Origin of the sequence: Arthrobacter sp. 2MCAF14, from assembly GCF_052115645.1 — a bacterium.
Taxonomy (GTDB): Bacteria; Actinomycetota; Actinomycetes; order Actinomycetales; family Micrococcaceae; genus Arthrobacter.
The window spans coordinates 1-57,671 of sequence record NZ_JBFRHB010000028.1 but is presented as its reverse complement, the minus strand read 5'-3'; the positions used below and the strand labels follow the sequence as shown (position 1 = coordinate 57,671).

Annotated in this window: 50 protein-coding genes, 1 tRNA gene and 1 riboswitch (1 of these 52 running past the window's edge); of the genes, 42 read left to right on the top strand and 9 right to left on the bottom strand. The window is 64.7% G+C overall.

Annotation, left to right across the window (positions count from 1 at the left end):
* A protein-coding gene (locus tag AB4074_RS17815; protein WP_078105825.1) for a RidA family protein crosses the window boundary here: on the top strand, nt 1-251 show its 3' portion. Its footprint begins 130 nt before the window's first position; the window shows 251 of its 381 coding nt (coding positions 131-381); its start codon lies off the left edge, out of view; the stop codon is at nt 249-251.
* A 58-nt stretch (nt 252-309) separates the two neighbouring features.
* On the opposite strand, the gene AB4074_RS17810 is transcribed toward AB4074_RS17815, so the two are convergent.
* Entirely contained in the window at nt 310-984 is a 675-nt protein-coding gene (locus AB4074_RS17810; RefSeq protein ID WP_284751375.1) for a response regulator, read from the bottom strand.
* Nucleotides 981-2,783, bottom strand: a complete 1,803-nt coding sequence (locus AB4074_RS17805) for an ATP-binding protein (RefSeq protein ID WP_441414589.1) — start codon at nt 2,781-2,783, stop codon at nt 981-983. The genes AB4074_RS17810 and AB4074_RS17805 overlap by 4 nt, the downstream gene beginning before the upstream one ends.
* Nucleotides 2,784-3,009: 226 nt before the next feature.
* Between AB4074_RS17805 and AB4074_RS17800 the strand changes: the two genes are divergently transcribed.
* The 11 genes from AB4074_RS17800 (at nt 3,010) to AB4074_RS17750 (ending at nt 16,377) form a co-directional block, all read left to right on the top strand.
* A complete protein-coding gene (locus tag AB4074_RS17800; protein WP_441414588.1) occupies nt 3,010-4,428 on the top strand; it encodes a CitMHS family transporter in 1,419 nt (472 codons plus the stop codon).
* Between the two features lie 137 nt (nt 4,429-4,565).
* Nucleotides 4,566-4,862, top strand: a complete 297-nt coding sequence (gene gatC, locus AB4074_RS17795; protein ID WP_078105822.1) for an Asp-tRNA(Asn)/Glu-tRNA(Gln) amidotransferase subunit GatC — start codon at nt 4,566-4,568, stop codon at nt 4,860-4,862.
* A 4-nt stretch (nt 4,863-4,866) separates the two neighbouring features.
* The gene (gatA, locus tag AB4074_RS17790) at nt 4,867-6,477 is read left to right on the top strand and encodes an Asp-tRNA(Asn)/Glu-tRNA(Gln) amidotransferase subunit GatA (protein ID WP_441414587.1); all 1,611 of its coding nucleotides are present in this window, start codon (nt 4,867-4,869) and stop codon (nt 6,475-6,477) included.
* Nucleotides 6,477-7,985: an Asp-tRNA(Asn)/Glu-tRNA(Gln) amidotransferase subunit GatB gene (gatB, locus tag AB4074_RS17785; protein ID WP_234750787.1), complete on the top strand. Its 1,509-nt coding sequence runs from the start codon at nt 6,477-6,479 to the stop codon at nt 7,983-7,985. The genes gatA and gatB overlap by 1 nt, the downstream gene beginning before the upstream one ends.
* A 198-nt stretch (nt 7,986-8,183) precedes the next feature.
* Complete coding sequence (locus AB4074_RS17780) at nt 8,184-8,801, top strand: DUF5666 domain-containing protein (RefSeq protein ID WP_441414586.1); 618 nt, start codon at nt 8,184-8,186, stop codon at nt 8,799-8,801.
* 82 nt (nt 8,802-8,883) lie between these two features.
* Entirely contained in the window at nt 8,884-9,888 is a 1,005-nt protein-coding gene (locus AB4074_RS17775; RefSeq protein WP_441414585.1) for a LacI family DNA-binding transcriptional regulator, read from the top strand.
* 281 nt (nt 9,889-10,169) lie between these two features.
* On the top strand, nt 10,170-11,492 hold the full coding sequence (locus AB4074_RS17770) for an extracellular solute-binding protein (protein ID WP_441414584.1): 1,323 nt from the start codon (nt 10,170-10,172) through the stop codon (nt 11,490-11,492).
* Nucleotides 11,489-12,439: a carbohydrate ABC transporter permease gene (locus AB4074_RS17765; protein ID WP_441414583.1), complete on the top strand. Its 951-nt coding sequence runs from the start codon at nt 11,489-11,491 to the stop codon at nt 12,437-12,439. The genes AB4074_RS17770 and AB4074_RS17765 overlap by 4 nt, the downstream gene beginning before the upstream one ends.
* Entirely contained in the window at nt 12,432-13,409 is a 978-nt protein-coding gene (locus AB4074_RS17760) for a carbohydrate ABC transporter permease (RefSeq protein WP_441414582.1), read from the top strand. The genes AB4074_RS17765 and AB4074_RS17760 overlap by 8 nt, the downstream gene beginning before the upstream one ends.
* A gap of 51 nt (nt 13,410-13,460) precedes the next feature.
* Nucleotides 13,461-15,182, top strand: a complete 1,722-nt coding sequence (locus tag AB4074_RS17755) for a glycoside hydrolase domain-containing protein (RefSeq protein ID WP_441414581.1) — start codon at nt 13,461-13,463, stop codon at nt 15,180-15,182.
* 10 nt (nt 15,183-15,192) lie between these two features.
* Nucleotides 15,193-16,377 carry a Gfo/Idh/MocA family protein gene (locus tag AB4074_RS17750; RefSeq protein ID WP_441414580.1) on the top strand — a complete coding sequence of 395 codons (1,185 nt, stop codon included), beginning with the start codon at nt 15,193-15,195 and terminating at the stop codon, nt 16,375-16,377.
* 68 nt (nt 16,378-16,445) lie between these two features.
* Here the strand turns inward: AB4074_RS17750 and AB4074_RS17745 are convergent, their stop codons facing one another.
* Nucleotides 16,446-17,402 carry a LysR family transcriptional regulator gene (locus tag AB4074_RS17745; RefSeq protein WP_441414579.1) on the bottom strand — a complete coding sequence of 319 codons (957 nt, stop codon included), beginning with the start codon at nt 17,400-17,402 and terminating at the stop codon, nt 16,446-16,448.
* 115 nt (nt 17,403-17,517) lie between these two features.
* On the opposite strand from AB4074_RS17745, the gene tdh reads away from it, so the two are divergent.
* The 11 genes from tdh to AB4074_RS17690 all read left to right on the top strand — a co-directional run bounded on the left by tdh (nt 17,518) and on the right by AB4074_RS17690 (nt 28,918).
* Nucleotides 17,518-18,564, top strand: a complete 1,047-nt coding sequence (tdh, locus tag AB4074_RS17740; protein WP_441414578.1) for an L-threonine 3-dehydrogenase — start codon at nt 17,518-17,520, stop codon at nt 18,562-18,564.
* A 44-nt stretch (nt 18,565-18,608) separates the two neighbouring features.
* A complete protein-coding gene (locus tag AB4074_RS17735; protein ID WP_441414577.1) occupies nt 18,609-19,817 on the top strand; it encodes a glycine C-acetyltransferase in 1,209 nt (402 codons plus the stop codon).
* Nucleotides 19,818-19,823: 6 nt separating this feature from the next.
* On the top strand, nt 19,824-21,224 hold the full coding sequence (locus tag AB4074_RS17730) for a 6-phospho-beta-glucosidase (RefSeq protein ID WP_441414576.1): 1,401 nt from the start codon (nt 19,824-19,826) through the stop codon (nt 21,222-21,224).
* A gap of 54 nt (nt 21,225-21,278) precedes the next feature.
* Nucleotides 21,279-21,749, top strand: a complete 471-nt coding sequence (locus AB4074_RS17725; protein ID WP_437773009.1) for a pyridoxamine 5'-phosphate oxidase family protein — start codon at nt 21,279-21,281, stop codon at nt 21,747-21,749.
* 74 nt (nt 21,750-21,823) lie between these two features.
* Nucleotides 21,824-22,936 carry an NAD(P)/FAD-dependent oxidoreductase gene (locus AB4074_RS17720; protein WP_441414575.1) on the top strand — a complete coding sequence of 371 codons (1,113 nt, stop codon included), beginning with the start codon at nt 21,824-21,826 and terminating at the stop codon, nt 22,934-22,936.
* An 11-nt stretch (nt 22,937-22,947) separates the two neighbouring features.
* Nucleotides 22,948-24,171, top strand: a complete 1,224-nt coding sequence (gene hutI, locus AB4074_RS17715; RefSeq protein ID WP_441414574.1) for an imidazolonepropionase — start codon at nt 22,948-22,950, stop codon at nt 24,169-24,171.
* 251 nt (nt 24,172-24,422) lie between these two features.
* Nucleotides 24,423-25,355, top strand: coding sequence for an SIS domain-containing protein (locus tag AB4074_RS17710; RefSeq protein ID WP_441414573.1), 933 nt, complete (start codon nt 24,423-24,425; stop codon nt 25,353-25,355).
* An 8-nt stretch (nt 25,356-25,363) separates the two neighbouring features.
* On the top strand, nt 25,364-26,314 hold the full coding sequence (locus tag AB4074_RS17705) for an ROK family protein (RefSeq protein ID WP_441414572.1): 951 nt from the start codon (nt 25,364-25,366) through the stop codon (nt 26,312-26,314).
* An 8-nt stretch (nt 26,315-26,322) separates the two neighbouring features.
* Nucleotides 26,323-27,267, top strand: coding sequence for a 1-phosphofructokinase family hexose kinase (locus tag AB4074_RS17700; RefSeq protein WP_441414571.1), 945 nt, complete (start codon nt 26,323-26,325; stop codon nt 27,265-27,267).
* Complete coding sequence (locus AB4074_RS17695) at nt 27,264-28,103, top strand: class II fructose-bisphosphate aldolase (RefSeq protein WP_441414570.1); 840 nt, start codon at nt 27,264-27,266, stop codon at nt 28,101-28,103. The genes AB4074_RS17700 and AB4074_RS17695 overlap by 4 nt, the downstream gene beginning before the upstream one ends.
* 23 nt (nt 28,104-28,126) lie before the next feature.
* Nucleotides 28,127-28,918 carry a DeoR/GlpR family DNA-binding transcription regulator gene (locus tag AB4074_RS17690; RefSeq protein ID WP_345449690.1) on the top strand — a complete coding sequence of 264 codons (792 nt, stop codon included), beginning with the start codon at nt 28,127-28,129 and terminating at the stop codon, nt 28,916-28,918.
* Nucleotides 28,919-28,932: 14 nt separating this feature from the next.
* On the opposite strand, the gene AB4074_RS17685 is transcribed toward AB4074_RS17690, so the two are convergent.
* Entirely contained in the window at nt 28,933-29,613 is a 681-nt protein-coding gene (locus AB4074_RS17685) for a histidine phosphatase family protein (RefSeq protein WP_441414569.1), read from the bottom strand.
* A gap of 101 nt (nt 29,614-29,714) precedes the next feature.
* Here AB4074_RS17685 and AB4074_RS17680 point away from each other — a divergent pair, with 101 nt between their 5' ends.
* Complete coding sequence (locus AB4074_RS17680) at nt 29,715-30,479, top strand: CPBP family intramembrane glutamic endopeptidase (RefSeq protein WP_441414568.1); 765 nt, start codon at nt 29,715-29,717, stop codon at nt 30,477-30,479.
* Nucleotides 30,480-30,735: 256 nt separating this feature from the next.
* Here AB4074_RS17680 and AB4074_RS17675 read toward each other — a convergent pair whose 3' ends face one another.
* Complete coding sequence (locus AB4074_RS17675) at nt 30,736-31,374, bottom strand: VOC family protein (RefSeq protein WP_028266517.1); 639 nt, start codon at nt 31,372-31,374, stop codon at nt 30,736-30,738.
* Between the two features lie 246 nt (nt 31,375-31,620).
* On the opposite strand from AB4074_RS17675, the gene AB4074_RS17670 reads away from it, so the two are divergent.
* Both AB4074_RS17670 and metX read left to right on the top strand, forming a co-directional pair.
* Nucleotides 31,621-32,937: a bifunctional o-acetylhomoserine/o-acetylserine sulfhydrylase gene (locus AB4074_RS17670; RefSeq protein ID WP_441414567.1), complete on the top strand. Its 1,317-nt coding sequence runs from the start codon at nt 31,621-31,623 to the stop codon at nt 32,935-32,937.
* A 160-nt stretch (nt 32,938-33,097) separates the two neighbouring features.
* Nucleotides 33,098-33,213: riboswitch (SAM riboswitch) on the top strand.
* A gap of 13 nt (nt 33,214-33,226) precedes the next feature.
* Nucleotides 33,227-34,348 carry a homoserine O-acetyltransferase MetX gene (gene metX / locus AB4074_RS17665; protein ID WP_441414566.1) on the top strand — a complete coding sequence of 374 codons (1,122 nt, stop codon included), beginning with the start codon at nt 33,227-33,229 and terminating at the stop codon, nt 34,346-34,348.
* 1 nt (nt 34,349) lies between these two features.
* Here metX and AB4074_RS17660 read toward each other — a convergent pair whose 3' ends face one another.
* Both AB4074_RS17660 and AB4074_RS17655 read right to left on the bottom strand, forming a co-directional pair.
* A complete protein-coding gene (locus tag AB4074_RS17660) occupies nt 34,350-34,793 on the bottom strand; it encodes a hypothetical protein (protein ID WP_441414565.1) in 444 nt (147 codons plus the stop codon).
* A 67-nt stretch (nt 34,794-34,860) separates the two neighbouring features.
* Nucleotides 34,861-35,703, bottom strand: a complete 843-nt coding sequence (locus AB4074_RS17655) for an SGNH/GDSL hydrolase family protein (RefSeq protein WP_441414564.1) — start codon at nt 35,701-35,703, stop codon at nt 34,861-34,863.
* A gap of 69 nt (nt 35,704-35,772) precedes the next feature.
* On the opposite strand from AB4074_RS17655, the gene AB4074_RS17650 reads away from it, so the two are divergent.
* Nucleotides 35,773-36,426, top strand: coding sequence for an alpha/beta hydrolase (locus AB4074_RS17650; RefSeq protein ID WP_441414563.1), 654 nt, complete (start codon nt 35,773-35,775; stop codon nt 36,424-36,426).
* Nucleotides 36,427-36,497: 71 nt separating this feature from the next.
* Here the strand turns inward: AB4074_RS17650 and AB4074_RS17645 are convergent, their stop codons facing one another.
* Nucleotides 36,498-36,728 (bottom strand): RNA-binding S4 domain-containing protein, encoded by a 231-nt coding sequence (locus AB4074_RS17645; RefSeq protein WP_345449698.1) that lies wholly within the window; start codon nt 36,726-36,728, stop codon nt 36,498-36,500.
* 33 nt (nt 36,729-36,761) lie between these two features.
* Here AB4074_RS17645 and AB4074_RS17640 point away from each other — a divergent pair, with 33 nt between their 5' ends.
* The 15 genes from AB4074_RS17640 (at nt 36,762) to AB4074_RS17570 (ending at nt 55,987) form a co-directional block, all read left to right on the top strand.
* Nucleotides 36,762-37,814: a DMT family transporter gene (locus AB4074_RS17640; protein ID WP_441414562.1), complete on the top strand. Its 1,053-nt coding sequence runs from the start codon at nt 36,762-36,764 to the stop codon at nt 37,812-37,814.
* Nucleotides 37,815-37,897: 83 nt separating this feature from the next.
* A complete protein-coding gene (locus AB4074_RS17635) occupies nt 37,898-39,283 on the top strand; it encodes a glycine--tRNA ligase (protein WP_441414561.1) in 1,386 nt (461 codons plus the stop codon).
* A gap of 2 nt (nt 39,284-39,285) precedes the next feature.
* Nucleotides 39,286-40,260 carry a GNAT family N-acetyltransferase gene (locus AB4074_RS17630; protein ID WP_441414560.1) on the top strand — a complete coding sequence of 325 codons (975 nt, stop codon included), beginning with the start codon at nt 39,286-39,288 and terminating at the stop codon, nt 40,258-40,260.
* Nucleotides 40,261-40,464: 204 nt separating this feature from the next.
* Entirely contained in the window at nt 40,465-41,856 is a 1,392-nt protein-coding gene (locus AB4074_RS17625; protein WP_441414559.1) for an FAD-binding oxidoreductase, read from the top strand.
* Nucleotides 41,856-43,286, top strand: a complete 1,431-nt coding sequence (locus tag AB4074_RS17620) for a YibE/F family protein (protein ID WP_441414558.1) — start codon at nt 41,856-41,858, stop codon at nt 43,284-43,286. The genes AB4074_RS17625 and AB4074_RS17620 overlap by 1 nt, the downstream gene beginning before the upstream one ends.
* Before the next feature lie 104 nt (nt 43,287-43,390).
* Nucleotides 43,391-44,329 (top strand): ABC transporter ATP-binding protein, encoded by a 939-nt coding sequence (locus tag AB4074_RS17615; RefSeq protein WP_441414557.1) that lies wholly within the window; start codon nt 43,391-43,393, stop codon nt 44,327-44,329.
* On the top strand, nt 44,326-45,102 hold the full coding sequence (locus AB4074_RS17610; RefSeq protein WP_441414556.1) for an ABC transporter permease: 777 nt from the start codon (nt 44,326-44,328) through the stop codon (nt 45,100-45,102). Before AB4074_RS17615 ends, AB4074_RS17610 begins: the two co-directional genes overlap by 4 nt.
* 22 nt (nt 45,103-45,124) lie before the next feature.
* Nucleotides 45,125-46,297 (top strand): sensor histidine kinase, encoded by a 1,173-nt coding sequence (locus AB4074_RS17605; RefSeq protein ID WP_441414555.1) that lies wholly within the window; start codon nt 45,125-45,127, stop codon nt 46,295-46,297.
* On the top strand, nt 46,294-46,905 hold the full coding sequence (locus AB4074_RS17600) for a response regulator transcription factor (RefSeq protein WP_441414554.1): 612 nt from the start codon (nt 46,294-46,296) through the stop codon (nt 46,903-46,905). Before AB4074_RS17605 ends, AB4074_RS17600 begins: the two co-directional genes overlap by 4 nt.
* 58 nt (nt 46,906-46,963) lie before the next feature.
* Nucleotides 46,964-48,145: a tRNA dihydrouridine synthase DusB gene (gene dusB, locus AB4074_RS17595; protein ID WP_234750747.1), complete on the top strand. Its 1,182-nt coding sequence runs from the start codon at nt 46,964-46,966 to the stop codon at nt 48,143-48,145.
* 113 nt (nt 48,146-48,258) lie between these two features.
* The gene (locus tag AB4074_RS17590; RefSeq protein ID WP_441414553.1) at nt 48,259-49,569 is read left to right on the top strand and encodes a deoxyguanosinetriphosphate triphosphohydrolase; all 1,311 of its coding nucleotides are present in this window, start codon (nt 48,259-48,261) and stop codon (nt 49,567-49,569) included.
* Nucleotides 49,570-49,628: 59 nt separating this feature from the next.
* A complete protein-coding gene (gene dnaG / locus AB4074_RS17585; protein ID WP_441414552.1) occupies nt 49,629-51,593 on the top strand; it encodes a DNA primase in 1,965 nt (654 codons plus the stop codon).
* 61 nt (nt 51,594-51,654) lie between these two features.
* Nucleotides 51,655-51,727, top strand: a tRNA-Asn gene (locus AB4074_RS17580).
* Between the two features lie 693 nt (nt 51,728-52,420).
* Complete coding sequence (locus AB4074_RS17575; RefSeq protein WP_441414551.1) at nt 52,421-53,530, top strand: glycosyltransferase; 1,110 nt, start codon at nt 52,421-52,423, stop codon at nt 53,528-53,530.
* 381 nt (nt 53,531-53,911) lie between these two features.
* Nucleotides 53,912-55,987, top strand: a complete 2,076-nt coding sequence (locus tag AB4074_RS17570; RefSeq protein WP_441414550.1) for a sensor domain-containing protein — start codon at nt 53,912-53,914, stop codon at nt 55,985-55,987.
* A gap of 131 nt (nt 55,988-56,118) precedes the next feature.
* Here AB4074_RS17570 and AB4074_RS17565 read toward each other — a convergent pair.
* The coding region (locus tag AB4074_RS17565) for a fibronectin type III domain-containing protein (protein ID WP_441414549.1) at nt 56,119-57,671 on the bottom strand (1,553 nt) is incomplete at its 5' end.

The window sequence follows — 57,671 nt, the reverse complement described above, 5'->3', positions numbered from 1 at the left end:
ACTTCTACTCGCAGACCAAATACATCCTCGAAAAGCTGGGTGCCGTCCTGGCCGACGCCGGGTTCGACTACGAGGACGTCGTGCAGTCCAAGCTCTACCTGACCGACATCAGCAAGTGGGAAGACGCCGGCCGCGCGCACGGCGAAGTCTTCGGCGAGATCCGTCCCACCCTTTCCCTGGTCCACGTCCTGCCGTTCCTCGACCCGGAAATGCTGGTCGAAATCGAACTGGTAGCCCAGAAGAGCGCCTAAGAACGATCAAGGGTTGGCGCGAGCTGGCAGTAGATGCCCTCAAAAACGGCGGGAAGGGTCATTTGCTGCCAGTTCGCGCGGGGACACCATAGCGGTGTTCGGGGCGGCCGGTGCTGCCGTAACGCAGCTGGATCTCGACGGCGCCATCATCTGCCAGCGAGGACAGGTACCGTTGCGCCGTGGCGCGCGAGACGCCCACCCGTTCGGCCACTTCCGTGGCCGAGTATTGTTCTCCCGGTGCCAAGGATTCCAGCACGGACGCTTCGGTCGCCGAACGAGGCTTTCCCGACGGCGCCACGTCACCGGCCACGAGCGCCCGCTTGGCCCGTTCGATCGTGTCCTGGTCCACGGCATGTTGGCGGCCGAGGATCCGCCGGTATCTGGCATAGGAGCGCAGTTGCTGCGACAGCGATTCAGCGGTGAACGGTTTCAGGAGATACGCCAAGGCCCCGCGGCGCAGGGCGGTCCTGATGGACACGGCGTCGGAAGCTGCCGTCAGCATCATGGCATCCACATCGAGTTGCCCCAGCAGATCCAGGCCCGAACCGTCCGGCAGATAAACGTCCAGCAACACAAGGTCCGGCCGAAGGCTATGCACGGACTGCAGCGCCTGCGCCGTGGATCCCACTGGCGCCAGGGCCAGGAAACCGGCCACGGAGTCCACGTAGGCGGCATGGAGCTTGGCGACGTGGAAATCGTCATCCACGATCAACACCCTGAAGTCTTCGCTCACTGGTGTCCTTCGTTGCGGTCAGCTGCGGGTGGTTCGGCTTGTGAGAAGGGTTCTGCCAGTGCGGCATCGTCCGGCGTACCCGTCACGCCCGGCATCGTGGCCATAAAGACGGCGCCAGGGCCACCTGTCGAACCCGGGTCCAGGACGCGCACATCGCCACCGCGACGGCGGGCGAGTTGCCGGACCAGCGCGAGGCCGAGTCCCTGCCCGCCGGCCCTGTCGATACCGCCCTCGGCGGGCTCCGCCGTCGTGAACCCTTCCACGAAAACCCTTTCGGGCTCGACACCGCCGAGGCCGTCGCCGGAGTCCGCGGCGACGATGTGCAGCGTGCCGCCGTCGGGCCCTGCTTCGTCGAGCAGCTCAAGCTCCACCCAGCGTTGGGTCGAAGAGCCGGCGACGGCGGCGTTGACGGCATTGTCGATAAGGTTGCCGAGCACCGTGGTGACGTCCTGCGGCTCGGTGACGTGCTCCCGCACCAAGGTCTCGGGGCCGATCCGCAACGCCACCCCTCGCTCGTGCGCTTCCACGCTCTTCGCGCCGACGAACGCCTGCAAATACGGATCCTGGAGGAGCTCCGCTTGCTGGACAGGAAACTTCAGGGGGCCTGTGGCGGAGATCCTGGCGAGGTAGTCCTTGGCCTGGCCGTGTTGGCCGATGCTCATGAAACCGGCGATCGTATGGAGCTGGTTCGCGAATTCGTGGCGCTGGGCCCGTAGCGCGGCGGACATGGTGCCTACGGCGTCGAGCTGGCGCGTCAGCTGCTGCAGCTCGGTGCGGTCCCTGAGCATGACCACCCAGCCGAGATCCTCTTTGCGGTGCAGCGCCTTGCGGGCGTTGGCAACCAAGACCCGGCCGCCCGCCACGATTTCCACTGCCTCGGCGTCGTGCGCAGAGGGTTGAGTGAGGGCCTTGAGCTGCGCCGGGACGGCGGCCCTTTCCCAGTCGGTGCCCGCCAGGTCGGTGCCGGACCGGGCCGGGCCGGCCGCGGCGGGGGAGCCAGGGGTTCCCGACGCTTCCGGCATGCCGAGCAGCCGCCTCGCCGCGGCATTGAAGACGGTGATGCGGCCATCGGCGGAAATGCCGATCACGCCGTCGTCCACGCCCTGAAGCACGGCCACCTGGTCATGCACCAGGGTGCTGATCTCTTCGGGTTCGAGGCCAAGGGTCAGTCGCTGCAAACGACGACGGAGGAGGAACGACGCGAGGACGCCGGCCACCAGGGAGCCCGCAGCAGTCAGGGCAATCGGGAAGATGTCCTCGGCAAGGCTTTGGCCGAGAGACTCCATGGAGTAGCCGACGCTGACTTCGCCCACCACCGTCGCCGCGGAACCTGGAGCGAAGACCGGGACCTTAGCGCCCGCCGATGGTCCCAACGTTCCGGTGTTCCGAGTGGTGACTTCCTTCCCGGAGAGGGCATCCGAGGGGTCCGTGCTGACCCGTTCGCCGAGACGGACCCGCTCCGGGTGGGCCAGCCGCAGGCCGGTCTCGTCCGTGACCACCACGAACAAAGCACCGGTGCGGCTCCTGGCAGCCTCGGCAGCAGCTTGGATGGGTCCGGCCGCGAGAACGGTGGCGGGTGGGGTTCCGGGCTCTATGCTGATGGCTTCGACCTGGGAGCGGAGCACGGGGTCCGAGGCCACGGTGCGTGCCAAAGTCAGCGCCTGATTCTCCGCCTCCGTGCCGATCCGCCCATAGACGAGCCACGCATGCACGGTGCCACTAAGTAGCACGACTAAGAGGACGACTCCGAGTTGCAGGAGCAGGGTCTGCGTCGAGAACCGCAGGGCAAGCCTGGGCATGCTGCCTCCTTCCGGCGGGGATTGGCCGGCTGGAGCGGGGCAGCAGCGGCGCTGTATTTCTACGTCTACCTCTCCATTGAAGCATTGAGCACAATGAGCAAAATGCTCTCAATCAGCAGTATGTCCATCAAATCCCACAAAGGCCTTGCCGTGAGCGTCGCCACTATACGTTCTGTATCGCGCATCACATCGACGTGATGCCGTTCACTGTAGTAAGGAGCCGGCTGTGCTGGTATTGCTTGGATTCGCAATGATTGCGGTGTTCATGGTCCTGATCATGACAAAGAAGTTGACGCCCGTTCTGGCGCTGATCATCGTTCCCACCATCTTCGGCCTGTTTGCCGGTGCCGGTCTTGGCATCGGAAGCATGGTGATGGACTCGATGAAGTCCATGACGTCCACGGCCGCCCTCCTGATGTTTGCGATCGTGTATTTCGGACTCATGATCGACGTCGGCCTGTTCGACCCGCTGGTGAAGTTCATCCTCCGCAAACTGGGCAACGACCCCGCCAAAGTGGTCCTGGGCACCGCCATCCTCGCTGCCGCGGTATCGCTTGACGGCGACGGCTCCACCACCTTCATCCTCACCACCGCAGCGATGCTGCCCGTGTACCTGCGTTTGAAGATGAGCCCTGTGGTCCTGACCTGCGTGGCCGGCCTGGCCAACGGCACCATGAACATCCTGCCGTGGGGTGGCCCCACGGCCCGCGCCGCCACCGCCCTCAAGATCGATGTCAACGACGTGTTTGTCCCGATGGTTCCCGCCCTCATCGCAGGCCTCGTCGTCGTCTTCGTGTTCTCCTGGCTCTTGGGCCTGCAGGAACGCAACCGCCTCCGCGCCACGGCTCCCGAGATCTGGGGCGACGTCGCCGACGCTGGTGACATGTTCGACGGCGGCACGCACCGCGGTGGTACTGGCACTGGCGGAGGCTCCGGCGTCGTGGTCCTGGAACGCACTGAAACCCTTGTTGACCTCGCCGACACCGGCTTGACCGACACCGCTCTCGATCCCAACCGCAAGACCCTGCGCCCGAAGCTCTTCTGGTTCAACCTCGGACTGACGGTCGCTGTCATGGTCATGCTCGTGGCCAACCTTGTGCCGCTGCCCTACGTCTTCATGGTGGGTTCCGCCATCGCGCTGCTGGTGAACTTCCCCAAGGTCAAGGAACAGGGCGCGCAGCTTGTGGCCCACGCACCGTCCATCGTGGCCGTGGTCAGCATGGTCATGGCGGCGGCTGTCCTGACGGGTGTCCTCAACGGCACCGGCATGGTCAAGGAAATGTCGGCGTGGCTGGTCCACATCATCCCCGCCGAGATGGGTCCGTTCATGGCCGTCATCACTGGCCTGCTCAGCATCCCGATGACGTTCTTCATGAGCAACGACGCCTTCTACTTCGGCGTCCTGCCGGTCCTGAGCGAAACCGCCGCGCACTACGGCATCAGCGGCGCGGAAATGGCGCGCGCCTCCATTACCGGCCAGCCCTTCCACCTCCAGAGCCCCTTGGTCCCCGCGATCCTGCTGCTGGTGTCCCTGGCGAAGGTTGAACTGGGAGACCACCATAAAAAGGTCCTCTGGCGCACGGCGGTCATCTCCGTCGTCATGCTCGCTGTCGGCATGCTGACGGGAGCCATCGGCATCGGGTAAGAAACCAACAAAGCAACGCGGGGTCACTTACGGCCCATTCGGGACCTCCGGATGGGCCGTAAGTGACCCCGCGTTGTTCGTCGTCCAACCCACGTAGACTAGTCCGGAAAACCATTTGAACTTTGCAGGGGAGATCCATGGCTGCGATCAACCGTGACGACGTCGCGCATCTTGCGCGTCTGGCTCACATTGAAATGAGTGCCGAAGAGCTGGACAGGATGGCTGGCGAGCTTGCCGTCATCGTGGATTCGGTGAAGTCCGTCAGCGAAGCCGCCGGGGACGATGTCCCGGCCACGTCCCACCCGATTCCGTTGAGCAACGTGTTCCGTGAGGACGTCGTGGGCCACACCTTCACGGCCGAGCAGGCGTTGTCCGGGGCTCCGGATTCCTTCGAGGGCCGCTTCAAGGTTCCGGCAATCCTGGATGAGGACTAAGCGAATGACTGAATTGAACAACTCCGAACTCATCCGCCTGTCCGCGGCACAACTGGCCGCCAAGCTGGCCGCGCGTGAGATCACGTCCGTCGAGGTCACCCAGGCGTACCTGGACCGCATCGCACTTGTAGACGGCGGAGCTGATGGTATCCATGCGTTCCTGCACGTCAACACTGAAGAGGCGCTCGCCGTCGCCGCCGAAGTGGACGCGATCCGCGCCGCCGGCGGTCCTGAAGCTGAAGCGCTGCACGAACTTGCAGGCGTACCCATCGCCGTCAAGGACCTCATCGTCACCATTGGCCAGCCCACCACGGCCGGTTCAAAGATCCTCGAGGGCTGGCACAGCCCCTATGATGCCACCGTCATCAAGAAGCTGCGCGCAGCGAAGATGCCCATCCTTGGCAAGACCAACCTGGACGAATTCGCCATGGGGTCTTCCACGGAACACTCGGCTTACGGCCCCACCCGCAACCCGTGGGACCTGGACCGCATTCCCGGCGGCTCGGGCGGTGGCTCCGCGGCCGCCGTCGCAGCTTTCGAAGCTCCGCTGGCCCTCGGCACGGACACCGGCGGATCCATCCGCCAGCCCGGCGCCGTCACCGGCACGGTCGGCATGAAGCCCACCTACGGTGCAGTATCGCGCTATGGCGCCATTGCCATGGCATCTTCGCTGGACCAGATCGGCCCGGTTTCGCGGACCGTGCTGGACTCGGCCTTGCTGCAGGAAGTTATCGGCGGCCACGACCCCTTCGACTCCACCTCGCTGACAGACCCCTTCGACACGCTCGTTGCCGCTGCCAAGACGGGAAACGTCACGGGCATGAAGATCGGCATCATCAAGGAACTCCACGGCGAGGGCTACCAGGCCGGCGTCGAGAACCGTTTCAACGAGTCCCTTGAGCTGCTCAAGGAGGCCGGCGCGGAAATCGTCGAGGTTTCCTGCCCCAACTTCAAGTACGCGCTGGGCGCCTACTACCTGATCATGCCGTCCGAGGTTTCCAGCAACCTGGCCAAGTTCGACGGCGTGCGCTACGGCATGCGTGTCCTGCCCGAGGAAGGCCCCATGACGATCGAACGCGTCATGGCAGCTACCCGAGCCGCCGGTTTCGGCGATGAGGTCAAACGCCGCATCATCCTGGGCACCTACGCCCTGAGCGCCGGCTACTACGACGCGTACTACGGCTCGGCGCAGAAGGTCCGCACGCTCATCCAGCGTGACTTCGAGGCCGCGTTCGCGCAGGCCGACGTCCTGATTTCGCCGACGGCTCCCACTACAGCCTTCAAGCTGGGGGAGAAGCTGGACGATCCGCTGGCCATGTACCTCAACGACGTCGCCACGATCCCGGCGAACATGGCCGGTATCCCCGGCTTGTCCCTGCCTGGCGGCCTGGCCGACGAAGACGGCCTGCCCGTAGGCATCCAGCTGCTGGCGCCTGCCCGCGAGGACGCCCGCCTGTACCGCGTGGGTGCTGTCCTTGAATCCTTGCTCGAAGAGAAGTGGGGCGGCCCCTTGCTGGACCGTGCCCCTGTACTGAAGGCGCCTGTACTGAAGGCCCCTGTACTGCGGGCCCCCGTTCTCGATTCCAGCTCCACCACCGCCGGAGGTTCCAACTGATGTCTACCGACGCCATCCTCAGCTTCGAAGAGGCCATGGAGAAGTACGATCCCGTCCTTGGCTTCGAGGTCCACGTGGAGCTAAACACCAAGACCAAGATGTTCTCCTCCGCCCCGAACGTCTTCGGCGACGAGCCGAACACCAACGTCAACGAGGTGGACCTTGGCATGCCCGGCGTCCTGCCCGTGGTGAACAAGACGGCGGTGGAGTCCTCCATCAAGATCGGCCTTGCCCTGAACTGCAAGATCGCCGAGTACTGCCGCTTCGCCCGGAAGAACTACTTCTACCCGGACACCCCGAAGAACTTCCAGACGTCCCAGTACGACGAGCCCATCGCGTACGACGGCTACCTGGACATCGAACTCTCGGACGGCACGGTATTCCGCGTCGAGATCGAGCGCGCACATATGGAAGAGGACGCCGGAAAGCTCACCCACATGGGTGGCGCCACGGGACGTATCCAGGGCGCCGACTACTCGCTGGTGGACTACAACCGTTCCGGTGTTCCGCTCGTGGAAATCGTCACCAAGCCGATCGAGGGCGCAGGCAGCCGGGCACCCGAGCTCGCCAAGGCCTACGTTGCCGCGGTGCGCGAAATCGTCAAGAACCTCGGCGTTTCCGACGCCAAGATGGAACGCGGCAACGTCCGTTGCGATGCAAACGTCTCGCTGCGCCCGCACGGCCGCGAACGCTTCGGCATCCGTTCCGAGACAAAGAACGTGAACTCGCTGCGCGCCGTCGAGCACGCCGTCCGTTACGAAATCCAGCGGCACGCCGCCGTTTTGGACTCCGGTGAGCCGGTCATCCAGGAAACGCGTCACTGGCACGAAGACACGCGCACGACGACGTCGGGCCGCGCAAAGTCCGACGCCGACGACTACCGCTACTTCCCGGAGCCGGACCTCGTTCCGGTCCTCGCGTCGCGCGAATGGGTCGAAGAGCTGCGCGCCACGCTGCCCGAGCCGCCCGCGGCCCGCCGCAAGCGGCTCCAGGCCGACTGGGGCTATTCGGACCTCGAGTTCCGCGACGTCGTGAACGCCGGCGTCATGGACTCCATCGAGGAAACCATCGCCGCCGGTGCCAGCGCCTCCGTGGCCCGCAAGTGGTGGATGGGCGAGATCGTCGGACGCGCCAAGACGGCCGACGTCGATCCTTCCGAACTCGGTGTCACGCCGGAAACCATCGTGGAGCTCAACAAGCTCGTCGAGGGCGGCAAGATCAACAACAAGATGGCTTCCCAGGTGCTCGACGGCGTCCTCGCCGGCGAGGGCACCCCGGCTGAGATCGTCGAGAAGCGCGGCCTCGCCGTCGTGTCCGACGACGGCCCCCTGCTGGAAGCGATCGACGCCGCACTGGCGGCCCAGCCCGACGTCGCGGAGAAGATCCGCAGCGGCAAGCTTCAGGCCATCGGTGCGATCGTCGGCGGAGTCATGAAGGCCACCCGCGGACAGGCCGACGCCGGCCGCGTCAAGGAGCTGATCCTGGAGAGGCTCGGCGTCGAAGGCTGATCCCCACGCGCCTCACCCGCGCCTCACCCAACTAGGTCGCAGTTAACGTCGTTATGAGCCGTCAAAACGACAACAACTGCGACCTGGTTGTGTCTGGATCCACAGCCGTCACACAGCTTCAAGGGTCATTATGGAGTCATCAGTTCTTTGCTGCCCGCCCCTTACCGGCCCGGGGAGGAGCGGAGAAAGGATTCGGCCATGTCCACCATGACTCCGGGGCTTCGCAAGGCCCTCATCGCGGGCGGTATCGCCGTCGTGTTGACCGGCGGTGGTGTGGCCGCAGTCTGGGCTGCCGGCCAGATCATCCCCGCCTACGTAGTGAGCGCGACGCCGACGAGCACGGCATCGCCTGCCTCCCCGTCGCCCGGGGCTACTTCGCCCGCCACCCCGTCGCCCGGCAAGGCCCGGCCGTTCCCGGTGCTTCCACGCGGCTTCGCAGGCCCGGGGATCCACGGTGAGTTCACGGTCAAGAACAACGACGGCAGCTACACGACCCTGGTGACTCAGCGTGGCACCGTGCAGTCCGTCAGCGATTCGAGCATTTCCGTGAAGAGCGACGACGGCTTCACGCAGAGCTACGCGATCACATCGTCTACCACCATCGTCAGGTTCCCTGCTGCCGGAACAGGCACGCAAGGCCGCCGTCCATCGCTTCAAACCATCAAGGCCACCGACCTGAAGGCGGGGGACACCGTCGCAGTCTCCGGTACGAAGAGCGGCAGCACGGTCACTGCCACACGCATTATCGGGGGCACCTTGCCTGCTGCGCCCAATGATGGCGGACGACGGCTTGGCTACGGGAGCGTCTCTTCCTGACCCTGCGCCCGCTCGTCTGGCTATGATGCTACTACCGCCGAACCGCGCCCAAGGGTCGGTGTCTTAGCCCAAAAGGAGACGAATGCGCCCCACGATCAAGTCCGTGGCGGCGGCAGCCGGGGTTTCGACGGCGACTGTTTCCTACGTGCTTTCAGGCAGGAGCGGCAAAGACGGCAGCAGGAGCGGGTCCGGGGTGGCGCCCGCTACCGTGCTGCGGGTTCAAGAGGCTGCCCTGGCTCTCGGATACCGCCCCAACCAATCGGCAAGGGCTATCCGCACTGGCCGAACGAACCTGCTCATGTTGTCGTTGACCATGATCTCGGATCCGTGGGCACTGGATGTCAGCCGTGCGGTTGGTACGGCCGCCTCCCAACGGGGCATTACGCCTATGATCCTGGCCGACACCGACTGGCGGGTGGCACTCAAACGCCAAAACGCGGACGTGACATTCATCGACGGCGCCGAAGAGCCCGGAGATGCCGAACTGCTGGCGCAGGCGGCGAGATTGCAGCGCTTGGTGGTCTTCAGCGACACCATGGAACCTGAAGGGTTCGACGTCGTACGGCCCGTGGCCGGTTCGTCTTGCGACCAGGCGGTGGATCACCTCACGGGGCGGCACCACCGGGTGGGTTGCCTGATCTCCTCGACACATTCGACAAGCACCCTCGACATCCGCTTTGGCGCCTACACCCGCGGCCTGGCCAGGGCTGGTTTGGACTACCGGGACGACTACGTCGAGACGTATGACCGCGACGGGCTCAGCGCGTTCGACGCAGCGTTGCGGCTACTGCAGCGGGCGGATCGTCCGACCGCGATCTATGCGACCACGGACTTCGCGGCGATAGCCGCCATCCATGCGGCCCAGCGGCTGCAACTTCGCATTCCCGGAGACGTTGAAGTGCTCGGTATCGGCAACACCACTGAAGGCGAGCGCATGACGCCGTCGTTGACCACCGTTGGTCCCGAGGGCTTTTTCGATGGCTTGGCCGCATTCCTGCTCGACCGGGCAGAGAATCCCGATGGGCCTGCCGGCATTCTGGAATTTCCCTGGAAGCTCATCGTGAGGGACTCAGCGCCCTCGGTGTGAAAGCCAGGGCCTCCGGTGTGAACCGGGGCCCTCGGGCTAAGCCCGGACTATCCACGCAGCGTGTCGAGGCACGTGCCCGATGATCGCACAACCCGCCCTTCATGCACTTTGGTGACGTTTTCTGCTCGTAAAAGTTAAGGAAAGATCATCCGAGATCTTGCCTTTAAACGATTAACATGATGTGATCAACTGCACAACACCAGTTGGGTTGGCTGTTCGCCGAATGCGGGCCCGCCCCCGAAGGACCGTCGGTCTTCTGACCAAGACATCGGAGAATTCATATGAACCACAACGTGACCCGCAGGTCATTCCTTTCCTTTGCGGCTGCCGGTGCCGCCGTCGTTTCGCTCGCCGCCTGCGGCGGGAACAGTGCCGCTGGGGGTAGCGCAGCCAAGGCCGCCTACGCTGTTCCCGCAAAGGACCTGAACGCCGAGCTCAGCTACGCCATCTGGGACGCGGCGCAAAAGCCCGCGATGCAGAAGATCGTGACCGAATTCAACAAGCAATACCCGAACATCAGGGTCACCATCGACGTCACGCCGTCGAAGGGTTCGGCCTACTGGACGAAGATCCAGACCCAGGCAAGCAGCAACACCCTGCCTGACGTCTTCTGGATGAACGGCCCGCACGTCAAGCTTTACGCGCAAAACAACCAGCTCATGCCCCTGGACGGCCTGGTGTCCGGCAAGGCGGTGGATACGGCCAATTACCCCAAGGCGCTGGTGGATCTGTACACCGTCAACGGGGCGTTCTACGGGGTCCCCAAGGACTTCGATACCAGCGCGCTCTTCTACAACAAGGCCCTCTTCAAGGAAGCCGGGGTGCCGGAGCCGACGTCCAACTGGACCTGGGACGACGTGAAATCCGCCGGCGCCAAGCTCTCCAAGTTCTACCAGGGCAAGGGTATCTACGGGTATGCCGGCGACCTCACGGGCGGCCAGACCAGCTACTACAACACGATGATCGAAGCGGGCGGGACCGTCATCTCGACTGACGGCAAGAAGTCCGGATACGACTCTGCCGGCTCAATCGCCGGCCTTCAATTCTGGCGCGACCTGATCGAATCCGGCGTATCTCCCTCGATGCAGCAATTGACGGACACCTCTTCGAGCGACATGTTCACGTCCAGGAAATTGGCTATGACCATGGACGGCTCCTGGACCGTCGGGCCGGCCCAAAAGGCCCTCGGTGACGATCTGGGCATTGTCAGCCTCCCGAAGGGGCCGAAGACCAACCAGAGCGTGATCCACGGACTTGCCAACGTGATTCCCGCCAATGCGAAGAACCCTGCCGCGGCCCAGGCGTTCGTGGCCTTCCTGGGAACCCAGGATGCTGCCAGGATCCAGGCGGAAACCGGAACCGTCATCCCGGCCTTCAACGGCACACAGGATGCTTGGGTCAAGTCTGTTCCCTCTGTTGACCTCAACGTCTTCCTTGACCTGGCCAAAGATGCCTCGCCCTACCCGGCGTCGGCCAATACGGCAGCCTGGAACGAACTCGAGAACACCCTGCTGCCGCAGGCGTTCGCCGGGACCAAGCCGGTTGCGGACGTCGCCAAGGACCTTGCCAGCCAGATGAATGCCGCGCTGGCCAAAGAATCATGAAAGCCCCGACCCTGACGCCGGCACCCAAAAGCGGCCGGGCCGTCCAACCCGCCGGGGATCGCCGCAAAGGAAAATCGAAGTCGGATGGCTGGTGGCCATGGTTGTTCGTGGTGCCTACTGTTGCGGGCATCGGCGTGTTCTATCTTTGGCCGATCGTCCAGACGTTCTACTACAGCTTCACCAAGTGGGGTGTCTTCGGCGGAACCAAGTTCATCGGCCTGGACAATTACGTGCGGATGTTCGCGGATTCCACTATTCCGCAATCAATCCTCAATACGCTGATCTATACGGTCGTCGTGCTGCTGGGGATTCCCATTGCGGTCATCCTTGCGTCGCTGATCGAGCGTCCCGGCCTGCGCTTTGCGGCCCTGTACCGGACGCTGTACTTCATTCCCTACATCACCATGCCGGCCGCCGTCGGGATCGTGTGGAGGTTGATCTACAACGGTGACTTCGGACCCATCAACTGGTTCCTGGGCTTGTTCGGGATCCACGGGCCTTACTGGACATCGACGCCGGGGTTTGCACTCCTTGCCGTGGCTACCGTGGGGCTTTGGATGTCGCTGGGATTCAACCTCATCATCATCAGCGCGGGACTGCGCGAGATCCCTCGGGAACTCTTCGAAGCCGCGGAAATGGACGGGGCCAGCCGGGTCCGCCTATTCTTCAGCATTACCGTTCCGCTGCTGACGCCCAGCATCTTCTTTGTCACGATCGTCACCGTGATCAGCGGCTTCCAGCTGTTCGATTTGCTGTACGTGATGATGGGGAAAGCGAACCTGGCCATGCCTCAGACGCAAAGCCTCGTGTACATCTTCTACAACCAGGCCTTCCTGCAGAACGACAAGGGCTATGCGGCAGCCATCGGCATCCTGATCCTGGTCATCATCGCTCTTCTGACCGCTTTCCAATTCCGTATCCAGAAGAGGTGGGTCAACTATGTCTGAATCGAAGCTCTCCACAAAAAGCGATGTCGAATCGCAACAGATCGCTTCAGCAAGGCCATCTCACGCTGGAGGCAAACCCTCGGGACCCGCGGGCCGCGACGGCAAGAGCCGGGGCGCCAAAGGCAAGGGCGCCAAAGGCCACCGCACCAAAGGCGGCAAGCAGGGCTCGAACGTCCTGGCACATTGTGTACTGAGCATTGGCGGGTTGGCCATGATCTCGCCCCTCCTGTACCAGATCGTCATGTCGCTTTCGACGAACGCCGAAGTCCAGAGCACGCCACCCACCCTGTGGCCCAGCGTCGTCCAATGGCATAACTTCGCGGACGTCTTCACCTCCATGAATTTCGGTTCACAGCTCTGGGTGACGGTAGCAATCACTGTGATCAGGGTGATCGGCCAGGTGCTCCTCTGCTCTTTGGCGGGTTACGCCTTCGCTCGGATGCAGTTCCGGTTCAAGGGGCTCATCCTGGCCATAGTCTTGTCGATCATCATGGTGCCGTCGCAGTTGTTCCTGATCCCGCAGTACCAGATCATCCAGAACCTGGGGTGGCTGAACAGCATCGCCGGTATCGTGGCTCCGGGCATCTTCAGCGCCTTCGGCCTGTTCCTGATGCGCCAGTTCTTCATGGGGCTCCCGGACGAACTCGAAGACGCAGCACGGCTCGACGGTGCCAATCCGTTCCAGATCTTCTTCCGGGTCATGCTGCCCCTCGCGGCAAACGGCTTGTGGGCCCTGGTCATCATTACCGTGCTGTGGTCCTGGAATGACCTCTTGTGGCCTTTGGTGGTGACGTCGACGGCGAACGCCGCACCGTTGAGCGTCGGGCTTTCGAACCTCCAAGGTGAGCACGCCAACAATTACCCGATCCTCATGGCGGCATCGCTCATGGCCATGGCGCCAATCCTGATCATGTTCCTGCTCATGCAGAAGCGTGTGATGGCAGGCATCGGCCGCTCCGGACTCAAGTAAAGACCCACGTAGAGACTCAGGCAGAAACCCCCATAGGAAAGGATCGCAGCCTTGACGGAACAGAGCCCGGCCCAGCTGGACGGCTGGTCATTCGTGCTGGTGGACTCCATGGAAAAGGTCTACCCGGACGCTCCACCACGGCCGTTCGACAAGACCATCCCGGTGTCCGTTTTCCCCGGCGAGACTGCGTCGGTCCAGGTGGCCCTCAGGCCGCCGATGAAACACGATTTTCGGCTGTCCGGGGCGTTGGAGGTTGCAATCGATGGTCCGGCGGCAGGGTTTGCCTCCATTTCGCAGGTTGAGCTGGTGCCGTGTTCATTGGCGGCATTCCCGCAGCATGACGGCGGCTATGACCGGGACACCCCCGGTTTGTATCCCGACCTTCTGCGGCCTGCCCCGGATGGTCTGATCCAGCCCCTCTACGGGCAGTGGACCGCCGCATGGATCGACTTCGTGGTGCCATCCGCGGAGAATGCGGGCGATCACGAATTCGGGATCTCGGTACGCGACGTGGAGGGCAATACGCTCTTCAGCACGACCATTGACGTCACGGTGCTGCCCGCGCAAGCCCCGCAACTGGAGATCGTGAACGCACACTGGTTCCACTGCGACGGCTTGGCGAGCCATTACGGCGTCGGCGTCTTCAGCCAAGAGCATTGGTCGATCATCGATGCCTTCATCGCGTCCGCGGCAAGGATGGGAGCCAACTCGCTGCTGACACCCACGTGGACTCCTCCGCTTGACACAGTCGTCGGGGGAACCCGGCTGCCCACCCAACTGATCGGGATCCGCGAAGATTCCGGCTACCGCTTTGATTTCAGCAAGCTGCTGCGATGGGTGGACCTTTGTGCCAAACATGGCATCCAGTACCTGGAAATTGCCCACCTGTTCACGCAATGGGGGGCCAAGGCGACGCCGGCGATCTATGTCGAGACTGCCCACGGAATGGAGCGGCGCTTTGGCTGGGACGTGCCGTCGACGTCGCCGTCTTACCGGGAGCTGATGGCCGGGCTGCTGCCTGCCCTGCGTTCCTTCCTGGCAGAGCACTGGTCTCTTGACCGGGTCATTTTCCACATTTCCGATGAACCAGCGGGTGCGCAAGCCCTGGCGGGATACCAAAAGGCAAAGGACGTTGTCGCGGATCTCCTGGACGGGCTGACGGTGGTTGACGCCCTGAGCGACTTTGAGTTCTACAGTAGCGGCGCAGTGCCGAATCCCGTGGTGGCAAGCGATGCCGTGGCACCGTTCCTGGCGGCGGGCGTGAAGGATCTGTGGGTCTATTACTGCGTCGCGCAGGACAGCGGCGTTGCCAACCGGTTCATTTCCATGCCTTCAGCGCGAAACCGGGTGTTGGGCCACCAGCTCTTCGCCCTGGAATGCGCGGGCTTCCTGCATTGGGGATTCAACTTCTACAACACGGCCCACTCGCTGGCGCCTGTGGACCCGTTCAAGGACACCTGTGCCGGAGGAGCGTTTCCGGGCGGCGACGCCTTCATGGTCTACCCGGGACCGGATGGGGTGCCGTGGGAGTCGATCCGTTACAAGGTGTTCGCCCAGGCCATGTGGGACCACCGGGCACTCTCGCTCCTGGCAAAGCTGGCCGGTCGCGAGGAGGTACTCGCGTTCATCGATACGAACGGCTCGGGCGGGAGCCTCGCCATGGACAGCTTCAGCTACGACCCCCTTCATTACCGAAGGGTCCGCGAGCTGGTCAACCAGGGAATCGCGCAGCGCGTGGGTCAAACACGCCGGCGCATCAACTTATCTAGTTAGGAAAGTAATTATGGACCTCAAAGTAGGCATCGTCGGATTCGGCTTGCGGTCGTCGCTGTGGCGCCACGCGCACAAGCCCGGCCGCGGTTCGGAAGTCACAGTCGTGTGCGATCTGGGCGAGCGCGGCAGGGCGGATGCGGCCGAGAAGATCCCGACGGCGGTCATCACCGACGATCTGGACGTCCTGTTGGCCTCCGGCCTGGACGCGGTCCTGGTCCTGACTCCCGACAACCAGCACGCCGCCGTCGCCGTCCGGACGCTCAAAGCCGGCATCCCCACTTTCTGCGAGAAACCTCTTGATGTCACGTTGGAGGCAGCCGACCTTATCCTCCAGACGGCCTTCGACACCGGAACGCGACTCTATGTGGGCCACAACATGCGGCACATGCCGGTGGTGGTGCAGATGCGCGACATCATCCAGGCCGGGACCATCGGTGACGTCAAGGCAGTCTGGTGCCGGCACTTCGTGGGAAACGGCGGGGACTACTATTTCAAGGACTGGCATGCCCAGCGTGCGAACACCACAGGGCTGCTGCTGCAAAAGGGCGCGCACGACATCGACGTCATCCACTGGCTCGCCGGGGGCTACAGCACCAAGGTGCAGGCGATCGGCGAGCTGGCCGTCTACGGGGACGTCGCTTCCCGCCGCGACAACACGGCACGCCGGATGGGCGATTGGTTCTCCGTGGACAATTGGCCGCCCACCGAACAGACGGATCTCGCCGAGACGATCGACGTCGAGGACATCTCGATGATGAACATGGTCCTGGACAACGGCGTACTCGCCTCGTACCAGCAGTGCCATTTCACCCCGGACTATTGGCGGAACTACACGGTGATCGGTACCAAGGGCAGGATAGAGAACTTCGGTGACGGCGCCGGCGACCAGATCTACGTGTGGACCACCAGGACCACCTCGGGTTTCGCCGAGCCCGACCAGAAGGTGTTGGTCCGCGACGGAGAAGGCGACCATGGCGGTGCGGACCCCTTGCTCATAGCTGAGTTCCTGCGCTTCGCCAGGGATGGCGGAACCACTGCGACTTCGCCGATCGCAGCCCGGGGGGCCGTGGCGGCGGGCGTGCTCGCCACCGAGTCCCTCCGCGGCGACGGTTGCGCGAAGCTGGTTCCGGCCCTGCCCGAAGAGCTCGTGGAGTACTTCAACGCGGGCCAGGCGGCCCGGGTCCGGGAACTTTAGCGCCGCGTGCCCCCAACTGACTCGCAGTTGTTGTCGTTTTGGGGCCTCATAACGGCAACAAATACGAGTCAGTTGGGCTGGGAGGCGCCAGGTGAGGTGCCCCCGGCGAGTTCGGTCATGACGGTCTGCAGTGCTTCGCAGACCGTCATGACCGATTTCCGTTTCAGGGTTTCCGGCCTCGCCAGGATGTCGATCTTGCGCACGGAATTCACCCCCGCGAGCGGACGCAGCACCACGCCCGCGTCCAGTACCCGCTGGGCGGTGAACCGCGGGAGCAGACCAATCGCGCCACCGTCCGCCACGAGCGAGGCCACGGTGGAGTAGTCGTTGATCCGGTGCAGGACATCCGCCGGGCGCCCGCTGACGGCGACGACGGCGGCCAGCACGTCCGCGGGGGAGTAGCCGGCGCGGCTGGTCACCCAGGGCTGCCCGACGACGTCGGCCGGCCTGAGTTCGCGTCGCGCCGCGAGCGGGTGTCCGGCAGGCAAAGCGACGTCGAGCGGCTCGTCGGCGAGCGGGATCACGGCGACTTTGTCGGTGGGCCACCCGGGGCTGTGCTCCATCCGGTGCGCCAGCACGAGGTCATAGCGCGCGGCGAGGCCAGGGAAGTCTTCTTGGGCAACGTCTTCGTCGGCGAGCTTCACGCGGGGAACGCTGTTTTCCGGACCCGCGTTGCGCGCGGTGGTCAGCAAGGCCGCGAGCGGAGCGAACAAAGCCTGGCCCGCGCTGTGGAAGGCGCTCACGGTCACAGTGGAGCCCGGTGAGTCGTGGTACGCGCCAATGGCGGCCTGGGCGTCCGCGAGCGCATTCACGACGGCGGCTCCGGCGTCGGCCAGGACCCGCCCCGCATCGGTGAGCACCAGGGCCCGGCCCTCCTTGCGGGTCAAGGGCACGTCCACCGACTTCTGCAGGAGCGCGAGCTGCTGGGAGACGGCCGAGGGAGTGACCATGAGCGTCTCGGCCACGGCCTTGACACTGCCGAGATCTCCTAGTTCCCTGAGCATTTGGAGCTGATGTACTTCCATTTAGCAAATGCTAAATCGTTGATTGAGAAAAACCTAGTTGTGCTAAACCGTCCCTAGGGTTTCAATGAAGTGAAACGGCCCACAAACGGCCCAATCCCTTGAGTTAGGAAGACCCATGAAGGCTCTCTACAAGTCCGGTCCCCACGCTGGTTTTGAACTCGTCGAACGGCCCGAGCCGGAGGCAGGTCCCAGCGACGTCAAGATCCGCGTCATGACCACCGGTATCTGCGGAACGGACCTGCACATCCAGTCCTGGGACGCGTGGGCGCAGGGCATCATCGAGACTCCGTTGATCGCGGGGCACGAGTTCTACGGCGAAGTTGTCTCCGTCGGCGAGGACGTCCGGGACGTCAAGGTCGGTGACCGTGTGTCCGGTGAAGGCCACGTGGTCTGCGGCATCTGCCGCAATTGCCGTGCAGGCCGCCGCCAGATGTGCATCCACACGGTGTCCGTGGGCGTGCAGCGCGACGGCGCCTTCGCAGAATATGTTGTCATCCCGGAGACCAACGTCTGGGTCCACCAGGATCCTTCGATCACTCCTGAGCTCGGCGCCATCTTCGACCCCTTCGGCAACGCCGTCCACACCGCCCTGAGCTTCCCCCTCGTCGGTGAGGACGTCCTCATCACAGGTGCCGGCCCCATCGGACTCATGGCAATCGCCGTCGCGCGCCATGCCGGTGCCCGCAAGATCGCCATCACCGACGTCTCCGCTCCCCGCCTTGAACTCGCCCGGAAGATGGGCGTGGACCTCGCCGTTGATGTGTCGAAGATGCGCGTCAAGGATGCCCAGCTCGAGCTCGGCATGCGCGAAGGATTCGACATCGGCCTGGAAATGTCCGGACATCCCACCGCCCTGCCTGAGATGATCAACAACATGAACCACGGCGGACGCATCGCCATGCTTGGCTTGCCCAGCCAGTCCATTGACATCGACTGGGGCAAAGTGGTCACCCACATGCTGACCCTCAAGGGCATCTACGGCCGCGAGATGTACGAAACCTGGTACGCCATGAGCGCCATGCTGTCCTCCAACCCCGTACTGCACAGCCACATTTCCGCCGTCGTGACGGACAAGCTGTCCGCCACCGACTGGGAAAAGGGCTTCGAAATCGCCCGCGCCGGCACTGGCGGCAAGGTTGTCCTCGACTGGACCGAAATCTAAGACACCGTAAAGTCCTCCCCAAGACCCCAGTACCAGGAGCCACCATGTACTCAAGCATCAAAGACCAGCTGCAGGGCGAACTTGAAGAGATCCGCACCGCAGGCCTCTTCAAGACCGAACGCCATATTGACTCGCCGCAAGCGAGCCACATCTCCGCAGGCCAGCTCGGCCAGCCGGCGAACACTGTCCTGAACTTCTGCGCGAACAACTACCTTGGCCTGGCAGACCACCCGGACATCATCGCCGCAGCCAAGTCCGCCATGGACGAGCGCGGCTTCGGCATGGCATCCGTCCGTTTCATCTGCGGCACCCAGGACCTGCACCTCGAACTCGAGGCGCGCGTCTCACAGTTCCTCGGAACCGAAGACACCATCCTCTTCTCCAGCTGCTTCGACGCCAACGGAGGCGTTTTCGAGTCCCTGTTCGGGGCCGAGGACGCCATCATCTCCGATTCCCTGAACCACGCCTCCATCATCGACGGCATCCGGCTCAGCAAGGCCAAGCGCTTCCGCTACGCCAACCAGGACATGGCTGACCTCGAAGCCAAACTCATCGAGGCCTCAACTGGCGAGACCCCGGCCCGCCGCAAGATCATCGTGACGGACGGGGTCTTCTCCATGGACGGCTACCTTGCTCCGCTCGAGGCCATTTGCGATCTCGCGGAAAAGCACGACGCGCTGGTCATGGTGGACGATTCCCACGCCGTGGGCTTCATGGGAGCAACCGGTGCCGGAACCCCGGAACACGCGGGCGTTTCCGACAGGATCGACATCTACACCGGCACGTTCGGCAAGGCCCTTGGCGGTGCTTCGGGCGGCTACGTCTCAGGCCGCAGCGAAATCATCGCCATGCTGCGCCAGAAGGCCCGCCCGTACCTGTTCTCCAACTCGCTGGCCCCGGCAATCGTCGCAGCCACCATCAAGGCCATTGAGCTGGTCCGGGCTTCGGGCGAGCTCCGCTCCAGGCTCTTCGAGAACGCCGCCTTGTTCCGCCGCCGCATGAGCGAGGAAGGCTTCGAACTGCTCGACGGCGAGCACGCCATCATTCCAGTGATGTTCGGCGACGCCGTGGTGGCCGCGAAGGTTGCCGACGAGATGCTCCACGACGGAGTGTTCGTCACGGCGTTCAGCTACCCGGTGGTACCCAAGGGAGCCGCGCGAATCCGCGTGCAGCTCTCGGCCGCACACAGCTCCGAAGATGTTGAGGCGTGTGTTGAGGCCTTCGTAAAGAGCCGCGCAGCCGCGGGGCTCTGAGTTCCCATGATCCTCACCATCCTGGGCGGCGGGGGATTCCGGGTACCCCTGGTCTATTCAGCACTGCTGTCTGACCACGGGCCCGGCCGGGTCACCGAACTAAGGCTGTTCGACGCCGACCCCGCGCGCCTGCGCGTGGTGGCCAGGGTCTTGGCCGACATGGCCCAGGGGGTGCCTGACGCGCCCGCAGTGGGGATGTTCACGGAGCTGTCCGAAGCCCTGCCCGGCACGGACTTCATCTTCTCCGCCATCCGGGTGGGTGGGTTGGAGGGGCGCGCCGCCGATGAACGTATTGCCCTGGAGCATGGGGTCATCGGGCAGGAGACCGTGGGTGCCGGCGGGATTTCCTATGCCCTGCGGACCATTCCCGTGGTCCTGGACATCGCCGAGTCGGTGAAGAAGCATGCTCCGGAGGCCTGGTTCATCAACTTCACCAACCCGGCCGGGGTCATCACCGAGGTCATGACGCGGGTCCTCGGCAACAAGGTGGTGGGGATCTGCGATTCGCCGGTGGGACTGGCCAGGCGATGCCTGCTCGCAGCCGGAGTCCAGCGCGGCGAGGCAGCCTTTCGGGACGGTTCCGTGCAGATCGACTACATCGGCCTGAACCACCTGGGCTGGCTGCGCGGGCTGGTAGTCGACGGTGAAGATGTCCTGCCGCGGCTCCTCGCCGACGACGGCGCCATCGAATCGTTTGAGGAGGGCCGGCTTTTCGGCGCTTCGTGGATCAAAGCCCTGGGCGCGGTTCCCAACGAGTATCTGCATTACTACTACTTCAAGCGGGAAGCGCTCGACGCCGACCGGCGCGCCGAAACCACCCGCGGCGCCTACTTGGCGAGGCAGCAGTCGTCCTTCTACAGCGGGCTAGCGGAAGCGAACGACGGCGGTGCGGGGCCCGCCGAGGGGGTCCCGTCGTCGAAATCGGCCCTCAGGCTCTGGGAAAAGACCAAGCTCGATCGCGAAGAGACGTACATGCAAAGCAACAGGGACGCGGCCGGTACGTTCGAACGCGACGCCGAGGACCTGGTATCCGGCGGTTACGAGGCCGTAGCCTTGGCGATCATGCGTGCCATCAGCCAGGGCGAAACGGCCCGACTGATCCTGAACCTCCCCAATAACGGCACCCTGGCAGAACTCGATGCCGACGCCGTCATCGAGGCGCCCTGCCTCGTGGACGCAGGCGGAGCCCGCTTGCTCCCGGCCAAGGCTCTTCCGGACTACGCGCGCGGGCTCGTCGTCAACGCCAAAGCGGTGGAACGCGCCACCATCGACGCTGCGCTCACGGGTTCCCGGCGGTCCGCCTACAAGGCGATGGCCATGAACCCGCTCGTGGACTCGGTCAGGGTGGCGGAAGCGCTACTGGATGACTACATCCGCCATTTCGAGGAGCTCCATTACCTGCGCTGAACCCCTTCGCCTAAGCCCTGTCCCGCAGAGGATCGGAGGCCTAGTATCTGCAGCATGGACAAAGATGCAGCACAACGTGTAACCGAGGTGTTGGATTCGCAGCAATGCTGGAATCTCCTGAGGGGCGTGTCTGTCGGCAGGCTGGCCGTGTGGCTCGGAGACCACCCTGACATTTTTCCGATCAACTACACCGTGGACCAGGGGACGGTTGTCTTCAGGACGGGAGCGGGCACAAAGCTCGCCGCGGCTCTGGGCGAGTTCCCGGTGGCCATGGAGGTGGACGGAGTCGACCCGAACACCGGAGTCGCGTGGAGCGTTGTTCTCCATGGCAAAGCGGCGCCCGTCAAACAGCTCGACGACGTCATCAACTCGTTCTCGCTGCCCCTGTTTCCTTGGGAATCCGGCAAGAAGGACCATTTCGTGCGGGTTCCCGCGGATTCGATCTCCGGGCGACGCTTCACCGTCACGGAACCGCTCACGTGGTGGACCCCCTACAGCGGCATTAAGCCGTCCGCTCTGGAATAGACCCGCTGGGACGGGCGCGGCGAGTCCCGAGCCGGCCCCTCGCATCTGGGCGTATGCGCTGACAGGATGGGGGGATGGCTGCGAATTATGATGTGGTAATTGTCGGTGGAGGCATCGCCGGGTTGTCGCTGGCTTCAGCGCTGGCCGGCCGGTGTTCGGTGGCACTCGTGGAAGCCGAACAGACACTGGCCTACCACACGTCCTCCCGCTCAGCCCGGCAGCTGATCCCAAGCTACGGACCCGCCGTCGTACAGGAACTCACCGTCCGCACGCTGGAGCTGATGGCAGCCCGCGACGCCTCGTTGCCGGTACCGGTGCTGGAACCGCGCTCGTTCATGTTGGTGGGCGACGAAGCCACCGTCAAGGCAGAAGCCAGCGGGCACATGCACCCCATCACGCACGCCGAAGCCCTTGAGCTGTGCCCGGCACTGAATCCCGGAGCCTTCACGGCCGCAGGCCTGGACACAGGGTCGTTCGCCTGCAATGCGCCGGTGCTGTTGGAAGACCACCGCCAACGCGCCGAGGCCGGGGGAGTGGATATCATCACCGGCGCCTGGGTCCATTCTGCCCAACGCCTCGGTTCGGGCTGGCAATTGGGCGCCGGGCTGGAAGGTTTCCAGTCCGCCGTCGTCGTCAACGCAGCAGGTGCCTGGGCGGACGAACTCGCGGTCCTCAGCGGGGTGGAAAAGCTGGGCTTGCAGCCGTTCCGGCGCACGGCGGCAATCGTCGACGTCGAACGCCCGCTTGCGCCAGGCACCCCCATGGTGGCGGCAGCGGATGACTCCTACTACTTCCGGCGCGAGGGGGAGCAAGTGCTCATTTCGCCATCGGAGACGGTGCCGAGCGGCCCCGAAGACGCACAACCGCGGCCTGGCGACGTGGAAGAGCTCGTGGCCCGGCTGAATTCGATCACGTCGCTGGGCATCCGCTCCGTGGCCAAAGCCTGGACCGGGTTGCGCACCGAAGCTGCCGACGGCGTTCCGGTGGTGGGCTTCGACGCCGAGGCTCCCGGCTTCTACTGGCTTGCGGGCCAAGGCGGTTACGGTTTCCAGACGTCCTCGGCAATCGCCGAACTCGCCGCCGCGGAGATCCTGGGATCGGCGAGTGTTGCCTCCGCGCCGGGCACCAGTCCGGCATCCCGGACACCGAGGGAGCTCGCGGCGGCCCGTTGGTCCATCCGCCGATGAACAATAGGTTCATGAGCGGGCAGACGAGCACACTGATCAGGAACATTGGCGAACTGATGACCCAGGACGCGGAGCATCGCGTTCTCAAGGACGCCGCCGTGGTGATCGAAGGTGAGCGGATTTCCTGGATCGGTCCGGCGTCGGAGGCTCCCGCGGCTGATGAGCACGTGGACGCGGAAGGCCGCGCTGTTCTCCCGGGCTGGGTGGACTCGCACTCGCACCTGATTTTCGCCGGCGACCGCACGGCCGAATTCGAGGCCAGGATGGCCGGCCAGAGCTACAGCGCCGGCGGGATTGCTGTCACCACGGGCGCCACGCGCGCCGCGAGCGACGAGGAACTGACCCGCCTCGCTGCCGGGCGCGTGGCCGAAGCCGTCTCCCAAGGCACCACCTATCTCGAGAGCAAGACCGGCTACGGACTGGACCTGGAGAACGAGGCACGCAGTGCACGCATCGCGGCAGCGACCGTGGATGAAGTCACCTTCCTCGGCGCGCACCTGGTTCCGGCCGGAGCCGACGCCGAGGCATACACGGACCTCGTCTGCGGTCCGATGCTCGACGCCGTTCGCCCGTTCGTCAAGTGGGCCGACGTCTTCTGCGAGCGCGGCGCTTTCACCGAAGAACAGTCGCGTCGCGTCCTGACCGCTTGCCGCGATGCGGGCCTGGGCCTGCGTGTCCACGGCAACCAATTGGGTGAAGGCCCCGGCGTGCAGTTGGCCGTGGAGTTCGGTGCGGCCAGCGTTGACCATGTCAACTACCTTTCAGCGGCCGACATCGAGGCGCTCGCCGGAACCTGGAGCGGCTGGGATGCCTCCACCGGAACGGGCGCGCGGGGCACGGTGGCCACGTGCCTGCCCGCTTGCGATCTTTCCACCCGCCAGCCGCTTGCCCCGGGCCGTGCGTTGATCGACGCGGGGGTGCAGATCGCCTTGGCCGCGAACTGCAACCCCGGCACCTCCTACACGAGCTCCATCGCCTTCTGCGTCACTACTGCGGTGTTGCAGATGCACCTGAGCGTCCACGAGGCCGTCCGGGCGGCCACGTATGGCGGTGCGCTGGCGCTAGGCAGGGAGTCGGGGAACGACGTCGACGGCGAACGGGCGGTGGGTTCGATCGCCGTCGGGCACCGCGCCGACCTCCACATGCTCAAGGCGCCGTCGGCGACGCACCTCGCGTACCGGCCGGGTATTCCGCTGACTTTCGCGGTGTGGCGGGCAGGCGTGCGGGCGGTCTAGCGGCGCTCTCGAGTCAACACGGCAGGGCCTCTCCAGATGGAGGGGCCCTGCTTTTGCTTGTGCACTCTAGCGACGCCAGGACGGGGTTCCTCCCTAGGGTAGTCATTCCCATTTGCCGGGCGCGTCGAGGCGCCGTCACGATCCTTGTGCGATTGAATATGATCGTTTAGTGTTTATATGGATCATAAAACGTCAAATGGTTGAGCGTTGAAGAGTGCGTCGAAGAAGCGCGGACAGGAATGGTAAGTGCGATGAGTAACAACACCCTCGGGGCCTTCATGGAAGAAGAGCTAGTTTCGCAGCCCGAGGTCTGGAAGCGGGCCATCGAGCAATGCGAACTTGAGCAAGCCAAGGCAGGGCACCTGCTTCCCGCCGACGGTGAGCGGATCGCCGTCGTCGGTTGCGGTACCTCATGGTTCATGGCGCAAAGCTATGCCGCTGCCCGCGAAGCCGCGGGCAAGGGCGTCACCGACGCGTTCGCCGCGTCCGAAGCCTTCCTCAATCACAACAGCGCGGGCCGCCAGTACGACGCCGTCATCGCCATCACCCGCTCCGGCACCACCACCGAGGTGCTTGAGCTCCTCGAAGCCTTGCGTGGAAAAGTCCGCACCATCGCGGTGATCGGCGACGTGAATTCACCCATCACCACCCTTGCCGACGCCGTGATCGGCCTTCCCTACGCGGACGAGAAATCGGTGGTCCAGACCCGCTTTGCCACCACAGCCCTCGTGTACCTCCTGACGAGCCTGGGCATCGAACTCGGCTCGGCAATCGAGGATGCCCGCACTGCCGTCACCGAGCCTGTTTCCCAAGAGTTGCTCGACGCCGAACAGTTCACCTTCCTCGGTACCGGCTGGACCGTTGGCCTGGCCCACGAAGCCGGACTCAAGATGCGCGAAGCGGTGCAGGGCTGGACCGAATCCTATCCGGCGATGGAGTACCGGCACGGTCCCATTTCCATTGCCGCCCCGGGCCGGGTGACGTGGATCTTCGGCCCGCAGCCCGAGGGCCTCGACGGCGACATGGGCCGCACAGGCGCCCTCTACGTCAACACCGGCAAGCATCCGCTCGCCGAGCTGGCCCGGGTCCATAAGGTCACCTTGGAGCGGGCACGCGTGCGCGGCCTCAACCCCGATCTGCCGCGCAACCTCACGCGCTCTGTTGTCCTGAACGCCACGGCCTAGGCAATCCCATGGTTCTCGGAGCCGCTGAATCCGCAGTCCTGGCCTTCGATGTCGGCGGGACGGATCTGAAGGCAGGCCTTGTCGACACAGCCGGGAATGTCCTTGGCCTGCGCCGCACCGCTACGCCGCGTGATCCCTTGCGGCCGGGCGAGGCGATCCTGGACGCAGTCGAGGCATTGGCCTCGGAATTTGCCGCTGAATTCCCCGAACACCCGGCGAAGGCCGCGTGCATTGTGGTTCCGGGAATCGTTGATTCCGACAGCGGAGTGGGGATCTATTCAGCGAACCTGGGCTGGCGGAACTTTCCCTTTGGGGAGAAGGCCGCGCAACGCCTCGGGCTGCCGGTCTCCTTCGGCCACGATGTCAGCACGGCCGCCGAAGCCGAATTCCGGTTCGGAGCGGCCCGCGATTTTCGCAACGTCGTGGTGATGGTGGTGGGCACCGGGATCGCCGCCGCCGTCATCTCCGACGGGTACCCGGTGCGCGCAGGCGGCTTCGCCGGGGAACTGGGCCATGCCCTCGTTCCGGACCCGGACGGTCCGGGCCATACGATCCTCGAGGCTGTCGGCTCCGCCGGAGCGATCGCCCGGCGTTACAGCGACAAAGCCGGAACTCCGCGCGCCGGTGCCCGTGAAGTCCTCGAACGGGCCACTGCGGGCGATGCGCTTGCGGCCAGGATCTGGGCCGACGCGGTGGATGCCCTCGCTTTCAGCCTCAGCCAATGCGTCAGCATCATCGGCACCGAAGCAGTGGTGGTTGGCGGCGGGCTTGCCGAAGCGGGTGAAGGACTCCTGCAGCCACTGCGTTCGCGCCTCGATGAGCTGCTCGATTTCCAGCGCCGGCCCATCATCATGCGCGCCCAGCTCGGCCAGGATGCAGGGTTGCTCGGCGCCGCTATGAGGGCACGGGCCCTGCTCCCGGCCGCGCAGGCCGCCTCCGGCACTGGGACGGGGCGGTGAACCAGGCCATGAAAAAGGTCATCACCGTCACGCCTAATCCGGCCATCGACGTCAGCTACCACATCGCCGGGATCATCCCCGGAGCAAGCCATCGCGTTGCCGCACCCCTCTGCCGCGCAGGCGGAAAGGGCCTCAATGTTGCGCGCGTGGCCCACCAGCTGGGCCATCCCGTGCTGGCGCTCGCGCCCTCGGGCGGCACGTCCGGTGCCGAATTCGCCGCCGAACTGCTCAGCAGCGGCGTACCGCATCGCCTGATTCCGGTCGTCGCGGAAACACGGCGCAGCATTGCGCTCGTGGATACGGTGGGCGGCGAAACGTCCATCTTCAATGAAGAGGGGAGCGCCCTCCAACCGCGCGAATGGCAGGCGCTGGCCGCCGCCGTCGTCGACGCCCTCGACGGGCAAAGCGCGGGAGTGCTTGTCGGTTCCGGCAGCCTGCCACCCGGCGCGCCGGCCGACTTCTACCCGGCGCTGGTGCGCTTGGCGCACGACGCCGGGATTCCCGCCGTCGTCGATACTTCCGGTCCCGGGATCATCGCCGCCGCGCGGGCCGGGGCGGACCTCCTCAAGCCCAACAATCACGAACTCCTTGAAGCAACAGGGGAAAGCAGCCTGGATGTCGCGGCACGGCGATTGATCGCCCTCGGGGCCAAGACGGTCCTGGTCAGTGCCGGCGCTGAAGGCATGCTCGCGTTCCACCATGCGTCCCCCGGAGGCTACTGGAGCGCCCGGCTCCCGGAACCGCTCAGCGGCAACCCCACGGGAGCCGGCGACGCCGGAGTGGCAGCGGCCGCCGTCGCGCTCGCCGACGGGATCGCCGACATCCCCACGATCCTCCGCCGGGCGACAGCCTGGTCCGCCGCCGCGGTGCTCATGCCAGCCGCCGGTGAGATCTCACCGCTCTACGCGGACCTCGAAGACCAACTCATTCTCAGCTGGAAGGAGACCCTGTGACGCTCGTCAGTACACGGGAACTCATGGATACCGCCGCGACCAACGGAATCGGACAGGGCGCCTTCAATGTCATCCACCTCGAAACCGCCGAAGGCCTTGTTGCCGGGGCGGAGACGGCTGGTGTCCCGCTGATCCTGCAAATATCGGAGAACTGCGTCCGGTTCCACGGCGGACTCGTCCCGATTGCCCGGGGTGCCATGTCCATCGCCCGGGACTCTTCAGTGCCCGTGGCGCTGCACCTGGACCACGCCGAATCCGAAGAGCTGGCTATGCAGGCTGTCGACCTCGGGTTCGGTTCCGTCATGTACGACGGTGCGCACTTGCCCTATGACTCGAACGTTGAAGTCACGCGTCGAGTCGCCTCATACGCCCAGGACCACGGGGTCTACGTCGAGGCCGAGCTCGGGAAAGTGGGAGGCAAGGACGGTGCCCATGCCCCGGGAGTCCGCACGGATCCGGCCGAGGCCCGATCCTTCGTGAAAGCCACCGGCGTCGACGCCCTCGCCGTCGCCGTCGGTTCCTCGCACGCCATGACGGAACGGAGCGCAGCCTTGGACTTGGCCCTCATCACCCGGCTCAAGGAGGCCGTCCAGCTGCCGCTCGTCCTTCACGGATCCTCCGGCGTCGCAGATGAAACGCTGGTGGCGGCAATCCGGGCCGGTATGACTAAGATCAACGTATCCACACACTTGAACGGGTTCTTCACCCGCGCCGTCCGTGAGTACCTGGATGCCAACCCCTCGGTGGTGGACTCCCGCAAGTACATCAAGGCCGGTCGGGACGCCTTGGTGCTGGAAACCGCACGTCTGCTGACGCTGTTCGCGAAAGTGAACTAGTCCCAATTTCCGGAAGGTTCGTGATGACCCGCAACGATCGACTGACAGCCATCCTTGATCTCCTCGCCGAGTCAGGGCATGTCGAGGTCGAGGATATCGTGACCCGACTGGCCGTCTCGCCGGCCACGGCACGCCGTGATCTGGACAGCCTCGCCAAGCAGCGGCTCCTGAGCCGTACCCGTGGCGGAGCAACCACAGGATCGGTCGCCTACGAACTTCCGGGGCGCTACAACAGGGATGATCACGCCGAGGCAAAGCAGCAGATTGCCTTGGCAGCCTCGGAGCTCATCATGCCCGGGGCCGTGATCGGACTCAGCGGCGGCACCACCAATACGGCCCTGGCCCAGGTGCTGTCCACCCGCGAAGACCTGAACGCGCCCTCCAACAGGCCCATGCTGACGGTGGTCACCAACGCCATCAACATCGCCGCCCAGCTTGCCGTGCGTCCCAACATCAAGATCATGGTCACCGGCGGCATCCTGAACCCGCGTTCCTACGAACTTGTCGGGCCCTACACCGATGTCATCATGCAGAAGGTTGCCTTGGACATCGCCTTCATCGGCGTCAACGGAGTCGATCCGAAAATCGGCCCCACCATCACCGACGAGGGAGAAGCCATGGTGAATACCGTCATGGCCCGGCGCGCCACCGACTCCTATGTCCTCGCCGACTCCACGAAGATCGGCAAGCGTGCCTTCGCGGCGATGGCCGGGTACGATTTCCGCCGGCTCATCACGGATTCGGGCATCACGGCAGAGGATAAAGCTGCATTTGAAGCTGGCGGCACCGAAGTAATCGTGGCCAAGGACGCCTAGCGGCGTTGTGCCCGTCAGAAGACCATCGGGGGAGCGTTCAGCACGGTTTCGTCCGTGCTGCGCTGCACCCACTGGCTGAAGGGCGTGTCGAGATCGTATTTGTCCTGGTCGTTGCGGACAAGTGTCCGTAGCTCCGCGTTGCCCGGGTTGTTGAGGGACTCGAAGTACTCCACCGACCAGTGGAACCATCGCATGCAGAAGAGCCGCATGGTGAGGCCATGGGTTACCAGCAGGGTGTTGGGCGCGTAGTCGGGTTTTTCCCAATGCCGGTACAGGGTTTCCATGAAGGACGAAATCCGGTCGTAGACATCGGAGCCTGATTCGCCCTCGCGGAACCGGTAGAAGAAATGCCCGTAGAGGTTGCGGAGCTCCTTCTGGTCCCCGATGTCTCCGGCAATCTGGAAGTTGGCCCAGTCCTGTTCACGCAGCCGGGGCTCCTCGATGACCCTTTCCGTGAGGCTGCCCAGATTCAGTGCCTCGAGGGTCTGGTATGCCCGAAGGTACGGCGAGACGTAAACGCACACGGGTTCGCCGTCGAGCTTCCTGCGCAATGCCTCACCCGCGGCCCGTGCCTGCTCGATGCCAAGCTGCGTCAGCGGGATGCGGTAATCGGGCACACGGTTGTAGATGGAAGTGTCGGCGTTGGCGGCGGACTGGCCGTGCCGGATCATGAAGATTCGTGCTGGCGCGCTCATCCCACCAAGCATAGGGTCAGGAGACGCCCGGTCCATGCAAGCGGACATCCGGGGAGCCGGCTCCGAGGGAAACATCAGGCAAATGCAGGCAAGATAGGAGCATGCTCCTAGCCTCAACGCGCCGGTTGCGCGCCGAAGTACTGATTGTCCTTGGCCTGTCCCTCGGCCAATCGGCCGTGTACTCCGTGGTGCAGTTGCTGGACAAGATGACCCAGGGGCCTTTGGCCCATGCGACGTCCACCCTCAACCGCTCGCAGAGCACGCGCGAGTACTTCGATCTCACCTACCAGCTGTTGGATATCGCGTTCGCGCTTGTCCCTGTGGTGTTGGTGTTCTACTTTCTGTCTTTGCATCGCCAAACGGCTGAAAGCCCCTCGGGTTTCACCCGGCTGGGCTTCAACTTCGCCCGCCCGGGCCGCGACGCGTTGCAAGGACTAGGCCTCGCCGCGCTGATCGGGATCCCGTCGCTGGGCCTCTATGCGGCCGGCCGCGCCCTGGGGATCACGACAGCGATCATCCCCAGCGGCCTGGACTCCTACTGGTGGACCGTGCCGGTGCTGGTCCTCTCCGCAGTGCGGCACGCCGTCGTCGAAGAAGTGATCGTGGTGGGCTACCTCCTGGACCGGTTCTGGAAGTTCGGATGGAGCACCCCGCTGGCGATCGTGCTCAGCGCGCTCCTTCGCGGCAGCTACCACCTGTACCAAGGCTTCGGACCTTTCATCGGCAACGCCGTCATGGGCCTCGTGTTCGGCTGGATATACACGAAGACCAAAAGAGTCATGCCGCTCGTGGTGGCCCACGCCCTCCTGGACATTGTGGCGTTCGTCGGCTTCAGTGTCTTCGGCAAGGCCATCGGGCTGGGCTAGGGGTGCACCGACGGGAGTGCGCCATCCTCTGCATGCTCGCTCGTTCCTCCCCGCAGGCCCCCTTCCCTCGCAAGCTCGGGCCGGGAACCCTGCCAGCGTGGGCCCAACTTAGACGCATGCTGCCGGATGCCACAATCCCGCCGCGTTGCGCGTTAAGTTGAGTTTAAAAGGTTTCGGCCGCCATTGCGGGGTGACGTCGTTGGCACCCGCATAATGGCGGCCGAAGTTTTCCGGGCCTTCCTGGCCCGTTGGTCCGTCAGATCGTGACGGCTCCGTTGGCGGTTTCGAACGTTACCGACATGATGCCCGGCGTTCCGTGCGGAGCCATCCATTGGACTGCGACGTCCTCAAGCGGCTTCTCCACGGGTTCTCCGAGCCATTCGGTAACCCGCTCCGCGGAGCCGGCAATGGTGAGGCTGGACATCTTGACGTCGCTTGGGTACACGAGGGACGGGTGAAGCGCAGGGTCGCCCTCCCAGCGGAGCAGGTACGGAACCTGGGGATCGGCGATGAGTCCCAGGATGCCGATCTGCGACCAAACGAGTTCGCGGCCGTCCGGAAACTTGCGGTTGCCGGGGACAGCGGCGCGTCCGAGCCGCTGTTCGAACGGGCTCAGGTCGTCAACAGCGACGCACCAGCCCATCCAACCGCCTCCTGCGGCGGAGCGTGCACGGACTGCTTGTCCAAAAGGTGCCTTGTCGGATGCCGGGTGGTCTAGGACCTCGACAACTTCCAGGTATTTGTGGTCAGCAAGGGGGATGATCATGTTCCGGGTACCGAAGCGCGGATGCACTCCGCCCCGGACTGCGTCCACTCCCAATGCTGCGGAAATTCGCTCGGTGGTGGCCAAGAGGCCATCTCGTTCACAAGCGTAAGAGACGTGATCCATGCGCATGGCTTCATCTTGGCACTTTGTGATGGAGCTCTCAGCTAAGTCAAGCCTAACCAAGGTGGGATGTATCGAAAAGGCAGCTCAGAGTCACTTCAGGACGCGCCGGGACCGAAAACTACCGTGTTCGTCACAAAGCTTCCGGAGCCCGCAACACCGTCCCTAGACTGGCAGCAACCGAACGCCGGGGGGCTGAATACTTCAGCCCGGCAGGTTGAAGCACGGCAAGAGCCCAGACAACCAGGAGTCCGCATGTCCCAAGGATGGTCATTCGAAACGCGCCAGATCCACGCCGGCCAGGAGCCGGACGCCGCCACCGGTGCCCGGGCACTTCCCATCTACCAGACCACTTCGTTCGTCTTTCCCAGCGCGGAAAGCGCGGCCAACCGCTTTGCGCTGGCCGAGCTGGCGCCCATCTACACCCGGATCGGCAACCCCACGCAGGATGCGGTGGAACAGCGCATAGCGAGCCTGGAGGGGGGCCTCGCGGCACTCCTGCTGAGCTCCGGCCAGGCCGCGGAAACGTTCGCCATCCTCAACGTCGCCGAGGCGGGCGACCACCTGGTCGCCAGCCCGAGCCTCTACGGTGGCACGTACAACCTGCTAGCGCACACGCTGAAGAAATTCGGAATCTTAGTCACCTTCGTCGAGGACCCGGACAACCTCGACCACTGGCGCGACGCCGTGCGGCCGAACACCAAGCTGTTCTTCGCCGAAGTCGTCTCCAACCCCCGCCAGGACGTTTTGGACATCGAGGGCGTCTCCCGCATCGCGCACGAAGCCGGAGTCCCGCTTGTTGTGGACAACACCCTCGCCACGCCCTACTTGATCCGGCCGATCGAGTGGGGCGCGGACATCGTGGTGCATTCGGCCACCAAGTACCTGGGAGGGCACGGATCCGCCATTGCCGGCGTCATTGTGGACTCGGGCAACTTCGATTTCGGCAAGGACCCCGGGCGGTTCCCCAACTTCAACACTCCGGACCCCAGCTACAACGGCCTGGTCTATGCCCGCGACCTCGGCAAGGACGGTGCCCTCGGCGCGAACCTCTCCTACATCCTCAAGGCCCGGGTCCAGCTCCTGCGGGACCTCGGCTCGGCAGTTTCCCCGTTCAACGCTTTCCTGATCTCCCAAGGAATCGAAACCCTCAGCCTGCGGGTGGAACGCCACGTGGAGAACGCCACCAAAGTGGCGCAGTGGCTCGAAGGGCGCGACGACGTCGAATCGGTAGCGTACGCGGGGCTGCCTTCCAGTCCGTGGTTCGAACGCGGGCGGAAGTACGGACCCCGCGGCACCGGCGCGGTGGTGTCCTTCACCATCCGCGGCGGGATCGACGCCGGCAAACGCTTCGTGGACGCCCTGGAACTGCATTCGCACGTGGCAAACATCGGGGACGTCCGATCCTTGGTCATCCACCCCGCGTCCACGACACACAGCCAGCTGACCCCCGAACAGCAGGCCGTGGCCGGAGTGACCCCGGGCCTGGTGCGGCTGTCCGTCGGGATCGAGCACATCGACGACATCCTCGCCGACCTCGAGTCAGGATTCCGGGCGGCGAAGGGCAGCTAGTACCGCTCCGGATGGCGCAGGAGGCCGGCGGGCGACGCAGCATGAATCTTCGCCGGCTGGCCTCCTTGGTCACTGCTTCGTGAACAAAACACGGTCAAGTGTCACAAAGGTGTCATAATCTTCGTCAGAAGGGGTCCGGTTTTCCTAGACTCTTCCTATAGGTCATGAGTGCCAGCGACAGCCCCGGCTTGCTGGCCGGCAACCCTCCAATCGCGGCGGGGTGCCCCGGGTGAAGACCTGGCCCTTCGCTGTGTTGGCGGCGGGCAAGCGCGATGTGAGGTGTCAACGAATGACAATTGCTGCAACAGCCATACCCCTTTCCGGTACCCAAGACGGAACCCTCAAATATGTTTCCGTGGGCGGGCTCGAACTGGAGGCCGGAGGTTTCCTGCCGGAGGTCGTTCTTGCTTACGAAACATGGGGGCGGCTCAACGCCGACGCTTCCAACGCTGTCCTGGTGGAACACGCCCTGACGGGCAGCACCCATGTGGCCCGTGGCGAGAGCGACGAAGAAGGCTGGTGGGAGAAACTCGTTGGTCCGGGCGCCACCATCGACACGGATCGCTACTTCGTGGTCTCCGTCAACATCGTGGGAGGCTGCTACGGCAGCACCGGGCCGTCGTCGACCGCTCCTGACGGCAGGCCGTGGGGCTCCCGCTTCCCGCTCGTGACCCTGCGGGACAGCACCGTGGCCGAAGCCCGGCTTGCCGACGCTTTGGGGATCCACAGCTGGCACACGGTCGTGGGCGGGTCCATGGGCGGTGCACGCGCACTGGAATGGGCCGTCAGCTATCCGGACCGCGTCAAGCGATGCGCCGTGATTTCGATCGGGGCGTACAGCACTGCCGAACAGATCGCGTTCGCGCAGGCCCAGACTCTCGCCATCCGGCAGGACGCCGACTTCAACGGCGGCGACTACTATGGCAAGGCCGCGCCCGAGGCAGGGCTGGCCCTTGCCCGGCGGATCGCCCACATCACCTATCGTTCGGCGGATGAACTGGACTTCCGCTTCGGCCGGAACGCCCAAGGCGGCGAGGCACCCCTCCAGGCTGCCGCGTTGGGGGACCGGGGCCGCTACCAAGTGGAGAGCTACCTCGACCACCAGGGAAGCAAGCTGGTCCAGCGCTTCGACGCCAACAGTTACATCGCCATCACCGAGGCCCTCATGAGCCACGACATCACCCGCGGCCGGGGCTCATTGGAGGATGCGCTGTCCGTGGCAACGGCGAAGTTCTTCGTTGCCTCGGTGGACTCGGACCGGCTCTACTTCCCGGAACAATCCCACGAGCTCGCCAAAGCCTTGCCCGGAGGGGTCCCCGTTCACGTGATCGAGGCGCCGATCGGGCACGACGGTTTCCTCACCGAGATCGGCCAGCTCGGTCCCCAGCTGCGCGAATCTTTCTTCGGCTGAATCAGCCGTTCATGATCTCCTGGCGGAGCTTCATGTAATCCTCCATGGCGATTTTCCCGTCGCTGTACTCCTGGTCCAGTTCGGCCAGTTTCCGTGCCCGGTAGCCTTGGGGCGCGCTGTTCGGCTGGGGCGCGCTGTTCATTTGCGGAGCAGCCGACGACGGCGGAGCGGCCTGCGGTACGGGCGTCGCCCCCGGGGGTTGCGGCTCAGCCGGGAAGATTACCGGGGGTTGCTCCGGGTATCCGACGGGGTAGTTCTGTGGGGGATAGGGCTGCCCGGGGTAATTCTGCGGAGGGACGGGGTAGTTCTGTGGAGGATAGGGCTGACCGGGGTAATTCTGCGGAGGGAAGTCCCGGAGCCTGCGTTGGCGCGATCGGTTGTACATGCGGATCCCCATCGGAATCAGCCAAGAGCAGACGATGATCCAGAAGATCAAATTGTTCACGGTGGAGGCCTCCTAGGTCTTTCACCAGCTTAGCCCCGCTCCCTGTGACCCGCCCTGTGGTTCCCGCTCAACTCCGGGGCAGCAAGGTGTCCGCAGGACCGAAGACGGGTCCCGGCGTCGGGCGTTTCGGCAGGATTCCGTCACCGGAGGAGCGATGCCGGATCCTGCGAATGACCCACGGGACAAAATACTCGCGGGCCCATACGAGGTCGCCCGAGCGGGCTTCGCGCCAACTGCGCTGGGGGAGCGGCTTGGGGAACAGCGGCTCGAGGTTGTGCGGCACATTGAGTGAGTCGAGGACCATCGCGGCGATGGTGTGGTGGCCGAGCGGAGAGAAATGCAGGCGGTCTTCATCCCACATCTGGGAGTTGGAGAGTTGGCGCAGGGACCACATATCGGCGATCACGGCATCGTGGCGGGCGGCCACCGTGCGGAGGTTTTCGTTGTAGATGGCCATCTTGCCGCGGATCCGGCCGAGTACTGATGACACGGTGTCCGGGCCATTGAAGAGAACCACGGTGGCGCCTTCGGAGCCCAGGGTCTGTACGGCGGCATCGAGTTTCTCGGCCAGGGTGTCGGGATCGCCACCGGGACGGATGAGGTCGTTGCCGCCTGCGGAGATGCTCACGAGGTCCGGCTTGAGGTCCATGCACGGGCCAAGTTGTTCGTCGAGGATCTGCTGGAGCAGCCGCCCGCGGATGGCCAGGTTCGCGTAGGCGAAATCCCGATGTCCCCGGCTCAGTTCCTCGGCTACGCGGTCGGCCCAGCCGCGATGTCCCCCTGGATTGTTGGGTTCCGGGTCGCCGATGCCTTCGGTAAAGGAATCACCCAATGCCATGTAGCGCGTCCACGGATGAATCCGCTCGTCCGGCTTTGCCTCCACCGTGGAATCAGCGTCACTCACGTTCATATCCTGCCTCTTGCTGCAACGCTACGCGCCCGTAGCTTGTTACTCATGGGTAACTGCAAGAATAGTCCCATGAGTCAAGCTGCTGCCTTTCCCGCCCCGGTCGTTTTGTGGTCCCACGAAGAGGAAGAACGGGCTGGAAAGCCGTTGTTGGTCCTGTTGCACGGCTACGGATCCAACGAGCAAGACCTTTTTAGCCTTGCCGGGCTGTTGCCCCAGGACTTCGTCGTCGCTTCGCTCCGCGCACCGATCGCCACTGGCCCGGGCTTCACGTGGTTCCCGCTCACGGCGTCCATCGACTACTCGCTCGACGCCGTCAAGGACGCCGCGGAGTACGTGTTTTCCTGGCTGGACTCGTTCAAGTCCAACCACAGCTCGGTGACGCTCCTCGGTTTTTCCATGGGCATGGCCATGGCCACCTCGCTGCTCCGGCAGCGCCCGGCGGACTTTGCCGCCGTCGTCGGGCTTTCGGGCTTCGCCGTCGACGCCGATGCCGACCCCGCATTCCGCGACGCCGAACTGGACGGTTCCGTGCCGCTCTTCTGGGGCCGGGATCAGCAGGATCCTGTCATCACCCCGGACAAGATCGAATACACGATGGGGTGGGTGCGAAAGCACACGGACCTCACCAAGGTGCTCTACGCAGGTATGTGGCACGGCATCAACCAGCAGGAAATCGGGCACGTGGGCGAATTCCTGGAGCACAAGGTCCTCGCGTCCGTCTGAACGCAACGCGGGGTCACTTACGGCCCGTTACGAGGCACGTCATGGGCCGTAAGTGACCCCGCGTTGCCGAACTAGGAAGCGGCAGTGATCCGCACCGTCTGTCCGTTGACGGTCACGGTGTCGCCTACATGGAGTTGGCGGCCGCGTCGATCGTCGATCTCGCCGTTGACTTTGACCAGGCCGTTCTTGATGAGTTCCGTGGCTTCCACGCCGTCCTCCACCAGGTTGGCGAGCTTCAGGAGCTGACCAAGGCGGATCATGTCGTCGCGGATGGGGATTTCTTCGATTTCCGGGTTGCTCATACAAGCAATGATGCCTGAAGTAAGGTGGTGAAAATGCCGCAGTCGTCCCGCCCAGCCTCCCGAAGTACCTCCCGCCCTTTGCTCACCGGACTGCTCCTCGCCGTGGCCACCGGGCTCGTGATCCCGCTTCAGGGCCGGATCAACGGCGCCCTGGGAGCAACGCTCGACGACGGCATCGCGGCCGCCGTCGTGAGTTTCACCACCGGGCTGGTACTGATCGCCGCGATCGGACTGGCGCTGCCGAAAGGCCGCGCCGCGCTGCGAAGGATCCTGCCTGCCCTCAAGGAGCGCAGTTTTCCGCGGTTCTATGTCCTGGCGGGCGGTATCGGCGCCCTGTTCGTGTTTGCCCAATCGTTCACAGTCGGCTTGCTTGGCGTGGCCTTGTTTACGGTCGCCGCGGTCACTGGCCAGACCCTGAGCGGACTGCTCGTGGACCGGCTCGGCATCGGTCCCGGCGGCAAACGCTCGATCACCGGGGTCCGCATCCTCGGCAGCGTCCTGACGATCGCCGCCGTCGTCTGGGCCGTCTCGCCGCGCCTCGGGGCAGCCGCCGACGTCGGGTCCTTGCTGCTGCCGATCCTGTTGCCGGTCGTGGCGGGTTGCCTCATGAGTTTCCAGCAGGCGATGAACGGCACCGCGACCGTGCACTACGGCAGCCCTATCGCCGCCACGCTGGTGAATTTCGTGGCCGGAACAGTCATCCTCTGGATCGCTTGGCTCATCAAAGTGTCCTTGATTGGTCCTGGCCACGCCCTGCCCTCCGAATGGTGGTATTACTTGGGCGGGCCGATGGGCTGCGTCTTTATCGGCCTGGCTGCCTTGTTGGTCCGCAGCCTCGGTGTCCTGGTCACGGGGCTGGGAATGATTGCGGGGCAGCTGCTCGGATCGCTCGCGCTTGACCTGGTCCTGCCGGCTCCCGGAACCGTGGTCGCCTTGCCCACGATCCTTGGCACGTTGCTGACCCTGTTCGCCATCATCGTCGCCACCTTGCCGTGGCCGAAGGGCTCGCTCTCTTCCCGCCGCCCCGGCAAGGGCCAGCCGGGCCAGTCCCGGAAGCAGGACAGCAACCAAAGGCCGGTAGGCTAGGACACGCAGCTTCCTGCACAGCATTACATTCGCGCACAAGCACGGACCGCACCCAGCGGCCCTGTAGAACATTGGAGTTACCCATGGCAGCAAAATCCGTCCTCGACCAGGTCATTTCCCTCTCCAAGCGGAGGGGCTTCGTGTTCCAGGCCGGTGAAATCTATGGTGGCTCCCGGTCCGCATGGGACTACGGCCCCCTCGGTGCCGAAGTCAAGGAAAACATCAAGCGCCAGTGGTGGCAGAGCGTTGTTCGCGGTCGCGAAGATGTTGTGGGCCTCGATTCCTCCGTGATCCTGCCCCGCCAAGTATGGGAAGCCTCCGGCCACGTCGAGGTGTTCTCCGATCCCCTGGTCGAGTGCCTTTCCTGCCACAAGCGTTACCGCGCCGACCACCTCGAGGAAGAGTACGAGGAAAAGAAGGGCCGTCCTGCCGAAAACGGCCTCAAGGACATTGCCTGCGCCAACTGCGGCACCCGCGGCCAATGGACCGAACCGCAGGAGTTCTCCGGCCTGCTCAAGACCTTCCTGGGCCCCGTGGCCAGTGAAGAAGGCCTGCACTACCTGCGACCGGAAACCGCGCAGGGCATCTTCGTCAACTTCAGCAACGTGCTCACCACGTCCCGCAAGAAGCCGCCGTTCGGCATCGGCCAGATCGGCAAGTCCTTCCGCAACGAGATCACTCCGGGCAACTTCATCTTCCGCACCCGCGAGTTCGAACAGATGGAAATGGAATTCTTCGTCGAGCCGGGCACGGACGAAGAATGGCACCAGTACTGGATGAAGGAACGCATGTCCTGGTACACCGGTCTGGGCATCCGGCCGGAGAACCTGCGTTTCTTCGAGCACCCGTTGGACAAGCTCAGCCACTACTCCAAGGGCACCACGGACATCGAATACCGCTTCGGTTTCCAGGGCTCCGAGTGGGGCGAGCTCGAGGGCATCGCCAACCGCACCGACTTCGACCTCTCCACGCACTCGAAGGCATCCGGCCAGGACCTCAGCTACTTCAACCAGGCCACCAACGAGCGCTACACGCCGTACGTCATTGAACCGGCCGCCGGCCTGACCCGTTCCTTCATGGCCTTCCTTGTGGACGCCTACACCGAGGACGAGGCACCCAACGCCAAGGGCGGCGTCGACGTCCGCACCGTGCTGAAGCTCGACCCGCGCCTGGCACCGGTCAAGGCAGCCGTGCTGCCCCTGAGCCGCAACGAGGACCTGTCCCCGAAGGCGAAAGACCTGGGCGCCCAGCTGCGCAAGAACTGGAACATCGACTTCGACGACGCCGGCGCCATCGGCCGCCGCTACCGTCGCCAGGACGAGATCGGTACCCCGTTCTGCATCACCGTGGACTTCGACACCCTTGATGACCAGGCCGTCACCATCCGTGAGCGCGACACCATGAGCCAGGAACGTGTGTCCCTGGACAAGGTGGAGGGCTACCTGGCCGCACGCCTGATCGGCGCCTAAGCGTGTCCATCGAATACCGCGAATGGCGTGAGGGCGACGACCTCGCGCTCCTGGAAATGTGGGGTGGGCCCGAGACCTTGCCGGCCCAGCAATTCCGCGCAGCCCTGGCGCCGTCGAGCAACAGCGGTCAAGGCCAGCCTTGGCGCAGGTGCATCGTGGCGGAAGACGTTGTTGGCGGCATCGGCATCCCGGTTGCGGCCGGTGTGGTCCACGAGGCCTCCCTGCACCCGGAACGGCTCTGGGCCTACATCGAGGTTGCCAAGGACCACCGCCGGAACGGGATAGGGGCTACGCTCCTGACCATGCTGCGGCGCGAAGCCGAGCAGTCGCCGTCGGGGGTCACCAAGCTGCGCAGCAAAGTGGAGCCCGGCACGGCCGGTGCCGCCTTCGCCGAGTGGGCGGGGCTTGCACCTATCCAGCGTTCGCAGCTTGTGGTGGTGGCTCCCGAGCCGCTCAGGCTGCCGGTGTTTGGAGACGGCTCCGAAGCAGCGGCCTCCGAGCAAGTGGAAGACCTCGCCACGGGTTCAGTGGAACTGAGCGACGTCGTAGGCCGGTACTACACCGCCGTGCACCACTGGGACAACCCCGGAGTGCTCGGCATCCCCACTGTGCAGCGGCTGTTCCTCGACGAGCTGACGGGGGCGCACGGTGCGGTCGTGCTGCGAGCGCCCAAGGCGAGTGCCTTTGGCTCGGGCGTTCCGGCCACCCGCAAGGGCAAGCTGCAGGCCTTCGCCATCAGCTATGCCCAGGGCAGCTCGGACGAGCCCTCGGAAGTGTTCCTTGGCCACGATCCGCTTTTGCAGGATGACGAGGCGCGCGCCGCAATCCGTGACCTGCTGGCGCTCATTGCCTATCAGCACCCCGTGCTCCTCGAGGTGGACGATTCCATGACGACAGTGCGCGCCGTCGTCGATCCTTTGCTGGAACTGGGCAAGGCGAAGCTCCGCGGCGCGGACACCTTGGTCGTCAGCGAATAGCTGTTCCTCTCCGCCCAACTGACTCGCGTTAGTTGCCGTTTTGAGGGCTCAAAACGACAACAACTGCGAGTTAGTTGGGTGAAACCTTGACGCCGCCGCTGCCCTGGGTGTATGCATGACGACGTAAGCCCCGGCCGTTGCTCTGGTGGGGTAGCGGCGGGTGGAACTAATCCGGTCTCATGAAGAGAATCGGCGGTAACACCCATGAATGGAACAGCCCTCGACGGACTGCGCGAGCAGCTCCGCGGGCAACTCGTCACTCCAAGTGATCCTGACTATGATTCCGCCCGTGCTGTCTATAACGGCATGATCGACAAGCGCCCGGCAGGGGTCGTGCGTGTGGCCCAGGTAGCGGACGTCATTGCTAGCGTGAATTTTGCCCGGGACAATTCCCTGCCCTTGGCCATCCGCGGCGGCGGCCACAGCGCTCCCGGGTTCGGGACCTGGGACGATGCCCTTGTCATCGATTTCGTCAACCGCACCGGAGTCCGTGTTGACCCCGAAGCCGGTACTGCCCGTGCCGAGGCGGGAACAACCTGGGCAGATTTCAACCACGCCACCCATGCCTTCGGGTTGGCCACCACCGGCGGGATCGTGGGGTCCACCGGCATCGCCGGCCTGACCTTGGGTGGCGGCATCGGCTACCTTGCCCGCAAACACGGCCTGTCCTGTGACAACTTGATCTCCGCTGACGTGGTGACTGCGGACGGCAAGTTCCTGACTGCCAGCGAAAACCGGCACGAGGATCTCTTTTGGGCTTTGCGGGGAGGCGGAGGCAATTTCGGGGTTGTGACGTCGCTGGAATACAAGCTGCACCCGGTGGACATGGTCCACGCTGCGATCATCATCTACGGCATGGAGCATGCTGAGACCGTGGTGAAGTTCTACCGCGACTACATGGACACCGCCCCTGAGGAATTCGGGGCCTTCGTGGGCTTCCACCAAGGGCCGCCCGTACCGTTCCTGCCGGAGGAGTGGCACGGCAAACCGGTCTGCGTGGTCATTGGCATGTGGACCGGTGATCCTGGAGAGGGAGCGGCCCGCTGGCAGCCGTTCCTGGATGTTGCTCCTGTGGCGGGTTCGCTGGTGGGGCCTATGCCGTACCCGGCACTCAACTCGGCATTTGATCCGCTGCTTCCGAAAGGGATGCAGGCATACTGGAAAGCGGATTTCCTCTCCGAGCTCAACGACGGCGCCATTGCGGCCCATCTTGAGTACGGAAGCAAAGTTCCGAGCGTGCAGACGTCCGTCCATGTCTACCCGATCGACGGTGCAGTGCAACTCGTGGGTCAGACGGACACCGCCTTCGTCAACCGCAGCGTCAAGTTCTCTCCGGTGATCGCCTGCATGTGGAACGACCCCGCAGACAACGAGGCGAATATCGACTGGGTCCGCAGTTACGCCGCGGCATTGCGCCCTCACTCCTCGCCGGGCGGTTATATCGGCTTCATGGACGGTGATGATCAGGGCAGGATCAGTGAGAACTACGGGGTCAACTACCGTTTTGAGCGCTCAAAACGACGACAACTGCCAGCCAGTTGGGCGGGACGCAGCGCTGCCTCACGTAGGCTTGTGGGCATGAGGTTTTGCAGCTAATGGGTCACGGCCATTCACACGGACACACAGAGCATTTCGAGCCAAGCCCGCAGGCGCTCGCGGCACGCAAGCGGGCCAACTGGCTCCTCGTAGCCGTGCTGGCTCCTATTGCCGTGCTCACGATCGTTGCCATGCTGCTCATGTGGCCGTCAGGGAGCAAGGAAGGCATCACCTTCGCGAGCCCGTACGCGGCCGCTCCCGGGGTGACGTTTGATACCGGCAAGATCCAAGCCGTCACCCAGGAAAGCTGTACGCAAGGGACCCAGGCATCGGGTACGAACGGTACGAACCAAGGCAGCGGCACACAGCAGCAGGGGTCCCAATGCACCTTCGCGTCCACGCAGCCGGATAACGGTGGCAGCCCCGTAAGAGTGGTCATCAACCCGGATGTCGCAAAGTCCCACGGCGTCAAAGTGGGGGACAGCATCCGCTACCTGAACCTCTCCGGGGCGCAGGGCGCAGCGGCAGGCAACGGCTCGCCGTCGTACGTTTTCCTGGATTTCGTGCGGACCGTTCCCATGGCGCTTCTGGCGATCCTGTATGCCGTGGTGGTCATCGCGGTCGCGCGCTGGCGCGGCTTCAGGGCGCTCCTTGGACTGGCCGGAGCCTACGTGGTGATGGTCAGCTTCATGCTTCCCGGACTGGTGGAAGGCAAGCCGCCGTTGCTCGTGGCATTGGTTGGCTCCACGGCGATCATGATGGGGGTGCTCTATTTCGCCCACGGATTCTCGGCCAAGACCTCCACTGCGTTGCTGGGCACGATCTTCGGCCTCGGCATTACGGCGCTCCTGGCGGCCTGGGCCACGGATGCGGCAAACCTGACCGGGATCGCCACCAGCGAGGGCGCAACGCTCGTGAACATGTCGGACAAGATCTCCCTCTCCGGGATCATCCTGTGCGGGCTGATTATCTCCGGGCTCGGAGTCCTCAACGACGTGACCATCACCCAGTCCGCTGCCGTGTGGGAACTGTACGAGCTGGCGCCGGAAACTGGAGCGCGCAAGCTGTTCAGCTCAGCCATGAGGATCGGCCGGGACCACATCGCCTCCACGGTCTACACCATCGCCTTCGCCTACGCCGGTGCTGCGCTGCCCCTCTTGATCATTGTCATGCTGTACGACCGCCCGCTGGTCGATGCCCTCACCAGTGCCGAGTTGTCCGAGGAAGTCATCCGCACACTGGTGGGCTCCATCGGTCTGGTGCTTGCCATCCCGGTGACCACCTTGATCGCCGTCCTGGTGGTCAAAGCGACCGGTCCGCGGCGGCTCGCGGCCGCCGGCACGGGGGATTCGGCGCAAGCCGACGACGACGGGAAGGTCCGCGACCTTGAAACCGCCGGGTCCACCGATGCCTTCGAATCGTTCGACACCGGCGAGCTTGCCGCCGTTGTCATGACCAGGCGGGCACGCAGGGAAGCCGAGCGCCGCTAGCCCTCGATGACATTTGTCATCCCTCATTGGTGACACACGCCCGGGCACCGGACGTGGATCTCGGCTTTGATGGGTAGTGGAGTAAACCAAAGCCAAGGAGAGTCATGACAACAGCGAGTGTGCCGGCCGTCCACGCCGCCGGACTGCACAAGAGCTTCGGGAAGGTCCATGCCGTCCGCGGTCTGGACCTCACCGTGCAGCCGGGGGAGGTGGTGGCGTTCCTCGGTCCCAACGGGGCGGGCAAGACCACCACCATCGACATGATCCTCGGATTGAGCGCCCCGGACCAGGGAAGCGTTTCCATCTTCGGCCACACTCCGCGGGGAGCCATCGCCCGCGGCCAGGTGGCTGCGGTGATGCAGACCGGCGGCTTGCTGCGGGACATCACCGTGCGCGAGACCGTGCAGCTCAACGCTGCCATGTTCGACTCCTCCCGGCCCGTGGACGAAGTCCTGGCGCGGGCGGGCATCCTGGAGATCGCCGACCGCAAGGTGGAAAAGTGCTCAGGCGGCCAGCAGCAACGGCTGCGCTTCGCCATGGCCCTCGTCTCCGATCCCGGATTGCTGATCCTGGACGAGCCCACTACCGGCATGGATGTCGCGGGACGACGCGACTTCTGGAACGCCATCAGGACCGACGCCCAGCGCGGACGGACCGTCATCTTCGCCACGCATTACCTAGAAGAAGCCGACGCCTACGCGGACAGGATTGTCCTGGTCCGGCAAGGCAGCATCGTGGCGGACGGCACCGCCGCCCAGATCAAGAACCTAGCCTCCGGCCGCACCGTCAAGGCTTCGCTTCCAGTAACAGAGCGCGGACTGCTGGCTGGGATGCCGCCTGTGGAGAGCATGGATTACGACGGCGGCCGCCTCACCGTCCGCACGGGCGACTCGGACGCCGTCGTGCGGTACCTGCTCAATAACACGGGCGCCCACGACGTCGAAGTGGCGGCGAACAACCTCGAGGAGGCCTTCGTGGCCCTCACCGGAGACGATGCCGTACCGGAATCCACGAGCATCACTTTTGAAGGAGACCTCGTATGAGCACGGCAACAGTCGTCCAGGAACGGAAGCCGTCCACCGGCGGGGTCAACCGCACCTTCCTCTGGATCGAGATCAAGCGGATGCTCCGAAACCGTCGGACCATCATTTTCACGGTATTCATGCCGGCCATCTTCTTCTTCATTTTCGGCTTGTCCAACAAGGACAAGCTCCTGCCCAACGGTCACAGCTACGGCCAGTACATCCTCATCAGCCTCACGGTCTATGCTGCGATGACCGCTGCTACGGGCGCCGGTAGCCAAGTGGCGGTGGAACGTGCCCAAGGCTGGAGCCGCCAGCTTCGCCTCACGCCGCTCCTGCCAGGGGCGTATATCGCGGTGAAAGCAATGGCCGCGCTGACGCTGTCCCTCGTCGCCGTCGTGGCCCAATTCGTCATCGGTGCCCTGGCCGGTGTCACCATGGATGCCCAGACCTGGCTGACAGCGGGGCTTGTCGCTTGGCTCGGCTCCCTGGTCTTCGCGGCACTTGGGTTGTTCGTCGGATACCTCATGCCGAGCCAGAACGTCATGCAAATCCTCGGCCCGGCCCTGGCCATCCTTGCCATGCTCGGTGGACTGTTCATGCCGATCGAGATCATGGGGGAGACCTTCGGGAACATCGCCAAGTTCACGCCCGCATACGGGATCGGGCAATTGGCCCGGAGCCCCATCACCGGCGAGTTCGACTGGGCGTGGATCCTCAACGTGCTCATCTGGCTCGTGATCTTCGTGGCCGGGGCTGCCATGGCGTTCCGCCGCGACACGAAACGTGTCTGAACAGGCCGCTAGGGTAGGCACCATGACCAGCAATGCCCGCGGAACCTCCTTCAGGGATGTGATCACCGGAAGCGTGTTCCGCGGCACCGTGTTCACCGGCGCCATGTTCCGCGGTCCCGGGCCACGGGGCTGGTTCGTCGGCGCGGGACTCTCCATCCTGCTCTGGGCCTGGCCGACGTGGAACATCGTGTGGTCCGTGGACGAGCCGCTGGCTTGGAAAATGGCGGCGTCGGCGTCCTTGATCGTGTTCTTCGCGGCCTACGTCTTCCTGCCCCAGATCAGTTGGCGCCCAGGCGTCCGCGCCGGCATCGTGTCTGTCTGCATCCTGCTGGCGCTGAACGGGCTGATGATCTTCATCATCGGAAGGGAAGCCTTGTGGACCTGGACGTTCCTCGCGTGCGCCATCGCCATGACGTCCCTTCCGCCGCGCACGGATTTCTTCCTCATCGTCGCTTTGGCCCTCGTCTCTTTCACCACCCAGCTGGTGACGGGCAACGGGGAGCAGGCCTTGCTCCAGGCCGGGATCATCTTGTCCCTTGGCCTCATGATGTCCGCCTTCGCGCGGCTGATCCGGCAGACAGCACGGCTCCGCGAAGCGCAGACTGAACTGGCTGACGCGGCCGTCGCAGCAGAGCGCAGCCGCGTGGCCCGGGACATGCACGACATCCTGGGGCACTCCCTGACGGTGATCGCCGTGAAGGCTGAGTTGGCCGGCAGGATGCTGGACACCGTCCCCGGCGACTACCCTGCCCGGGACCGGGCAGCCGCCGAAATTTCCGCGGTGCAGGACTTGGCCCGCGGTGCGCTCGCCGACGTCCGGGCCACAGTGGCCGGTTATCGCGGCGTCAACGTCCTTGCGGAGCTCGCCGTCGCCCGGACGGCCTTGGAATCGGCCGGGATCGACGCCGAACTGCCGGGAACCGTGGAACAGGTTCCGGCGCGGCACAGGGAGCTCTTCGGCTGGGTGCTGCGCGAAGGCGTCACCAACGTGGTGCGGCACTCCGGCGCCGCGCGCTGCCGCGTCCGGTTGACGGCGTCGAGCGTTCTGGTGGAGGACGACGGCGTCGGCCAGGCCTCCGGGGGCCGCTCCGGGAACGGACTGGCCGGGATCCGCGAACGCGTGGGTGCCGCCGGGGGAACGGTCACCATTGGCCCGAGTGACCTGGGAGGGTTCAGATTGGCGGTTGAGGTATGAACATCCGATTGGTGATCGCAGACGACCAGGCGCTCGTGCGCGGGGCTCTGGCGGCTTTGCTGGGACTGGAACCGGACATCGAGGTGGTCGCGGAACTGGGGGACGGGACCGGGGTGGCGGCCGCCGTCGTCGAGCACTCCGCCGACGTGGCAATGCTCGACGTCGAGATGCCTGGCCTGGACGGGATCAGCGCGGCTGCGGCCGTGCGGCGGGCCGCGCCGTCGTGCCGGGTCCTCATGGTGACCACCTTCGGACGGCCCGGTTACCTCAAGCGCGCCATGCAGGCCGGAGCCTCCGGATTCGTCGTCAAGGACACGCCGGCGCGGCAATTGGCCGAAGCCGTGCGCCGCGTCCATCAGGGGCTCAGGGTGGTGGACCCCGTGCTCGCGGCGGAATCATTGACCGCGGGAGACAGCCCGCTGACCGAACGCGAGGGCGAGGTGCTCAAGGCAGCGTCCGACGGCGGAACCGTTGCCGATATCGCGAAGTCGGCGATGCTTTCCGAAGGGACCGTGCGGAACTACCTGTCCGCCGCGATGGCCAAGACCGGCGGCCGGACCCGCGCCGAGGCCGTGCGCATCGCCGAGGACAACGGCTGGCTGCTCTAGCGGCCCGGCTCGTACTCGGCCGGTCAGTCGATTTGCCCCGCTTTGAGACAATGGACGGGTGACTGTAGTAGCAACGCCCCCTTCGCCCAAGCTCGAACTGCCCCCGCTGCAGCTCGGCCGGATCACCGTGGACACCCCCGTGATCCTTGCCCCGATGGCCGGGATCACGAACTCGGCCTTCCGCCGGCTGTGCCGTGAATACGGCGGCGGCCTGTACGTCGCGGAGATGGTGACCTCCCGTGCCCTGGTGGAGCGCACGCCGGAATCGTTGCGCATCATCTCCCACGACGACGACGAAAAGGTCCGTTCCGTGCAGCTGTACGGCGTGGACCCTGTCACCGTGGGCCAGGCCGTACGCATGCTCGTCGAGGAAGACCGGGCGGACCACATCGACCTCAACTTCGGCTGTCCCGTGCCCAAGGTCACCCGGCGCGGCGGCGGATCCGCCCTCCCTTGGAAGATCGACCTCTTCACCTCGATCGTCCAGACAGCCGTCAAGGAAGCCTCCAAGGGCGATATCCCGCTGACCATCAAGATGCGCAAGGGCATCGACGAGGACCACCTCACGTACCTCGACGCCGGCCGCATCGCCCGCGATTCCGGCGTTGCCGCCGTCGCGCTCCACGGCCGCACGGCCGCACAGTTCTACTCCGGCCAGGCCGACTGGTCCGCCATCGCACGGCTGCGCGAAGCCCTCCCCGACATTCCCGTCCTGGGCAACGGCGATATCTGGTCCGCCGAAGACGCAGTCCGCATGGTGCGCGAAACCGGGATCGACGGCGTCGTGGTTGGCCGCGGCTGCCAAGGCCGCCCGTGGCTCTTCGGTGACCTCCAGGCCGCGTTTGAAGGAAGCGACGAGCGTCACCGTCCGGGCCTGCGCGAAGTAGCCGACGGCGTCTACCGCCACGCCGAGCTCATGATCGAAACCTTCGGCAACGACGAGTACAAGGCGCTGCGCGAGATCCGCAAGCACATGGCCTGGTACTTCAAGGGCTACGTCGTGGGCGGGGAACTGCGCGCCAAACTGGCCACCGTGCCAACGCTCGAGGTCCTGCGCGAGCTGCTGGACCAACTCGACATGGACCTGCCGTACCCGGGCGTCGACTCGGAGGGCCCGCGAGGACGCGCAGGTTCCCCCAAGAGGCCGGCCTTGCCCAAGGACTGGCTGCTCAGCCGGCAGATGGACGCCGATCAGACGCGCGATATCGCCGCAGCCGAACTCGACGTCTCAGGCGGCTAAAGCGCGGCCCGGGTCGCCGCGTGCACGCGCACGGCCAGAGTCGTGGAAAACTGGCTGCATAGGCACTGGCTGAAGAGACGCCGGTGCACGGCAAGCGGAGGAGGCAGATACCCATGGGAACTGAAGCGATGTCTGCAGCACGCCCGGCCGAAAACGCAACGGGCATTCCGGGCTATGTGGAGGCCGACTCGGCACGCTGGGTCCAGGAACCCCGGAAAAACACCTACCGCTCGGACTTCGAAAGGGACCGGGCAAGGGTGCTGCATTCGTCGGCCCTCCGACGGCTCGGGGCCAAAACCCAAGTTGTGGCCCCGGACACCGACGACTTCGTCCGTACCCGCCTGACGCACAGCCTTGAAGTGGCCCAGGTGGGGCGCGAGTTGGGCCGCGCTCTCGGTTGCGATCCGGATGTTGTGGACACGGCGTGCCTGAGCCACGACCTCGGCCACCCGCCTTTCGGCCACAACGGGGAATCCGCGCTCAACGAGGTAGCCCACGGAATCGGCGGCTTCGAAGGCAACGCCCAGACCCTGCGCCTGCTCACCCGCCTTGAACCCAAGGTCCTTGCTGCCGACGGCCGGCCCGCGGGCCTGAACCTGACCCGCGCGAGCCTTGACGCAGCGTCCAAATACCCGTGGTCCGCCGTCGACGCGCCCGTCATCCACGGACAGCGGAGCAGCAAATTCGGTGCCTATGAAGACGACCTGCCCGTATTCACGTGGCTTCGTGACGGCGCGCCGGGCAACCGCTCCTGCATAGAGGCCCAGGTGATGGACCTGGCTGACGATATCTCCTACTCCGTCCACGACGTTGAGGATGCCATCGTTGCCGGCCACTTCCAGCTCAAGTGGCTGGACAACCCCGACCACCGGGCCCGAGTGGTGGGGTACACCAAGCAGTGGTACCTGCCCCACAACGATCCCGCCGAAATCGATGCCGCTCTGGCCCGACTCGAAGCCACGAGCGTGTGGGTCCGCGAGGCCGATGGCAGCCGCAAGTCGATGGCGGCGCTGAAGGACATGACCAGCCAGCTGATCGGCCGGTTCTGCCAGAGTGCCCTTGAGACCACGCGTGCCCGCTTCGGCCCGGACCACCTCACGCGCTACGGCGCCGAACTCATGGTCGCGGAGGAAACCGTCACGGAGATCGCCGCCATGAAGGGCCTTGCCACCACGTTCGTGATCTCCACCGACCATCGGCAGCCCGTCTATGAGCGGCAGCGCGAAGTCCTGCACGCGTTGGTGGGCGTACTCAACGCGAGCGGAGACCGGCACCTGGAACCGATGTTCGCCGCGGACTGGCGGGACGCCCCCGACGACGGCGCCCGGCTTCGCGTCGTCATCGACCAGGTGGCGTCCCTGACGGACGCATCGGCGCTGGCGATGTACGAACGGCTCGTGGGCAGCCTGCCGTCACTCTGGTAGGCCGCATCGAGTTGTCGGCCCACTCAGGGGCTGCCCACCTGAGCGACTAGGATGGTGACGTGACTGGCCTGATCAAACGTGAAGATATCGACGAAGTACGCCAGCGCACCGATATCAAGGAAGTGGTGGACGGCTACGTCACCCTCAAGGGCGCCGGCCTGGGCACCTTCAAAGGCCTCTGCCCCTTCCACGACGAGCGCTCGCCGTCGTTCACTGTCCGTCCCCAAGTAGGCCGGTACCACTGCTTCGGCTGCGGTGAAGACGGCGACGCCATCTCGTTCGTCCAGAAGATGGACCACTCCTCCTTCCACGAAGCTGTGGAAAAGCTCGCAGCCCGGATTGGCTACGAGCTGCGCTATGAAGACGGCGGCACCGGTCCCAACCGCGAAGAGGTCGGCAAGCGCCAGCGGCTGCTGGATGCCCACAAGATCGCCGACGAATTCTTCCGCGCCCAGCTGCTTACGGCAGGTGCCGCCGAGGGCCGCAACTTCCTCCATGGCCGCGGTTTCGACCGGACCGCAGCCGAGCAGTTCGGCGTCGGCTACGCGCCGCAGGGTTGGGACTCGCTCCTGAAACACCTGCGCGGACGCGGGTTCACGGATGCCGAATTGAAGCTGACGGGAATGTTCTCCGCCGGGGGACCCGGTAATCAGCAGAGAATCTACGACCGCTTCCGCGGCCGGCTCATCTGGCCGATCCGGGACATCGCTGGGGACACCATCGGCTTCGGTGCCCGCAAGCTCTACGAGGACGACCAGGGCCCGAAATACCTGAACACTCCGGAGACCGTTCTCTACAAGAAGTCCCAGGTCCTCTACGGCATCGACCTCGCCAAGCGGAGCATCGCCAAAGACCGGCAACTGGTGGTGGTGGAGGGGTACACGGACGTCATGGCCTGCCACCTTGCCGGAGTCGGTACCGCTGTGGCCACGTGCGGTACGGCTTTCGGTACCGACCACATCAAGATCGCCCGCCGCTTGCTGTCCGACGACGGTACCGGGGGAGAGGTTATCTTCACCTTCGACGGCGACGCCGCCGGCCAGAAAGCGGCATTGCGCGCCTTCGAGGAGGACCAGCGCTTCGTCGCGCAGACTTACGTGGCCGTGGAACCGAGCGGAGCAGACCCCTGTGACTTGCGCCAGCTCAAGGGGGATGCAGCTGTCCGGGACTTGATCGCCACCCGCCGGCCGCTCTTCGAATTCGCGATCCGGGCGTCCCTCAAACGCCATAACCTGGACACCGTGGAAGGCCGCGTCTCAGCCCTGCGGGAATCGGCCCCAGTGGTTGCGCAGATCCGTGATTCGGGCATCCGCCCAGCATATGTCCGCGAGCTGGCAGGCTGGCTCGGCATGCCCATTGAAGAAGTCAGCCGGGCCGTTGGTTTGGCTGCCAAACGCGCTGCTTCTGGCGCGCCGGGTACTGCGGGGGCTGCGAGCACCGCAGGAGCCACGGGGGCCGGGCAAGGCACAACGCCGGGCCAGGCCGGCCAGCCGGCGGCAGCACCGCCGTCGGACGCTCCCATCGCCTTCATGCGCCCGGATCCGAGGGATCCCATTGCCGCCATGGAGCGGCAGGCCCTCGAAGTGGTCATCCAAAACCCCGCCGTCCTGGGTGGCGAAGCTGCGCTCATCGGTGGCGCATGGGAACGGTTTGAAGCCTGCCACTTCGTCACCCCTGCCTACTCAGCCGTGCACACTGCCGTCCGGGCCGCCGGGCTGGCCCACGCGGGTGACCCTGTGGCTTGGGTGGAAGGGATTCGCCGGGAAGTCCCGGAACCGCTCCAAGGCCTGGTCTCCGAGCTTGCAGTCGTTCCGCTGCCGGCCAGCACTCCGGAAGCGCTGCAGCGTTATTGCCGCGACATTTTGGCCCGGCTTTTCGAACTGCAGATCACCAGGGTCAAGGCGGACAAGATGGGCCAATTGCAGCGCCTGGATGCCTCGGCCCAGCCGGAAGAGTTCCAACGCCTCAACCGGGAACTCATGCAGCTGGAAATGCAGCGCCGCGCCCTCCGCATGGATAGCTGAAGCCTTTCCTGCGCCGATTTCGTTTCCCGGCAGCCCTTTGTTAGGCTTGTACACGCTTCATTCCTCCGTAGCTCAATTGGCAGAGCATTCGACTGTTAATCGAAGGGTTACTGGTTCAAGTCCAGTCGGAGGAGCTTTGAGTCGGAATCCCCGTCAGCCGCGTGCTGGCGGGGATTTTTCGTACCCAGCCCGTTCGTGGTCCCGCACCCCCAGGGGTCAACCACTCCCATCTCCGAGGTACCTTTACCAGTTCTCCTTCTTCCATTCGAAGGCGTCCTGCTGCGGGCGGCCCTTGGCGTCCCAGGTCTGGAATCTCCTTTGTAGTTCGGCGGGTAGGGCTGTCATGGACGGTCTCATCTTGGCGGCGCCCCCTCTCAGAAGCGGCGAGTCGGGACCAACCTAGCGCGTGGAACTGACAATCCTCCGCAACGGGGACGGACCAGGTGCTTGCGTGCCGTGCCCGTGCGTGCGGGCCTCTGGCTCGGCGACCCGCCATCATCCTCCTCTGTGCGCGATGAAGGTGAATGTCGCGTTGGCGCGCTCAGTCACCAACGATGTCGGGCTTCAGACGTGGAGGCTAAACCGCGGCATCGCCCCCTTGAATGAATGATGTGCAGCAACCATCTGCGCCCGGGGGGCTGTTTCCAGACTGCCGCGGGGCATAAGCTCCAGGGATGGCTTCAGTCATCGTTTGCAGCGGTCCCCATGATGGTCACGTCTCGCCAATGCTTGGCGTCGCCCGGCAACTAATCGCTCGCGGGCATAGGGTGCGGTTTCTGACCGGCCCCGCATATGCAGATGCGGTTCTGTCCAGTGGAGCTGAGTTTTTGCCGCTGGGTCCGGGTGCTGAATACGCTCCCCAGGCCAGCGCAGCGACGGGCGTCCGCGCTGTGCGCGAGGCTATCCGAGGGCTGGTAATCGACCCGGCGCGCGGCCAATATCTGCCGCTCGCGGCGGCGATCTCCTCCGAGCCGACAGACGCGGTGCTTGCGGAGGTCACTTTTGTCGGGGCCGCAACCCTCGCGAAACTGCCCCGGGAAAAGCGCCCTGCATTCATTGCCTGCGGCATTTTGCCATTGACGCTGTCGAGCCCGGATTGCGCGCCGTACGGTCTGGGGTTGATGCCGGGCCGCGGGCCGGCCTCCCGCCTGAGAAACCGGATCCTGCATTGGCTGGTCGCCAATGTTGTGCTGCGGGACAGCCAGCGGCAGGTTGACGCTCTCATGCGCGAGCTAGTGGGAGTCGGGAAGGACGGTCTGTTCATCCTGGACGGGCCACGAGGCGCCGAACTCATCGCACAGTTCACGGTGGCAGAGTTTGAATACCCGCGATCGGATGCGCCGGACACCCTCCGCTTCTTCGGGCCGATGTCCCGGCACGCTGTTACCGTTAGTGCGAAGCCGGACTGGTGGGGCGATCTCGACGGCTCGTGCCCGGTTATCTACGTGACGCAAGGAACCGTCTCAAACGACGACTTCACAGCCTTGGTCGGCCCTGCTCTCGAAGCGCTTGCCGAGGAGGATGTCATGGTGGTGGTCAGTACCGGCCGGCGCCCCCTGGCTGCGCTTCCGCCGCTCCCTGCCAATGCCCGCGCCGCGGAGTTCCTACCCGACGCCGAACTCATGCCTAAGGTCGCCGTGTACGTCACGAACGGAGGCTACGGAGGCCTTCACTACGCGATGGAACATGGCGTGCCGATTGTGGTTGCAGGGGACACCGAGGACAAGCCCGAGGGAGCCGCCCGGGTGGCGTGGGCCGGTGCCGGAATTAATCTCAGGACCGGCCGGCCGAAACCAGCCGCCATCCGCGATGCGGTGCTAAAGATCCTGAGGGACAGCAAATATGAAGCCGGCAGCCAGCGGATCGGGGCAGCAATTTCAGCTTCGCCAGGTGTGAACGGGCTGATCGACGAAATGGAATCACTCCTGCGCACGTGACGGTTCCTCAGGGCGGACATTTACGAAGTCGTCCGGCGCCAGTTTCTTGACCTGTTCCGCAAACGGAACAGGTCAAGACCGCCATTTCAAGCTGCGATTTAACCGCCAAACGAAGTTAACAGTCACCCCGTGCCCGCCGGGACCCCGCCAAGCCAAGACCACCGTCAACTACGCCCCATGGCCGCTCATCATCACCGGACTGCTCCTCGTCCTAGCGGCCCTCTATGGTTCCTGGCGCACGGTCGCCTTGTCCGGAGAGCCCGCCGCGCCACGGCCCAGGTCTCCGGAAATGAACGCGGAGCCCCGCAGTCGGCTGTAGGTTGACGCTTACGACCTTCCGGTACTTACTGGCGGCGCCGGATGTTGGCGGGGACGGGGACAATGCCTGTAGTAAAGCATGATGATCTGGTGATGCAGGCGCTGCTGCTGGAGGAAATCCAGCAATCGGTGATCGGACTCGACAACACGTGGCGGGTGACCTATTGGAACCATGCCTCCGAACGGCTATACGGTTTCGGGTCCACGGAGGTCCTTGGTCGTAAAATCAGCGAGCTTGGGATCATCGCCGGCCTGGACTTACAGGGACAGGCGGTGGCCCTGCGGGAGATCACGGAGGGGATCGCCGCGGGCCAAGGCTGGGCAGGTGAGTTCTGGATGCAGCACCGAATGGGACGTGGGTTCACGGTGTATGCCACGGTCAGTCCGGTCCGAGGCATAGCTGCCAAGTCGGTCGCGGCGGTGGCTGTGTCCACGGAAATCACCCGGGACATCACTGAGCTGAAACGTCTGCAGGTGGCCGCTGCCGAGCTTGAACGTCTCGTAGCGGCCCAGGAAATGGTTCACATGGGCATTGTCGAACACGACATCGTTTCGAACCGGTGGTCGCACTCAGATGAATATGCCCGGATCTACGGACTGGCTCCGGGCGAACTGGTCTCACGAAAACAGTCCCTGGCCCTGGTCCACCCCGAGGACCTGGAGCTAATCCAGGCGGCGCGGCGGGCGCTTGATTCAGGCACGAAGCGTGTTGAGTACGAGTTCCGCATCATGAGGGCCGACGGCGAGCTTCGGTGGATGCAGTCCCAGGCAAGAATGACCCATGACGCCAATAACGGGGCACCGTTGCGCTTCCTGGCGACGGTCATGGACATCACTGACCGTAAAGACGCCGAACAGGTTCTTGAATGGCAGGCCCGCCACGACGCGTTGACAGGCCTGCCGAACAGATATCTGCTCATCGACGTCCTCCAGGGCTTCTTGGCGCGGGCGTCCCGGCGGGTGGTGGTGATGTTCGTTGACGTCGACCGGTTCAAGCTCGTCAATGACGGCATCGGGCACACCGCCGGGGACGCTCTCTTGATCCTGCTCGGCGAGCGGCTCCGGACTGCCGTCCGCTCGGGCGATACCGTGGGCCGATTCGGTGGCGACGAATTCGTCATTGTCTGCGAGAACCTGGGTATCCGCGACGCCGCCGCTGCTGCGGAACGCATCAGGATGGCGACCCGCCAGCCGTTCAATATTGACGGACGAAGGATCTTCCTCAACGTCAGCGTCGGGATCGCGGTCTCGGGCCCGGGAGATACTGCGGAATCGTTGCTTAACGGCGCGGACACGGCCATGTATGAAGCAAAGGCCGCCGGTGGAGACGGCTCAGTGGTCTATGACTCCCGTACAACCGGGCAGGCAGCCGGGCGCCTGGACCTGCAATCCGACCTGCGCGTGGCTTTGGAACGGGATGAACTGTTCCTGGAATACCAACCCATCATTGAACTGGACACGGAACAAACGGTCGGGTTTGAGGCCCTCTTGCGCTGGCGTCATCGTGAACACGGACTGATAATGCCGGACACGTTCATCCCCATCGCCGAGGAGACAGGCCTCATCCTTCCAATCGGAACCTGGGTGCTCAACGAGGCGCTGGCCCAGGTCCAGCGGTGGCGCTCCAATGTTCCGGGAGCCGGGAACCTCTGGGCCGCAGTGAACATTTCCGCCCGCCAGCTCGTGACCCCCGACTTCCCGGACATCGTGCACACGGCGGCTGTGGCGGCGGGCATCGATCCAGCGGCGGTGAACCTGGAAATCACCGAAACCGTGTTGATGGAGCAACCTGAGCTGCCATCGGAGACCCTCCACCGGCTGCACGACCTCGGTGTCGGGCTTTCCATCGACGACTTCGGCACCGGCTATTCCTCATTGAGTTACATTCAATGGATGTCCGCGCGCACCCTGAAGATCGACCGGTCCTTTATTGAGGTCCTCGACACGGACCCGCAGAGGGCCTCCATCATCGAACTCATCTTAGGCATGGCACGCACCCTCGACCTGGTTGTGATCGCGGAAGGAGTCGAAACCCCCAATCAACTCGCCGAACTTCGACGCCTCGGCGTCCACCATGCCCAGGGCTACCTCTGGAGCAAGCCAATGCCGGCTGACAAAGTCACGGCCTGGCTGACGTGAGCGAAGGGTCCGACTCTCAGCGGGGCGGCCCGGGCTTGAACGTGTAATCCAGTCCGGACCAGCAGGGCGCCGAGCAGTTACCCGAAATCCCCGTCCTCAGTAGAGGGCGGGGATTTTGGCGTCTGGTGCATTTACCTCGTGGTGAGGGTGACGTCGTCGAGGTACATCCAGGTGTCGTCGGCGGGGCTGGCGCCGTCGAGGTGGACGTTGATCCACAGCGTGATGGTCTGTCCCTTATAGGCAGAGAGATCGGCGCTGAACTGGGTCCAGGTGCCGGAGTCACTGCAGAGTTTGAACAGGCTGGCCAGGACCGTGCCGCTCGTGGAGCGGACCTGCGCTTCCATCCAGTCGTACCGGCACGTAGTGCCGTTGCAGGTGTCGTCATTCGTGTGCGGCTGGTACCAGAAGGACAGCGTCGATGTCCCGGTGGCGGGAACCGTGATGGTCTGGGCCACACTGCTGTCACCGAGGGGCTCGTTGCCGGAAGCCAGACCGAGGAGTGCCGAGCCGGTGCCGGTGTGGGCAACGGTGGAGGCCACAGGTGCCCTGACGCCGCCGGTGGCCCAGGCGGTGAGTCCGGATTCGAAGCCGCCGTTGGTGATGGCCGAGGTCGTTGTTCCCGTGGGGGTGACCGGCGTCGATGCCGCGGAGGCAACGGAAGTTCCCACAGCGTTGGTGGCGGTGATGGTGAACGTGTAGGCGGTGCCGTTAGTCAGACCTGTCACGGCTGTGCTCGTGGCCGGGGGTGTACCGGTGACGGTGACCGGGGCCAGGGTCGTGGCACCGGCGTGCGGAGTGACCGCGTAGGAGGTGATCGCGGAGCCGCCGTTGGCCGGGGCCGTCCAGGACACGGCGGCGGAGGCGTTGCCCGCCGTCGCGGTGACCCCGGTCGGGGCGGCGGGTGCCGTGGCCCCGGCGGTGGGGGTGACCGGTGCCGAGGCGGCCGAGGCCGGGGAGGTGCCGATGGCGTTGGTGGCGGTAACGGTGAAGGTGTAGGCGGTGCCGTTGGCCAGTCCGGTGACGTTGGTGCTGGTGGCGGGCGGGTTCCCGGTGACGGTGACCGGGGCCAGGGTGGTGGTTCCGGTGTGCGGGGTGACGGTGTAGGAGGTGATCGGGGAGCCGCCGTTGGCCGGGGCGGTCCAGGACACGGTCGCGGAAGCGTTGCCTGCCGTCGCGGTGACCCCGGTCGGGGCCGAGGGGGCCGTGGGGGTGGTCTGGCTGTTGGTGAGGGTCACGTCGTCCAGGTACATCCAGGTGTCATCTGCCGGGCTGGAGCCGTCGAGGTGGACGTTGAACCAAAGCACGATGGTCTGCCCGTTGTAGGCGGAGAGGTTGGCGCTGAGCTGGGTCCAGGTGCCGGAGTTGCTACTGAGTTTGAATAGGCTGGACAGCGTGGTGCCGGTGGCTGAGCGGACTTGTGCTTCCATCCAGTCGTAGCGGCACGTGGTGCCGTTGCAGGTGTCGTCTGCGGTGTGGGGCTGGTACCAGAAGGACAGGGTGGAGGTCCCTGTAGCGGGCATGGTGGTGGTCTGGGCCAGGCTGCTGTCCCCGAGCGGCTCGGCCCCGGATGCCAGGCCGAGGAGCGCCGAGCCGGTGCCGGTGTGGGCGGTGGTGGAGGCCACGGGTGCCCGGGCCCCGCCGGTGGTCCAGGACGTGAGCCCGGATTCGAACCCGCCGTTGGTGA

Bases quoted from the DNA above. Each gene is read 5' to 3' on its own strand.
- AB4074_RS17650 (WP_441414563.1), top strand. From the start codon at position 35,773: ATGAGTCAAGCTGCTGCCTTTCCCGCCCCGGTCGTTTTGTGGTCCCAC.
- AB4074_RS17590 (WP_441414553.1), top strand. From the start codon at position 48,259: ATGGGAACTGAAGCGATGTCTGCAGCACGCCCGGCCGAAAACGCAACG.
- AB4074_RS17770 (WP_441414584.1), top strand. From the start codon at position 10,170: ATGAACCACAACGTGACCCGCAGGTCATTCCTTTCCTTTGCGGCTGCC.
- AB4074_RS17675 (WP_028266517.1), bottom strand. From the start codon at position 31,374: ATGCGCATGGATCACGTCTCTTACGCTTGTGAACGAGATGGCCTCTTG.
- AB4074_RS17615 (WP_441414557.1), top strand. From the start codon at position 43,391: ATGACAACAGCGAGTGTGCCGGCCGTCCACGCCGCCGGACTGCACAAG.
- metX (WP_441414566.1), top strand. From the start codon at position 33,227: ATGACAATTGCTGCAACAGCCATACCCCTTTCCGGTACCCAAGACGGA.
- AB4074_RS17735 (WP_441414577.1), top strand. From the start codon at position 18,609: ATGTACTCAAGCATCAAAGACCAGCTGCAGGGCGAACTTGAAGAGATC.
- gatB (WP_234750787.1), top strand. From the start codon at position 6,477: ATGTCTACCGACGCCATCCTCAGCTTCGAAGAGGCCATGGAGAAGTAC.
- AB4074_RS17570 (WP_441414550.1), top strand. From the start codon at position 53,912: ATGCCTGTAGTAAAGCATGATGATCTGGTGATGCAGGCGCTGCTGCTG.
- AB4074_RS17645 (WP_345449698.1), bottom strand. From the start codon at position 36,728: ATGAGCAACCCGGAAATCGAAGAAATCCCCATCCGCGACGACATGATC.
- AB4074_RS17680 (WP_441414568.1), top strand. From the start codon at position 29,715: ATGCTCCTAGCCTCAACGCGCCGGTTGCGCGCCGAAGTACTGATTGTC.
- AB4074_RS17685 (WP_441414569.1), bottom strand. From the start codon at position 29,613: ATGAGCGCGCCAGCACGAATCTTCATGATCCGGCACGGCCAGTCCGCC.
- AB4074_RS17745 (WP_441414579.1), bottom strand. From the start codon at position 17,402: ATGGAAGTACATCAGCTCCAAATGCTCAGGGAACTAGGAGATCTCGGC.
- hutI (WP_441414574.1), top strand. From the start codon at position 22,948: ATGAGCGGGCAGACGAGCACACTGATCAGGAACATTGGCGAACTGATG.
- AB4074_RS17610 (WP_441414556.1), top strand. From the start codon at position 44,326: ATGAGCACGGCAACAGTCGTCCAGGAACGGAAGCCGTCCACCGGCGGG.
- AB4074_RS17780 (WP_441414586.1), top strand. From the start codon at position 8,184: ATGTCCACCATGACTCCGGGGCTTCGCAAGGCCCTCATCGCGGGCGGT.
- AB4074_RS17725 (WP_437773009.1), top strand. From the start codon at position 21,279: ATGGACAAAGATGCAGCACAACGTGTAACCGAGGTGTTGGATTCGCAG.
- gatC (WP_078105822.1), top strand. From the start codon at position 4,566: ATGGCTGCGATCAACCGTGACGACGTCGCGCATCTTGCGCGTCTGGCT.
- AB4074_RS17760 (WP_441414582.1), top strand. From the start codon at position 12,432: ATGTCTGAATCGAAGCTCTCCACAAAAAGCGATGTCGAATCGCAACAG.
- AB4074_RS17640 (WP_441414562.1), top strand. From the start codon at position 36,762: ATGCCGCAGTCGTCCCGCCCAGCCTCCCGAAGTACCTCCCGCCCTTTG.
- AB4074_RS17620 (WP_441414558.1), top strand. From the start codon at position 41,856: ATGGGTCACGGCCATTCACACGGACACACAGAGCATTTCGAGCCAAGC.
- AB4074_RS17690 (WP_345449690.1), top strand. From the start codon at position 28,127: ATGACCCGCAACGATCGACTGACAGCCATCCTTGATCTCCTCGCCGAG.
- AB4074_RS17600 (WP_441414554.1), top strand. From the start codon at position 46,294: ATGAACATCCGATTGGTGATCGCAGACGACCAGGCGCTCGTGCGCGGG.
- AB4074_RS17710 (WP_441414573.1), top strand. From the start codon at position 24,423: ATGAGTAACAACACCCTCGGGGCCTTCATGGAAGAAGAGCTAGTTTCG.
- AB4074_RS17775 (WP_441414585.1), top strand. From the start codon at position 8,884: ATGCGCCCCACGATCAAGTCCGTGGCGGCGGCAGCCGGGGTTTCGACG.
- AB4074_RS17750 (WP_441414580.1), top strand. From the start codon at position 15,193: ATGGACCTCAAAGTAGGCATCGTCGGATTCGGCTTGCGGTCGTCGCTG.
- AB4074_RS17635 (WP_441414561.1), top strand. From the start codon at position 37,898: ATGGCAGCAAAATCCGTCCTCGACCAGGTCATTTCCCTCTCCAAGCGG.
- AB4074_RS17655 (WP_441414564.1), bottom strand. From the start codon at position 35,703: ATGAACGTGAGTGACGCTGATTCCACGGTGGAGGCAAAGCCGGACGAG.
- AB4074_RS17705 (WP_441414572.1), top strand. From the start codon at position 25,364: ATGGTTCTCGGAGCCGCTGAATCCGCAGTCCTGGCCTTCGATGTCGGC.
- tdh (WP_441414578.1), top strand. From the start codon at position 17,518: ATGAAGGCTCTCTACAAGTCCGGTCCCCACGCTGGTTTTGAACTCGTC.
- AB4074_RS17670 (WP_441414567.1), top strand. From the start codon at position 31,621: ATGTCCCAAGGATGGTCATTCGAAACGCGCCAGATCCACGCCGGCCAG.
- AB4074_RS17605 (WP_441414555.1), top strand. From the start codon at position 45,125: ATGACCAGCAATGCCCGCGGAACCTCCTTCAGGGATGTGATCACCGGA.
- AB4074_RS17700 (WP_441414571.1), top strand. From the start codon at position 26,323: ATGAAAAAGGTCATCACCGTCACGCCTAATCCGGCCATCGACGTCAGC.
- gatA (WP_441414587.1), top strand. From the start codon at position 4,867: ATGACTGAATTGAACAACTCCGAACTCATCCGCCTGTCCGCGGCACAA.
- AB4074_RS17720 (WP_441414575.1), top strand. From the start codon at position 21,824: ATGGCTGCGAATTATGATGTGGTAATTGTCGGTGGAGGCATCGCCGGG.
- AB4074_RS17625 (WP_441414559.1), top strand. From the start codon at position 40,465: ATGAATGGAACAGCCCTCGACGGACTGCGCGAGCAGCTCCGCGGGCAA.
- AB4074_RS17805 (WP_441414589.1), bottom strand. From the start codon at position 2,783: ATGCCCAGGCTTGCCCTGCGGTTCTCGACGCAGACCCTGCTCCTGCAA.
- AB4074_RS17765 (WP_441414583.1), top strand. From the start codon at position 11,489: ATGAAAGCCCCGACCCTGACGCCGGCACCCAAAAGCGGCCGGGCCGTC.
- AB4074_RS17730 (WP_441414576.1), top strand. From the start codon at position 19,824: ATGATCCTCACCATCCTGGGCGGCGGGGGATTCCGGGTACCCCTGGTC.